The sequence below is a fragment of the Bradyrhizobium sp. CCBAU 45389 genome (genome assembly GCF_028128625.1).
Classification (GTDB): Bacteria; Pseudomonadota; Alphaproteobacteria; order Rhizobiales; family Xanthobacteraceae; genus Bradyrhizobium; species Bradyrhizobium liaoningense_B.
Genome location: NZ_LBIY01000071.1, coordinates 1 through 53,360, shown reverse-complemented (window position 1 = coordinate 53,360; position 53,360 = coordinate 1). Strand labels below are relative to the sequence as shown.

Annotated in this window: 35 protein-coding genes, 1 tRNA gene and 4 pseudogenes; 20 read left to right on the top strand and 20 right to left on the bottom strand. The window is 58.7% G+C overall.

The features are described from left to right. Nucleotides 1–92 precede the first annotated feature (92 nt). From XH79_RS08455 to XH79_RS08440, 4 genes are all read left to right on the top strand, one after another. Nucleotides 93–168: transfer RNA gene (locus XH79_RS08455), tRNA-Ile, on the top strand. Nucleotides 169–724: 556 nt separating this feature from the next. Then, the gene (locus XH79_RS08450; RefSeq protein WP_271528051.1) at nucleotides 725–919 is read left to right on the top strand and encodes a hypothetical protein; all 195 of its coding nucleotides are present in this window, start codon (nucleotides 725–727) and stop codon (nucleotides 917–919) included. 347 nt (nucleotides 920–1,266) lie between these two features. Continuing rightward, a complete protein-coding gene (locus XH79_RS08445; protein WP_128948160.1) occupies nucleotides 1,267–3,375 on the top strand; it encodes a hypothetical protein in 2,109 nt (702 codons plus the stop codon). An 829-nt stretch (nucleotides 3,376–4,204) separates the two neighbouring features. After that, complete coding sequence (locus XH79_RS08440) at nucleotides 4,205–4,957, top strand: hypothetical protein (protein ID WP_271581362.1); 753 nt, start codon at nucleotides 4,205–4,207, stop codon at nucleotides 4,955–4,957. Between the two features lie 69 nt (nucleotides 4,958–5,026). On the opposite strand, the gene XH79_RS08435 is transcribed toward XH79_RS08440, so the two are convergent. Both XH79_RS08435 and XH79_RS08430 read right to left on the bottom strand, forming a co-directional pair. After that, nucleotides 5,027–5,581: a hypothetical protein gene (locus XH79_RS08435; protein ID WP_271528049.1), complete on the bottom strand. Its 555-nt coding sequence runs from the start codon at nucleotides 5,579–5,581 to the stop codon at nucleotides 5,027–5,029. Next, the gene (locus XH79_RS08430; protein WP_271528048.1) at nucleotides 5,578–9,078 is read right to left on the bottom strand and encodes a hypothetical protein; all 3,501 of its coding nucleotides are present in this window, start codon (nucleotides 9,076–9,078) and stop codon (nucleotides 5,578–5,580) included. Before XH79_RS08430 ends, XH79_RS08435 begins: the two co-directional genes overlap by 4 nt. Before the next feature lie 197 nt (nucleotides 9,079–9,275). Between XH79_RS08430 and XH79_RS08425 the strand changes: the two genes are divergently transcribed. Then, complete coding sequence (locus tag XH79_RS08425; RefSeq protein WP_271528047.1) at nucleotides 9,276–11,915, top strand: PD-(D/E)XK nuclease family protein; 2,640 nt, start codon at nucleotides 9,276–9,278, stop codon at nucleotides 11,913–11,915. Next, complete coding sequence (locus XH79_RS08420) at nucleotides 11,912–15,217, top strand: UvrD-helicase domain-containing protein (protein WP_271528046.1); 3,306 nt, start codon at nucleotides 11,912–11,914, stop codon at nucleotides 15,215–15,217. Before XH79_RS08425 ends, XH79_RS08420 begins: the two co-directional genes overlap by 4 nt. Nucleotides 15,218–15,271: 54 nt before the next feature. Here the strand turns inward: XH79_RS08420 and XH79_RS08415 are convergent, their stop codons facing one another. Genes XH79_RS08415 through XH79_RS08405 form a run of 3 tightly spaced genes read right to left on the bottom strand, consistent with a single transcriptional unit; the run spans nucleotide 15,272 to nucleotide 19,070 of the window. After that, nucleotides 15,272–16,933, bottom strand: a complete 1,662-nt coding sequence (locus tag XH79_RS08415) for an ATP-dependent helicase (RefSeq protein WP_271528045.1) — start codon at nucleotides 16,931–16,933, stop codon at nucleotides 15,272–15,274. Continuing rightward, complete coding sequence (locus tag XH79_RS08410; RefSeq protein WP_271528044.1) at nucleotides 16,930–18,873, bottom strand: ATP-dependent nuclease; 1,944 nt, start codon at nucleotides 18,871–18,873, stop codon at nucleotides 16,930–16,932. Before XH79_RS08410 ends, XH79_RS08415 begins: the two co-directional genes overlap by 4 nt. Next, a complete protein-coding gene (locus XH79_RS08405; protein WP_128948168.1) occupies nucleotides 18,870–19,070 on the bottom strand; it encodes a hypothetical protein in 201 nt (66 codons plus the stop codon). Before XH79_RS08405 ends, XH79_RS08410 begins: the two co-directional genes overlap by 4 nt. Before the next feature lie 2,323 nt (nucleotides 19,071–21,393). Here XH79_RS08405 and XH79_RS08400 point away from each other — a divergent pair. From XH79_RS08400 to XH79_RS08380, 5 genes are all read left to right on the top strand, one after another. Continuing rightward, complete coding sequence (locus tag XH79_RS08400; RefSeq protein ID WP_128948171.1) at nucleotides 21,394–22,830, top strand: ABC transporter substrate-binding protein; 1,437 nt, start codon at nucleotides 21,394–21,396, stop codon at nucleotides 22,828–22,830. A gap of 62 nt (nucleotides 22,831–22,892) precedes the next feature. After that, the gene (locus XH79_RS08395; protein ID WP_271528043.1) at nucleotides 22,893–23,816 is read left to right on the top strand and encodes a carbohydrate ABC transporter permease; all 924 of its coding nucleotides are present in this window, start codon (nucleotides 22,893–22,895) and stop codon (nucleotides 23,814–23,816) included. Next, a complete protein-coding gene (locus tag XH79_RS08390) occupies nucleotides 23,813–24,652 on the top strand; it encodes a carbohydrate ABC transporter permease (protein WP_271528042.1) in 840 nt (279 codons plus the stop codon). The genes XH79_RS08395 and XH79_RS08390 overlap by 4 nt, the downstream gene beginning before the upstream one ends. A 10-nt stretch (nucleotides 24,653–24,662) precedes the next feature. After that, nucleotides 24,663–25,766, top strand: coding sequence for an ABC transporter ATP-binding protein (locus XH79_RS08385; protein WP_271581361.1), 1,104 nt, complete (start codon nucleotides 24,663–24,665; stop codon nucleotides 25,764–25,766). 31 nt (nucleotides 25,767–25,797) lie between these two features. After that, nucleotides 25,798–26,688 carry an SMP-30/gluconolactonase/LRE family protein gene (locus XH79_RS08380; protein WP_271528040.1) on the top strand — a complete coding sequence of 297 codons (891 nt, stop codon included), beginning with the start codon at nucleotides 25,798–25,800 and terminating at the stop codon, nucleotides 26,686–26,688. Nucleotides 26,689–26,733: 45 nt separating this feature from the next. Here XH79_RS08380 and XH79_RS08375 read toward each other — a convergent pair whose 3' ends face one another. The 5 genes from XH79_RS08375 to XH79_RS08355 form a co-directional block, all read right to left on the bottom strand. Beyond that, complete coding sequence (locus XH79_RS08375) at nucleotides 26,734–28,587, bottom strand: TRAP transporter large permease (RefSeq protein ID WP_271528128.1); 1,854 nt, start codon at nucleotides 28,585–28,587, stop codon at nucleotides 26,734–26,736. 35 nt (nucleotides 28,588–28,622) lie between these two features. Next, nucleotides 28,623–29,648 (bottom strand): TRAP transporter substrate-binding protein, encoded by a 1,026-nt coding sequence (locus XH79_RS08370; protein ID WP_271528039.1) that lies wholly within the window; start codon nucleotides 29,646–29,648, stop codon nucleotides 28,623–28,625. Nucleotides 29,649–29,826: 178 nt separating this feature from the next. Then, nucleotides 29,827–30,837, bottom strand: coding sequence for a transketolase family protein (locus tag XH79_RS08365; RefSeq protein WP_271528038.1), 1,011 nt, complete (start codon nucleotides 30,835–30,837; stop codon nucleotides 29,827–29,829). Beyond that, complete coding sequence (locus tag XH79_RS08360; protein ID WP_271528037.1) at nucleotides 30,834–31,673, bottom strand: transketolase; 840 nt, start codon at nucleotides 31,671–31,673, stop codon at nucleotides 30,834–30,836. The genes XH79_RS08365 and XH79_RS08360 overlap by 4 nt, the downstream gene beginning before the upstream one ends. Before the next feature lie 22 nt (nucleotides 31,674–31,695). Further along, complete coding sequence (locus XH79_RS08355) at nucleotides 31,696–32,445, bottom strand: SDR family NAD(P)-dependent oxidoreductase (protein WP_128948180.1); 750 nt, start codon at nucleotides 32,443–32,445, stop codon at nucleotides 31,696–31,698. A 110-nt stretch (nucleotides 32,446–32,555) separates the two neighbouring features. On the opposite strand from XH79_RS08355, the gene XH79_RS08350 reads away from it, so the two are divergent. Continuing rightward, nucleotides 32,556–33,452, top strand: coding sequence for a LysR substrate-binding domain-containing protein (locus XH79_RS08350; protein WP_271528036.1), 897 nt, complete (start codon nucleotides 32,556–32,558; stop codon nucleotides 33,450–33,452). Nucleotides 33,453–33,636: 184 nt separating this feature from the next. On the opposite strand, the pseudogene XH79_RS08345 reads toward XH79_RS08350, so the two are convergent. Further along, nucleotides 33,637–35,129, bottom strand: a pseudogene (locus XH79_RS08345) (CoA-acylating methylmalonate-semialdehyde dehydrogenase). A 130-nt stretch (nucleotides 35,130–35,259) separates the two neighbouring features. Continuing rightward, the gene (locus tag XH79_RS08340) at nucleotides 35,260–35,781 is read right to left on the bottom strand and encodes an ATP-binding cassette domain-containing protein (RefSeq protein WP_271528035.1); all 522 of its coding nucleotides are present in this window, start codon (nucleotides 35,779–35,781) and stop codon (nucleotides 35,260–35,262) included. A gap of 923 nt (nucleotides 35,782–36,704) precedes the next feature. On the opposite strand from XH79_RS08340, the gene XH79_RS08335 reads away from it, so the two are divergent. Further along, the gene (locus tag XH79_RS08335; protein ID WP_271581360.1) at nucleotides 36,705–38,339 is read left to right on the top strand and encodes a recombinase family protein; all 1,635 of its coding nucleotides are present in this window, start codon (nucleotides 36,705–36,707) and stop codon (nucleotides 38,337–38,339) included. Nucleotides 38,340–38,481: 142 nt separating this feature from the next. Here the strand turns inward: XH79_RS08335 and XH79_RS08330 are convergent, their stop codons facing one another. Together XH79_RS08330 and XH79_RS43255 are read right to left on the bottom strand one after the other, a co-directional pair. After that, entirely contained in the window at nucleotides 38,482–38,862 is a 381-nt protein-coding gene (locus XH79_RS08330) for a hypothetical protein (protein ID WP_442868912.1), read from the bottom strand. 31 nt (nucleotides 38,863–38,893) lie between these two features. Then, entirely contained in the window at nucleotides 38,894–39,247 is a 354-nt protein-coding gene (locus XH79_RS43255; RefSeq protein WP_442868911.1) for a hypothetical protein, read from the bottom strand. 43 nt (nucleotides 39,248–39,290) lie between these two features. Between XH79_RS43255 and XH79_RS08325 the strand changes: the two genes are divergently transcribed. Continuing rightward, on the top strand, nucleotides 39,291–40,097 hold the full coding sequence (locus XH79_RS08325) for a polysaccharide deacetylase family protein (RefSeq protein WP_271527552.1): 807 nt from the start codon (nucleotides 39,291–39,293) through the stop codon (nucleotides 40,095–40,097). Nucleotides 40,098–40,249: 152 nt separating this feature from the next. Here the strand turns inward: XH79_RS08325 and XH79_RS08320 are convergent. Beyond that, nucleotides 40,250–42,561: pseudogene (locus XH79_RS08320) on the bottom strand (putative bifunctional diguanylate cyclase/phosphodiesterase). Between the two features lie 1,207 nt (nucleotides 42,562–43,768). Between XH79_RS08320 and XH79_RS08315 the strand changes: the two are divergent. Next, the gene (locus tag XH79_RS08315; protein ID WP_271527551.1) at nucleotides 43,769–45,094 is read left to right on the top strand and encodes a DUF3422 family protein; all 1,326 of its coding nucleotides are present in this window, start codon (nucleotides 43,769–43,771) and stop codon (nucleotides 45,092–45,094) included. 137 nt (nucleotides 45,095–45,231) lie between these two features. Here XH79_RS08315 and XH79_RS08310 read toward each other — a convergent pair. Continuing rightward, a pseudogene (locus XH79_RS08310) lies at nucleotides 45,232–45,340 on the bottom strand (DUF736 family protein); the annotation flags it as partial. A gap of 581 nt (nucleotides 45,341–45,921) precedes the next feature. Between XH79_RS08310 and XH79_RS08305 the strand changes: the two are divergent. The 4 genes from XH79_RS08305 to XH79_RS08290 all read left to right on the top strand — a co-directional run bounded on the left by XH79_RS08305 (nucleotide 45,922) and on the right by XH79_RS08290 (nucleotide 48,384). Then, nucleotides 45,922–46,206 carry a hypothetical protein gene (locus XH79_RS08305; protein WP_271527550.1) on the top strand — a complete coding sequence of 95 codons (285 nt, stop codon included), beginning with the start codon at nucleotides 45,922–45,924 and terminating at the stop codon, nucleotides 46,204–46,206. 13 nt (nucleotides 46,207–46,219) lie between these two features. After that, nucleotides 46,220–46,444: a hypothetical protein gene (locus XH79_RS08300; protein WP_271527549.1), complete on the top strand. Its 225-nt coding sequence runs from the start codon at nucleotides 46,220–46,222 to the stop codon at nucleotides 46,442–46,444. Between the two features lie 506 nt (nucleotides 46,445–46,950). Then, nucleotides 46,951–47,337: a hypothetical protein gene (locus tag XH79_RS08295; RefSeq protein WP_271527548.1), complete on the top strand. Its 387-nt coding sequence runs from the start codon at nucleotides 46,951–46,953 to the stop codon at nucleotides 47,335–47,337. Between the two features lie 459 nt (nucleotides 47,338–47,796). Continuing rightward, nucleotides 47,797–48,384, top strand: a complete 588-nt coding sequence (locus XH79_RS08290) for a hypothetical protein (protein WP_271527547.1) — start codon at nucleotides 47,797–47,799, stop codon at nucleotides 48,382–48,384. Between the two features lie 32 nt (nucleotides 48,385–48,416). Here XH79_RS08290 and XH79_RS08285 read toward each other — a convergent pair whose 3' ends face one another. Together XH79_RS08285 and XH79_RS08280 are read right to left on the bottom strand one after the other, a co-directional pair. Then, nucleotides 48,417–48,551 (bottom strand): hypothetical protein, encoded by a 135-nt coding sequence (locus tag XH79_RS08285; RefSeq protein WP_271527546.1) that lies wholly within the window; start codon nucleotides 48,549–48,551, stop codon nucleotides 48,417–48,419. A 213-nt stretch (nucleotides 48,552–48,764) separates the two neighbouring features. Continuing rightward, complete coding sequence (locus XH79_RS08280; RefSeq protein WP_271527545.1) at nucleotides 48,765–49,160, bottom strand: AAA family ATPase; 396 nt, start codon at nucleotides 49,158–49,160, stop codon at nucleotides 48,765–48,767. Between the two features lie 520 nt (nucleotides 49,161–49,680). Between XH79_RS08280 and XH79_RS08275 the strand changes: the two genes are divergently transcribed. Further along, complete coding sequence (locus XH79_RS08275; protein ID WP_271527544.1) at nucleotides 49,681–50,259, top strand: DUF2971 domain-containing protein; 579 nt, start codon at nucleotides 49,681–49,683, stop codon at nucleotides 50,257–50,259. Nucleotides 50,260–50,551: 292 nt separating this feature from the next. Here the strand turns inward: XH79_RS08275 and XH79_RS08270 are convergent, their stop codons facing one another. Continuing rightward, nucleotides 50,552–52,648, bottom strand: a complete 2,097-nt coding sequence (locus XH79_RS08270; protein ID WP_271527543.1) for an AAA family ATPase — start codon at nucleotides 52,646–52,648, stop codon at nucleotides 50,552–50,554. A 145-nt stretch (nucleotides 52,649–52,793) separates the two neighbouring features. Beyond that, nucleotides 52,794–52,920, bottom strand: a pseudogene (locus XH79_RS08265) (Y-family DNA polymerase); the annotation flags it as partial. Between the last annotated feature and the right edge of the window lie 440 nt (nucleotides 52,921–53,360).

The window sequence follows — 53,360 nt, the reverse complement described above, 5'->3', positions numbered from 1 at the left end:
TCTTCTGGTTGGCATTGCAAGGATGCCAGCCACCCGATAAACGAGTCCCGCAACGTTGCTGGCGTTTTTTTTCGGGGGGGGCGCCAGGATCGGGGCCTGTAGCTCAATGGTTAGAGCCGGCCGCTCATAACGGTCTGGTTCCTGGTTCGAATCCAGGCGGGCCCACCAGAATTGTCGTTGTTGTTGTTGTCTCCCCCTCTCACCACACCATCATCAGCACCTGTCCCAGAAAATCTACGACGCTCCAAATTTCTTCGCTGGCTAAGCGATTGCCCCTGCAGGTGCATGGGCTTGACGGCGCTGCTGAATGGCCAGACTTTCGGGCTATGCTGCCGGACTTTCTCGAAAGCATGTGGTCGATCTGGGTGTGGTTTCGGGAGTTCTCCCGCTGGATGCGCGGCGGCCTCTGTCCTGGTCTCGATTTGTCGCAAAACATGATCGCGCGAGCAAAAGCGGACACGGCGGACGCTGCCATTACGTATCGGATTGCCGATCTCGACACGCTGGAACTGCCGGAGGCTGTTGCCACTTCCCCGATCATCGAGACGACGCAGGAATGCTGCATGGGAACGCAAAAAAAGCACAATGCGAACGCACTCAAAAGAATAATATCATCGGTTGATGGAGGGGGCGCTAAGGTCGTTGGTTGGCGACTTTGCGCAGTTCGCCGTTGAGGGGTAATTTGACCAGCCTGCGAGATGGGCGAGGTTATCGAGGGGCGAACATGTTCGACGTATACGTCAACGACAAACATGACTTGCTGGTGGTCCCGCAGGGCTCTCAACTACCCGTCATCGGTGCGTTCAGGAAATGGCGAAAAAGGAAGGCACGGGTGATCAGCGTCAGTGATGAAATCAAGTCGATTGTTCAGAAGCACGGCCATTACATGCGAAAGCTAAGCGATCTGAGAAAGTATTAGAGTATCTGTTTGCCAGCAGCAGATCACATCGCCCCCGCCAATGCAGCCACAGGGGCGGCGTCTATTGCAGACCTTTTAAGTTGGTCGTGTTTGGCTTCGAGAAGGGCATCGCCCCAACCTACATCGTTGCCGGCCGGACAAGTGGGTAGATCGCGCAAGTGACCGATTGTTTTCAGGCTTACCTGAAAACAATACCCGCCTTTGTCATGATTGCCGCGAGGGCATGCGAACAGGGATAAGGCCCGATCAGAAGCATCGTACTCAAAATTCTTGAAAACATCGACGAGCGCGAGACTCCGGGCAAAAACTGGAATACCGTTCAACCATTGGTAGCGATGGGGGTTTCCATGCGTCGCAAAGGATTGATGGTAATTCTGGGTCTCATTGTTGCAATAGGAATTGGCCTCTATGCAACGTTCCAATCTCGTTATCTGATAGATGAGCACAATCGCGCGCGGATCGTATCGCTGCAGCAAACTGCGAGCGGACTAGATGCCTTGGAGCAAGGAGATCAAAAAGCAGTTGCCGTTGCGCTAGACGCCACTCTCTTTCGAAACATCGGCGACCAACTCGTCGGACAGAAGGTTATGCTGAGTCACCCCTCTCTGCCGGGTGAGACCTTGACCGTAGCAGTCGATCGCCTGACGTTCGCGCCGCAAATGGGCCGATTGGCCGGAAACCTGGGACTTAGTGTAAAGAGCGACAAGAGGTTTCTGTCAGTTGGCCTGGATGTTGAGTTTGCGCTGTATTTTTCCGGTGTGAGCCAGATTTTGCCAGCGACAACCGACCGACCGGCTGTCTTCGCTGCAAATTTCAGGTTGCTCCCTGTCTCCATCGAGCCGGTAATTTCATTCGGCTTTCTCAATCTGGTCGGCAGGGGTTTTGTCAGCGACATTATCACTGGCAACGTCGTGAATGGACTTTCCGAAAGATTGACCCTTTCGGCTCCGTACCAACCCCAGCTGCGATACACCCTCGACGAGAATAAGTCATTCGAGCAAAAATTCGGGGATGGCAACACGGGGACCTTGAAGTACCGGGTGACGCACGAGCCGATCTCGGTTGAGCGTTGGGCCCACGTCATTGCACCGATCTTCTCCGATCGCGGAGTTCTGCTCGCCGCGACATTGGACGAAACAGTTGCCCAGCCGTTTGACGTGAACCCGTCGAAGTATGATACCATTCCGACAACGCAAATCAGCAGCCTTGAGCAACAACTGACCGGACGCATAGCGCTCGCCAATAAATACTACTCAGGCAAGCAGCTGACGATCAGTATCAACACAGGTGCAATTGCCACCCTCACCGATGGAATTTTCGGCGCACTTCGGAAGCTATCGCTATCATTGGCAAGCACGGAAGTGTCGGGTCGCTTCGTTGACAAGCATTGGTCAGACAAGATTTTGGGCGATGGCGGCTTCTACGTCGAAGCGGCAGGGGGTGACCGCATCCATGGCTCCATCAGTGTACCGGCGGCGAATTTCAACTACGTGCCTGGCAAGGGCCTGGAAGGAAGCTTGGGCCTTTCGATCAGCGTGGACGCTGCCATTCACGTTCATGTCGATCCACTCATTGGCGGCGGCATAGGAACGACGGCCGGCCTTAAGGGATCGACAAATCCGACTGTCAGCGCACGAATAGCGTTTTCAAGCTTTACGTTTGAGGGAAAGGATGTCGCGCTTCTGTCTCCCGTCTTGAGCTGTACATCCGTTGATTTGAAAGTCGAAACGGACGGAACGTTCAAGACTGACTATGGCTGGACCAAGGTCCCCTCGATCGGCGTTATTACGAGCGAGCTGATTGGAGCCGATCCATCGGATCCTACAATCCTCTCAGGAATACCCGTCGTGGTCCCGGTTCTGGCAAAGACTGATGCGAAAGGCTCGGTAGCTCCACCTGATCAGATGGTCATCAGAGAGGGACTCTATTTGACCGCCGAAGCCACAAGGCTGACCGTGGATGCGGCAAGTACCGGATATGTGGTGGGCAGCGATTTCGTCCTGAAGGCAAGCAACCAAGCGCCGGATCCAAAAGCGGTGGATGAACGCATCCAGCGCCTGACGGCCGCCGCCAAAGACTTTTGGCGCAAGACACAGAAGCCGAACTGCCCCGAAAAGCCTGCGCTACGGGTGCTCGTGGGCGATCTCGAGTTTGGATCCAACAACGAGATCATAAAATTCATAAGGAATGCCTGGAACGATATCACGAAGGGACCAGGGAAAGACAACGAAGTGGTGAAGCTGCTGGACAGAATAAATGGGGCGGCGAAAGACTATGATGATGCGACGAGGAAGCTGGCTGGAGAGGTGGGCGAGGCAGCAAAAAATGCCTTCCCGAGGAATAATGATATCGGGCGTGCTGCAGGTGAAGTCGCGAAGTCCGTAACCAAGGCAGTTACAAATCCCGGAGGAGCGGTCATTGATCTCGGGAAGCAGATTCTATGCGGATTTTGCTAGGCCGCAGTGATGGCTCAAGATTAACGACACTTTGCCGGCTGGGAGGTACCCTACCCTCTCGCCGCGGCGCGAGTTGGCTGGCTCCGCCGGACTCTCTTTAGATCGCATTCCACTGAAGGCTCTTGCATGAGCGTTATACAGCGCAACCAAGGAGGCTCGTGTGCTTTCCTACCTTACGGCAGAAAGCAGCTTTATCCGGTCATACGGCAACCGCAGCCTGCTCCTGCTACTCCTGTGCGCTTTCACACGAACCGGCGAAAGCGTAGCCAAGGCTTCGATCATCGGTGTATCCGTCGATATCAATCCAGCCGTCATCGCGGCGTCGGGCCAGTCCTGGCCTTCCTCGTCACCGCATCTCTGAAGCTCGAGGCTGATAGCCTTATCATCGCACGTGAGGCGGTGCTGGACGAAGCAGGCAGATCGAGACACGCTTTCAGAACGAGCCCGTGGCTCTATGTGCTCATGCTCGTGCCTGCCGGCTGCGCAGCATTTCTGGCATTTCAATTCCTGGTGAAGCTTGTCCCGGAAAGCCCGGGATGCCCAAACTGGAATTGGTGGCGCCAACTGACCGACGTCGCCTTTATCGGAGGGACGCCGTCGGTATATTGTATCGGCGATCTGAAAAAGGGCGCACCCTGGATCTACCCGCCAATCGAAAGTTGGCTTTTGCTGGCATGCGTCCTGGGTTCTGCGTATCTGACATACACGATCATCCGAGGCTGGCGTATGTATCGCGGCAGGTGACTGATATTCGATGCTGATCGTGTTGGAGGCATAACCAAACAAAGAGTCGTTTTCCTGCAGTAGACCACGGCTCACAACGTCAACCATGCAATCCATGCGAATGGTCGATACGCAAATACTGGTCCATATGCAGGCCGGCCGACGCGTGATGCCGGCCCATGCCACTATTGCGTCCGTCTCGGCGAAAGAATTCCTGATCATGTACGGCAATAAACCTGACAGGGACAGGTACTACGTGCCTCTGAGACTTGGTCGACACAGTCTGATGGGCCCGCCTGCAGTACTTCAGATGCCCGCCGGTCACCCATTTCGCCGGATCGGCACCGATCGTCTGCTTATAGATTTCAACCAAGAGCATCCGAGTCTGGTCGAGTTTGGCAGCAATGCCATCGCAAGTGCCATCAACTCCGCTCGATCTGACCTGTTCAAGGCCGGTGTCATGGTTTTGCGAAAGGCTGAACAGCGCAATCTCGAGAAACGCTTTCGCTTTCTCATAGAGAACGGGATTCGCTGCGAAGCGCTTGAAGAGAATGCAGTCGGTTACGGCCTAGATATCCTGGACAGGTTCCTCAGCGATTACGCCCCGAAGGGTCACTTTCGCAACACGGTATGCGATGCGCTCATTTTGGGGACCGCGATCCGGCACAGAATTCCCCTTCAAACCGAAGATAAACTTCTGGCCCGACTGACTGCCAAGATGTTCGGGACGCGATTTTACCAAGAGGGAGAAGATCTCGTCATCGACTTCGAAACTCCCTCTGTGGTGCGGCGACGTCACGGCGAAAGCAAGGGCTACATTCACCGCGGGTGGCGCATCGCCGTTGATCCTCGGCGTTAGTCGAAGACAACGGTTGCCGGGGCGTGTACCACTTATGAAGCATCGGAGCTTGGCATCCTGAAGTGAAAGTCACAGCGAACTGAGAAAGTCACGAAAAGTCTGATCCAGCTTCGTACGCACGGCGCCTTCCGCAGCCAGCAATAATCTTCCTCCACCAGCGAGATCGGTTCCATATGAAGCCAGCGCCGCTTCAATCGACGCGCCGCTCTGCGAAGGAGCTCGAAAAAGGAAGCGCTGATGATCGAGTGCCCACTGCCAACGTTCCCGCATCCAAACAGAGAATGGCACTTCCAGGTGCCGTTTGAAGTTGGAGCGGTTAATTCCTTGGATGAAGCGCACACCGGCGACAAAGATATCATCCGGGTCAAGGTCCGTCCGTCGCGACACCTTGCCGATCTGAGCGGCAATACGATCCTCGACACGGTCACCGCCTGTTTCTTCGTAAACCATGGGTTTGAGAAGGCGTTCGCCCGGAAACCCGGAGGGAAATACTCCCGACCTCTGGTCGCAGAGCGTCGCGATAGCCGTTTGATTGCCCGTCCAGGCGGCAAACATCCCAAATGCCAGAAGTGCGTCCTCCGCGGTTAGAAGGGCTTCAGCCGATTGCAGGCGTTCGGATGTCACACGCTCGATTTCCCCGTAGGCAGGACTCTTGGTCCTCCTGGCACAAGGGCTTTGTTGTTGGCCTTCAGATACAAATCCGCTTCAATCCACGATCTCATATGCGAAATGAAGGAACTCGGATCGCTATGTGCAATTGCGCGAGCCAATTGCGCGTTTCGCAATGGGATTTCCATTGCCGGAATAGCGCGGCCACGAAGACGCGTCCGCAGTCCCAGCACAAGTCCGGAGGCAGCATTGGCGGCAACTTCGGTTTCAGCAAGCAAATACCTCAGGTAATCGCGAGACGTGAGCGGGAGATCACGGAGATCTGGCGGCTCGGAATTGCTGCACATTCCGGGAACCATACCAAAGGGCTCACCATCGATACTGACCCGCTGTCCTGTGGCCTGGCCGTAGAGCCAGAGCACGGTGTGTCCAACGACACGTCGACAATAGACAGCCTTAATGGACTGGTCGGCATCGATTGCATCGAGCTCCTCGAGCACTTGATCCATGCCGAGCAGCGCGATGCTGGGATTATTGTCACGGAATGCAGCAATCGCCTCGTCGGCGCGCAATCCAATAGCCATGGGCCGCATCTCTTCGCCTCCGACCTCGCCAGCGCTTTCGCGCGCTGCCGCGAACCATTTGTGGGCCTCGCCCCAGGCGCCCAGCTCAGCCGCGCTTATACCGGCTTCACGCTGCATGTGGGCTCTTTCAATTGGATCATTGAGCGCCGTCTTGTCGGCTGTTTCTGTAAGCAGCTTCAACGCACCGGCATGATCCTTGCGCCGATAGAGGATTTTCGCACGCGCCCGAGACAAGATCGGATCAGGACCAAGCAATCGAGCGGCCTCTTCAAGAGCGTCCAATGCCCGGTCATCTTCGCTACCGTATTCGTCGAACATGACGCCGCACGCGACGTGACATCGTAACGCTAGCTCGCGATAGCCCCATGAGCGCGCCTGTTCGGCCATCCGTGTGTACCGTTGCGCACAATTGAGCCAGTCAATATTTCCCTGCCTGTGCTCCTCCAGCCAGGCGTGATTCACCAACAAAGAAAAATCGCTCGGCATCGTAGGGACGTCGGCAAACAGTTTTTCTCGCTGCTCTGGCGTCGCTTGGTCAAGCCTATCGAAAGCGGCGCCCAGCTCGGCAACCGTTGCGAGACCCAGAACTTGGGTGATGAAAAACATTCCAACCGGCTTTGGCGAGGCTTTTCCATTGACCCGCTCATTGATGCTCGCCAAGAGCTGGCGGCCTTCGGGGCGGCGATCGCAGAGTTCTTCGAACCGCAAGATCGCCTCAATCCAATCAGGCACCGCACGAGAGAGTGTCGAGTGAATCAGGACCTTTGAAAGAACGATGAGCTCAAACCGTTCTTTCGCTCTTGCATTGGGCTCCTGCTGGATCTCCTCCTTTAGAGCCGACCAGCATTTCCCGATCCTCTGCAGATCCTTCTTTTCAAGAAGGAGGAGGAGCTGTCCAAGTCTCAGCAAGCAGGACAGCGACGGCTTGTCCGGATAGATGGGTCGATCCGTGCGGTGCAAGCGGAGGCCGGTCATCCAGTCGGGCAGCATGCGACGCACGCTCGGCTTTGCGACGAGAATGCTGTTGCCGAACTTGGTGAGAGCGAATTCGGACTTGCCCAGGAGGCCATGAAGGAAGGCTGCATTGGCCTTGGTGATGTCGAGTTCGCGCGGCTCCAAGATGACATTTGCCACAGCGTGGTGCACCGCGCGCTGCTCGTCAGGACTGAGCACTTCGGTCCCTGCATTGGCGAGCAACGGCGATATCCGCAATTCGTCTTGTGCGGCCTGATCGACCCAGGGTCCGACCAGCGAGTCAAGTTGCTCGCCGGGATTCCTGACGGAAGGAGGCAAACCCGCGACCTCCAGAATGAGTGATCGGTTGAAGCGACCGATAAGGAGGCTCATCCGGTAGAGCAGCGACCTTGCATTGTCCGGAAGCGCCGCCACGAGGCGTTGTCGTGCCAAGCGCTGCTCGAACTCAACCTCTTCAGCCGGATTGAGGTCCTTCAGACGCCGCAGCTCCTCTTTTGGCCACGCGCGCGAGCGCAGGCCGGCGATCATCGCCTGCACAAGCTGTGGGTGGCCAAATGCGGCACCGAGATGAATCCACCGGGCCCAGATAGCCGCATCGCCGCCGGCCGCAGTCACGAGTTCACCCACCTCGGCGATCGTCATGTCGGGCACAGGCACAAGCGTTGAGGAGTCAAAGCCCAATTCCGAAAGAGCTCGTCTGGAGGGTTGCCGGTAGGCGGTGACGAGACATAAGCCGTCGCGCCGTCTCATCGCTAGGATGAAGCGGTTCAAGCTCCGCCGAACCCGAGGATCTTCCAGCTCATTAAGATCATCGAGAATGACTCCGTTCGGACCTAGCGAGCTCAAATCGGCGATGGCGTGCTGGATGCGTTCGATTGCTTCGACTGCGGAACCATCCCGGAAGTCGACCAGATACCAGCTGCCGCCCTGCAAACGGGCGGATAGGCGAGCCAGCATGGTCTTCCCGACTCCGGTAGCCCCCGTCACAAATGCGATGCCGCTACGGGTCGCGCGCCCCAGGATATCGTCAACGAGGCCAGCTCGTTCGGCGAACGATGCCGGAAATGGAATCTCGCGCTCGGGATCGAGAACGTGCAATTTGCCGGGTACCGATGTTTCCACCGCGCCGGCATGTTCCGCGAGTTGATTCGTGAGCCCGCGGATTAGATCGTCCACCGCCCCGCGCGGCAATGACACCCGAGTCGCCTCATCGAGCAGCGAAAGCAAATCGCTTGCGATCAAACGACGCGGGAGCGGCTTTACGACCGTTGCCAATATGTGCTGTAGAACGATCGCACTCAAGCGCTCGCATTCAGCCGGCGGCAGCCGCAGTCGTTCCGATCCATAGGTGACGAGCGCCGATTCGAATTCGCTTTTAAGAGCATCCAGATCCGGGCGGCCACAATGCCAATGGACGCGCTGGAGCAAATCCTTTCTTAAGGCTGGATCATCGCGGGTGTCGATGTAGGCACGTGCGCGTGGCGTGAGGTCTAGTTGTGACAATACTTGGCGCAACGGAGCCACGTCCGCACCCGCCGCGGCGCGCCGCCAATAGATCAACGCCCCCTCAGAACCGATGCGATGGGAACTGCTGCGCTCCTGCCCGATCGAGGAGGTTGACAGAAATTGCAGGTTGACGTTGCGGTCAGGATTGCGCTCGACCAGGTCAACGAACGAATCGATCGTATCTCGGACGTCCTGTAAATTGATCGTGATGGTGGCCCGTGTGTCCTTCACTTCCACGGCGTTGAGGGCGTCTTCGGCAACGGTCGCGTAATCTTTGGCGACTTCGAGGTGAAGTTCTTGTCCCGGCGCTAGATCGAGCCATGCCAGCGCACTCGCGTAGAGCTGATATGCGTAGCCTCGCAGTGAGGCGATTGCCTGTGCAGCAGGGTCTCCGCGCGGCTCACCTGCAAGCCGAGGACCGGCGCTGTATGGGAACGATGAAGGCATCTATCTGAGGATGACAGTCAAACCGAATCTATGAGGCTGAACCATATCATTCAGGAACATTGGGGAGAATTCTCAAGGATCCTCAACCGGTTGACACCAGCAGCCAATACTGATTCTTGGCAGTCCCGTGCCTATCGAGAAGCTGTCCACAGCATCAAAGCAGACGAGAGCCATCGAGTCTGTTACCTACGGCAAGCATGACCACCGCCTCCATACTTCATAGTGTGCTCGTTCAGGGGCGCCTCGCCTTTGCAATGCGTCGTGCGGCGGCTGCGCGCGACCGTGAGCTCGGAATCCAGATTCTGACGCCTCCGCAGCTGGCGGCACGCCTGGCCGGTGGACTGCTGCATCCCGCATCTCGCGAGAGTGTCGAGATCGGCATTCGCAAAGCTTTGGGCGCCCCCGGCCTCTTGAAAGACATTGCCCCGATAAGCGATCTGCCCGGAGCGACCCGCGCCATATTTCGTACACTCCGAAGTATCTGGCGGTCTGGTTTTGACCTTCGGACCGGACCGTATGCCGGCCAGCCGCGTATCCAAGACCTTGCGCGGATCGAAGATACGGTGCGCCTTCACCTGCAGCCCGGCGAACGCCTCCTACCCGACCTATGCGATCTGGCTCGCGCGGCTGTGTCACTCGCCCCGCGCGTGCTGGGACCGCTTCGCTTACAAGAGCTCCACACAATCGATCCCATCTGGCGGCCGCTTATCAACGAACTGTGCAAGGTGATCCCAGTTGAATGGGACGCGCCCGCTTTTTGTGACGCCAGCTGGTTTGAAGGTACGCTCAACCGGGCCGCCCCGAGAACGTTTGGTAAGAGGCGCGCCGCAAGTTGCGCCGATCCGCATCACGAGGCGCTCGAAGCCATGCGATGGGCCCGAGAATTGCTCGCTTTCGGCCGCGCTCGCGCTTCGGAGATCGCCATCGCTACAACGGCTCCTGTCGCGTGGGATGATTACATGCTGGCCCTCGTCTCGGCATCTAATCTTCCGCTATGTTTCGTCCACGGCCGACCGGCCCTTGCCACAAGGGACGGTCAGCGTTGCGCGGCCCTCGCAGATGCGCTGCGTGGCGGACTGAGCCAGGCACGAGTACGCCGCCTTCTCTCCCTCGCTGCCGACCAAGGCACAGTCCTGGACGCCCTGCCTGCAGGCTTGCCAGTACCCAGCGAAGCAGCCTTATCCGCTGCCGCGGATTGGGAACGGGCCCTCGCCCCTTATCCCGAAACAGCATCGATCCTGATGCCCGTGCTCAAGCTTATCGAATCGGGCACGGACGCTGCCGAAGAGGCGGCCAAATTGCTTCTCCGGGGACGCTCCCGCAGGCTTTGGGATGAGGCGCTGCGATCGGCGCCTGCATCGGCACTTATGTTTTCGCTCGAGTCCCTGCGCGTTGCCGAGGACCGAGATCCGGCCGATTCTGTGGCGTGGTGTTCCGCCGATCAACTTGCCGCAGCACCGCGTCCGTTTGTCTGGCTGATGGGCCTTACAACCAGCGGATGGCCTCGTAGCGGCGGGCTCGACCCGCTCCTTCCCAGTTACATCGTCCCATCCGAATTGACGGACCCAGACCCGATAGAAGCAGCTGATCGCCGTTGCTTCGACATCGTTCTCGCCTCCACTGAAGAGACAGTCGTCTCCGCGGGAAGACTAAGCTGCGAAGGCAAACGCGTCGGACTAAGTGCTCTGATCCGCGTGAGCGAGAAAATCGACGTTCTTTCACGTGACAGGGCCGCCGGTCACGCGCTGACTGAAGCCGATCGTCTGTTTGCCCGGCCACAGGACAGAGGCGTAGATCCGATCGTCACGTCGGCGATGGCAGCTTGGCACGATTGGAGCTCGCGAAAGCTTACGCCTCACGACGGACTCGTGGAAAACGGTCATCCCCGGCTTTCGGAACTTCTTCCTAAACCCCAGTCGCCCACTTCGCTGTCCCTGCTTCTCCGAGACCCTCTCGCCTACGTCTGGTACTACGGCTTGGGTTGGCGCGACCTGGTTCACAAGGAACGTGAGCTCGTTCTCCCGGCCGATGATATGGGCCGCCTCGTCCACGAACTTCTGCGTCGCACAGTCGATCAGCTCGAGCCGAAACCTGGGTTCATAGTGGCCGCCCGGCACGAGATCCAGGAAGCCCTTGCCATGGCCGCGGCTCATGTGATCGACAGCTGGCCTTTAGTCACCAATGTGCCGCCTCCGGTGCTCTGGGCCAACACCGTCAGGCAGGCGGCTGAAATGAGCCTGGCCGGCCTCACGTTTGAGACATTTACGGAAGCCGGAACACGTTCCTGGACGGAGGTGCCATTCGGTGGCGAGGTCCGCGAAGGCGATCCTCCCGCTTCTCTGCCATGGGATCCGGCCCAGCCGGTGATCCTGCCGGGCACAGATATTCGCATTCGCGGGAGCATCGACCGGCTCGATCTTCGCGCTTCAGCAGCCGCGGTGCGGGTGACCGACTACAAAACCGGGCAGAGGCCGAAGGCTCCCGATCAAATGAGCGTCGACGGCGGTGCGGAACTTCAGCGCGTGCTCTATTCCCTGGCATGCCGCCAGTTGCTGCCCGACACGCAGCCGCTGATTGCTCGCCTGATCTATCTCCGTCCGCCAGTGAAAGTGTGTCCGCTCAAGAACCCTGACGGTTTTATTGATGTGGTCGCGGCTTGGGTAAAGCTTGCACGGAGCGTCCTTGAGGCTGGCTTTGTCTATCCAGGTATAGCCAACATGCCAGAGCGCTTCGGCAGGATCGCTCTACCCGCCGCGGTCAGTTACATCGAGCGCAAGAGCAGCGCCATTCGTGAAGCAGCGGGCCGAGAGCTCGCAGCCTATTGGGGAACGAAGTGAGCCTGAGGCCTGACGACAAAGAACGGGAGCGCGCACTCACCGATCTGAATTCCACGCTTCTGGTCGAAGCGTCGGCGGGCACGGGAAAGACGTCACTTCTTGCCGGACGCGTTGCGATGCTGCTCGCTTCAGGACGCGCTCCTTCGAGCATCGCTGCGATCACATTCACGGAACGCGCGGCCGCCAAGCTTCGCGCACGTGTGGACAAGTTCGCCGGCATGCTCCTCGACCGCACTATTCCCAAAGACCTGGAGCCTGCGTTCCGCGAGCGACCTTTGAGCGATGATCAAGCCGAAGCGCTCTCCAACGCACGAAGCCGCCTGGGCGAACTCACGACCTCCACGATCCACAGCTTTTGCCTCACTATTCTGCAAAGCTATGCGGTCGAAGCTCGAATAGATCCTGGCGCTGTCGTCATGGATTCGGAGCAGAGCGACCTCGCCTTCCAGGCGATCTTCGATTCCTGGCTCAACAAGCGGCTCGGTCACGCTGCACGCCCGGATGATCCAATCGTTGTCATGGCGGCATACGCCCCTGATCTCGCGGTGAAGACACTGAAGTCGTTAGCCACGTTTCGTCGTTCTTACCCCGAAGCACGACCGCTCCCGCCGCCGCGTTATGCCGATAGCGTTCATGACCTGATTGACGCTGTAGCTACCTTTCGGCGCTGGATCGATCGCATTGCGGCTCCCAAGGAAGTCGTAGAGGACGTCGTGGCGCTTGAAGCACTCGCTAACGCGCTTGCGCCTGCGGTTTCTGGCGCTCTCGATTTTTCGCAATTGTGGCTCCTCGTTCATCCGAAGAGCGACGCGCTGCTCCCTCGCGGAGGACATGCTTTGTCCCGGTATAAGGGCCGAATCAACCTCTGGTCCCGTTCGGCTGGCAAAATTGATGGGCCACAGCTCTCTGCAGCCGGTAAGGAGCACTATGAACGGTGCGCCAAGCTCTTTGCTGATTCAATGGGCGCAATAGCCGATGCGCTTCTGGTCCGCTTCTTCGGCGAAACCGACGAACTCGTTGGCGCATTCGATGAGTTCAAACGCAATGCTGCCCTGCTCGATTTCGACGATATCCTCATTCGCACACGCAATCTATTGCGCTCCGACGAAAGGGTGCGCGAAGCGGTCATGGCGCGCTTTCAGCGCATTCTAATCGATGAATACCAGGACACTGACCCTCTCCAGTCAGAGATCCTGTTTTTGATCTCAAGCGAACCAGGGACCTCGGAGTCCTGGGACCGGCGTAAACTTCGCAACGGAGCGCTGTTTATGGTCGGCGATCCCAAGCAGGCGATCTATCGCTTCCGTCGTGCCGATCTGAAATCGTATCTTCGTGCGCGCTCGGCGATCGAGGCGCAGTTTCCGGGGAACGTTGTTCAGATCTCGGCAAATTTCCGTTCCGGAAAAAGCATTCTTGGACATGTCGATCGGATCTTCGCGGAACGATTGGCAAAGCAACAGGGGGGCTATGCTGCCTTAAAATCGACCATTGCCGAAGATCCAAGCCGGATCCAAAGCATCGCAAAGCTGGGCTACCACGTTCCACCCGACACCTACGTTAACCCGATCCGAGACCTCGAAGCAAAGGCGGTTGCTGACCTTTGCGCGAGCCTTATCGGCAACGTGTGGATCCGGCGCTCAAATGGGGAGATTGCGCGCGCCGAGCCGGGCGACATCGCTCTGTTGGCTCCGCGGCGGACGCAACTCTGGCGATATGAACGCGCACTGGAGGACAAGGGACTGGCTGTGTCTTCACAGGCAGGCAAAAATCTCTATCGGCGACAAGAATCCCAAGACCTCGTGGCCCTCGTCCGCGCTCTGGCGGACAGCCGCGACACCCTGGCTCTCGGGGCGGTCCTTCGCGGGCCGCTTGTTGGTCTCGCCGAACGAGAGCTCCTCGATATTACTGCACGTCTGCGGGAGCAGGATGAAGGCGCTTTTTTAAACCTGAATACCGATCTCTCGCGCGTGGACCACCCTGTAGCGCACCATGTGATGTTCGGCCTACAGGAGCTGTGGCGGAAGCGGCGTGGAACGACGCCCTATGCCCTCCTGTCCGAGGCTATCGAGCTGCTCCGCGTCATCCCGAGTATGGCCGGCCGGAACTCAGATCAACAAGCTCGCTCTCTTGGCAATGTCAGCATCCTCCTCGAGCGAGCACGTAGCTATAACGTCCGCGGGCTCAAACAACTTGCGATCGATCTCAGCTCCGAATGGGAAGTCGAGCTGGCAGCCGATGAAGCTCCGGCCGACTATCAAGGCAACAGCATCGAGATCGTTACAGTTCACAAGGCGAAGGGCCTCGAATGGCCCATCGTTATCCCCATCAACTTTGTGACCATGCCGGAGAATGGCGAGGACTTCTTCTTTCGCTCGATCGACAACAGCGTGCACTGGACCCTCGGTGACGTCATCTCGAGCACCCTTGAAGCGGCAGTCGCGGCCGACCGGGCTGAGGCCGCGGACGAACGGGAGCGGCTACTTTATGTCGCCTGCACACGTGCTCTTGACCTCCTCGTTCTTCCAGCGCCTAGCTGGACTCCCGAGGGCGGGTGGGCGAAATTCTTCGATCTGGGTCAATCGGCACTTGAAGAAATCAGACATCCGCCGCCTCAGCCGTCCACGCCAACTTCTCTCTCGCCGGCGAACCATCAGACCGCCGCCATGTTTACAGATGAGCAGGAAGCCATTGAGCAGCGCAATCCGAGGATTCAGTGGCGTCGGCCGAGTTTGGCGGACATCGATCGGGAACTGCTCGACCGCGCAACGATCGATTTTGGCGCAGACGATGCAGATTCTGACGACAAGGCCGTCGTTGTCGGTGCCGGCGCGCTCCGGGGCATAATCCTCCACAAGCTGATGGAGGAACTGCTGACGGGGCTGTTGCGGCCAGAGCTAGCGGATCTGAATGCTCGGGCATCCACTCTCACACAAGAAGCGGTCGTGCCCGGGGCGACAGCACCTGATCCAGCTGAACTGGCGGCTACTACACTGCGTACTTTCTCGCATAGAGAGCTCAAGCCCTACATCGAAAAACTTATTCCGGAGATACCCATTTTTGGAGCGCGATCCGACACTGTCCTGGTGGCCGCGCGTGCCGATGCTATCGCGTTCGAAAAAGCCGTCCGGATCGCTGCTTTCGACTGGAAGAGCGACGTCGCTCCCACTACGGATGCTCATGAGGCCTACGCGAGCCAATTGCTCGAGTATCTCGAGCTGATTGGTATCGAGAAGGGTGCGGTCGTTTATATGACCTCTGGCGAGGTACGATGGGTACACCGTCATGTCGGCAGCAATGGCTAGCTTGCACAGAGAAGCCGTACGCGACCAATCGCCCTGCGACTGAGGAGACAAAGACTAGGCGTAGCTCTCCGCGTATCCAAGAAACTCCGCGTGAGCTGTACGGTCTGAAGACCATCGCGTGGCCCCCTGGGGCTTGTCGCGATAGTCGCAGAGGGTGAGCAATAACCTTTTCTTCGCGCGGGATATCCCGACGAAGTATGTCGAGCGCTCCTCGTCCACCTTTCCCCAGAACGTCTCGTTCTCGATGCCCATTATGATTACGCTATCGAACTCCAGCCCCTTACTCTTGTGGATGGACATGATCCTGACGGCCCGATCAGCTGAGAAAGCGGCCAGCGCTGCAGACAACTCTGTTCCATCTTTCACCAAATCTGAGATTCGATCGATCGTGTTTTCAATCAGCTGGTCTAGCCTGTTGCCTTGGGCATAATCGGCTGAAAGGATCACGATACCGTCCCGACCGACCACTCCGATGAGTTCGTCCACAAGCCCCGCTAAGGTGTCACGGTCGCTAGTCTTCAGTTGGTTTGTCGTATTTCGGCGACGAACATCGGCGATGAATCTATCCCATCGGGAGCGGGCACGGTGTTCCTGTTCGTCGTCGAGGGCTTCATTGTAAACGACAGTTTCCAGGAGCCGGCGATGAACCTCGGGCTTGGCACTGCCGCAGAGCACGGAAAGGAAATCGGTTATCAAGCGGGCAATTGGCTCGGAGGCGATATCCTGGGTCTGATCTTCCTCGCGAAAGGGAACTCTCCGCGCTCCCAGCGCCGCCCGGAGGCTTTGGCAATAGAGGTTCTGCTGTTTGCTGACGAGTACCGCGATCTCCGAGGGCTCAATGGCCTTGCTCTCTATCCATCCGCCGATCGCATCCGCCAGATATGAAGCTTCCTCGACCGCATCTTTGAATCGAAGAATTTCGATCTCACCGTCATCGCCCTGCAATTCCTTTTCGTCGAGCGCGGCAGCGGGGTCCATGACACGGACCATCGCATTCTGCATTCGACGAAGTCGCGGCGTCGACCTGAAATTCTGGTAGAGGTTCAGCGGCTTTGCATTGAAATCCGCCGCGTAGGTTTTGAAGATACCTTCGAGCGCGCCGGCCCAGCCCATAATCTTTTGCTTGGTGTCTCCGACAGCAACGAGCTTGGCACCCGTGCCCAGGAAGCAGGCCGTAATCAGTTTATACTGGTCTTTTGTACAGTCCTGGAACTCATCGAGGAAGACATGGCTGTATGTCTGCCGAATGGCATTTCTCGCGATTTCACTCGATCCAAGGATCGTTAGTGCTAACGGAACCATGTCGCCAAACGTAATTGACTGCCCGCGGATGCGGGCTGGACCGATGCTGTAATCGGGATCGAGAGCGTCACGGCCAGTCAGCGCCAACCGAAAGCGATCAATAATGCGCTTTGCGAAAGCATGGAACGTGTGGCTGTCAAACCTCGCGGCCAATTCGGAGCCGCAGCGTTTCCGCACCCGCGCCTTCAGGTTATGGCTCGCATCGACCTTGAAGGAAATGGCCAGAATGCGTTTGGGGTAGCGACAGGTCCCAGTGCGCAGAAGGAAGTCGGCCCGCTGAGCGAGCATTTCCGTCTTACCGGCCCCCGGTCCAGCGGTCAGCGCCAGGCTTCGTTCAATCTCGGTCGCGGCAGCAAGAGCGTTTGGTTCGAGCTTGAGATTGTCAGTCGGCGCCCATCGGTCAGCTCTGATCATTCGGGCAAGGCCTTTAGGTCCTTACGGATGCGCTTGAACAAGCGTTCGAGCACCTTGGGCATCGCATCCAACAGTTCTTGATCTGCTAGATTCGCCATGGCGCGAATGTGCCATGCCGGCTTGCTGCCAAGCTTAAAGCGCGAATTATACGCATCGAAGTACTTCAGTTGCTCATCGGTGTATTGGTTTCCTACCACATCGTGTTTTTTGCCGAGCACCGCTTTGAGAGCATCCTCGTCTGGCTCCTCCAGCTCATCATCAGCAACGCGATATGCCTTTGGGTAGGCAGTCATCATGAGAAAATCGAGATCGAGCGGTGAGGAATAGAATACGCCGTGCTCCTCAAGACGAGCAAACCATCCATCATCTTTCACCATCAGGCCCTGATCGTCGTCCCATTTCGGAATGGATTTCACCTGCGCCTCTTTCAAGTCGATCTTGGCGACGTCGCTGTACGCGAGCAGTTGCTTCGCCGCATATTTCATGCGCCCCCACCCACCCTGATGCCGCGCGAGATCCAGGTCCAATAACGTGACATGGGGTATCCCGAGCCCGTGCAGCAGGCGCCAGAAGTGATTGACGTGTCGCCCTCCCAGCGGAACGACCGAGATGGATGCGTCGTCCGCGAGAATTCCTTTTGCAGCCAAGAGACGAGGCAGGACCACCTCCTCGCTGTCACCTTCTCCCAAAACGACGAAACGCGAGAAATAGAGCTCTGGAAACGCTTGAACGCCCTCGCGGACAAACTTGAGGGCCTCTTCGTCGTCAGGCAGGTCGATTCGCTTAACGACCGTTGTACGCTGCGAGCTCAGCCGCATGTACCTAATATTTTCCGGAGGAACGCGTCGCATCAGCGAAGGGGAGTGCGTAGCAAGTAATGCCTGTGCATCTTGATCTTGGGCGAACTCCCGCAACGCCCTGACCACGCGTCCTAAATAGTGCGGCGACAGGCTATTCTCGGGCTCTTCTATCGCGATTAGAGTGAAGATGGCCGGTCGCAGCTTATCGATGTCGAATGCATCGGTCAGCTCTCCCCTGAGCGCCTTGGTGCCGATGTCATGCATGCCAAGGACGATCGACAGATATAAAATCGATTGTTGCCCATCGCTGAGCCTTGAGAAGTCGACCAATTCCTCTCCGTGGCCGGGCGCGAAACCAATGCTCAGATGGCGCAAAAGGTTTTCCAGCTCGCTACGAGCGAACGAAATCGACGGGTCTACGAAGTAGTTGCCCTTGTGCAAGTTGGTCCACTTGGCCGACAAAACACTTGTTATGCCCTCGATGGCTCCGTTTCCCGCCAACGTCGAGTTGATCTGTACCGTGAGATCTGAGACTTTTTCCCGCTGCGCAGCCCAGTTCGCCGAACGCAATGCCCGTCCAAGCAGCGCATTGGCTGAATAGGAGATGTGGTCCGCTGGATCGCGGCGGGCAGGAAGGTAGTGGACTTGGATGGCATTTCGATCGTGCTTTGCTACGCGCCCCTCCTCGACGGGATGTCCATCGCCGTCCACCTTTATGACGAACGTAAAACTCTCTTCGATGTCGTCATCCTGATCGATATTGGCCTTCAGTCGGAACCGCACCTGTGCCGGCCCTTTGACCCCGGTCAACTGCATATGGGCAAAATTGCCAGGAACGGCGGGTGCTTCTTTGCCGCCGTTCTTGCCTAAGAGCTCGGGGAATTCAAAATCAGCTTCTATCCATAGCTCTCGCTGTGCGGGCTTGTGCTCCGGCTTCTCGTCGTGAGGAATATGGAAGTCAGACTTCTTCACCTTGCGCTGCGCGGGGTCGAGGCTGAACATCCTAGCGAGGGCTTGGAGAATGGCGGTCTTCCCTGTGCCATTGGGCCCAAGCAAGAACGTCAGATCGTCAAGTTCAAGCTCGGTACAGTCCGCGCTAAACGACCTAAAGTTGCTTAGGCGCAAGCGAACCAACTTCATATTTTCCCCCAACTACTTTTACCATCGATTCGCTCCCCGACGACCTTCGGAGAACTGTTAGACCAGCGTTGCTTGGCCTGGTCGATTCCTTCTGTGGCTGAACCGATGGCACCTTGCATATACGCTCGGTGCGCCAACTGGCGGATGACGATCAAGGTGAGCGAGCAGAGCTGGTTCAAAGCGTCGGCGGGCATCATCTAACGTCGCCCTCGTCATCGTCCGTCACCGATGGATGACACGACGAAAAGCACTTCACCGACACGCAATCCCTTACCAAACATCAAAAGATAGGCTTCACCTCACCGGAGCAAGTTGGCAAATACCGTTCCGATGGATGCGTGGCTCAATTTCCATATCAATCTGACAAGATGACACCAAATCATTTTGCCAGGCGAGGCGATCATCTTCTTACCTGGTTTGAAAGCGTCGTCCCCTACAGGATGCACGCGGTAAATAAGTCGTGCAGACGACCAGCTCCTTGAGTTAACTCATTTGCCGGGGCACGCGCACATCCCGATCGGAGCGGGGCCGAAATACCCGTTACTTCCTGCGATTGTAGGGACTCTGGTTGGTGGGACTGAGAGAAATACCCTCAGATGAAGCTTTCCCGTAGACCGCAGCCTCCGTACGGCCGAGCTTTATCCCGATCACGCGTGTCGGCGTGTTCCCCTTCGCCAGTTCTTTGAGCTGCTTGACGTCCTCGGACGTCCAAGGCTTACCGGTGTTGCGCGTTGACTTTGACATTCGGCCGACCTCATTCAGTAGCGCGCTGACCGATGGCCAAATGAGCCATTGTTCGGATTATAGTTGCCGCTGGTGCCGTAATTGTCGCGCTGGGTGCTATTCGGATTCGTAGCCGTGTACGGCTGCACATAGGTCCCGTTGCTACGAGTATATCCCGAGACGCTGTGGCTGCTTGGGTTAGAGCCAGTACCGAGGTATTGCGCCTGCGCCGCACCAATGGACCAAGTCAACAAACCACCCGCCAGTATAGATATTCTAAGCATGCCCACCCACCCCCATTGCTTTATTCGTGCGTCATATACAACTGAAAGGACCTACACTCCAGTTGAACCTTAGTCGATCAAAATGGTCATGCAAATCAAACAGGCCCGACAACGAGATCAGTATCGGCGAGGCGCCAAGCATAAATTGCATGCCGGCCTTAGATGAAGGCCCTCGAGTGCAGCATAGGTGTGCTTAGTTGCGGTCTTGCGCGGTGCGACCGGTGAGCCGATAATCCATTATTCGAAATCGACGCACTATTTCTGCTGTTGCGCTGAAACAGCGCAACTTTCCAGCGTGAACGTCTGCTGGTTCGCCGTTTTAGGGCGAAGAGGGAGACCATCCATTTTTGAGAATTTCAAACCTGAGGAGCTCGCCCTCGGGGCAAATCGGTCGCAGGCACTCCAGGCAGCCGACGTGAGCCATTTCATAATTGCGCGACAGGTCTAGGGTAATTTTTTGGAATGCGTGGACTTCTGATCATCCTTGTGGCGTTTTCAATTATGTTGGCGGCACGCAGCCGGCACCAGGACGGTTTCGTGCCTCGCCCGACCGCGTTGATGCCCCCCGTCAATGTGCCTTAGCCGAAGGATTTGGCTCGAGCCGCGCGCCCCGACAGCAGCGACTTTGGGCGACGCGCGAGGGCCTGCGCAAGGTTGGGACCGCCCGCTGCTACGTCTAGGCAGCCAGTTTCGTCGCCGCCTGCAGCCCACTCTGTAAGGACCAAGTCACCACCATACGAGGCGCACAAGCTGGCGGGCCTCCTGCCCAAAAAATCGCGGCGTCGGGATTCCATTGGAGCGGACGATACGTCGGCCAATTCTGCACGTACCTCGCGGCTCGAACTCTCTGTCCGCGATTCGCGAAACTCGCACGCAAGCCGTGACCAAGTTCGTTCGCGGCTTGGCAAACCGGCTCTCTCTAGGTGGCGCACGCGGTTCAACGGCGAGTCCAATAAGCTCGATGCTCCGAGCGGCTAGTGTCCTGAACCAGAAATTCGCGACACCTTTTTCAACTGGGCCAAAATTCCATCATGGAGATTAACGGCTTACGGCGAAAAATCCAACTGTATCCGGCCGCCAAACTGTCATGGCTGGCCAGATTTGGGCTGGTGGCCGTCGGCAAGCATGGCGCGTGTCGGTGATCGGGCTAATGACCTTAAAGGAGAAAGCTGCCCACACAGGTGAATACGGCTCACCGATGATTGCAAAGTTCTCATTTGTCGGCCGGTTCCGCCTCAACGCAGACTAGCCCCAAAATCAAAGCTCTTGAGCTCTTTTGGGGAGGACACCTGCTGCAAAGCCGACCGACGCTCATTCGAGCTGGAGGCGGCGAACCTCGCCTGGCAATGCCTGGGCGGCCAATCCTTGACATGGATGAATTTTCTTTCCGGCGCCTGCCGATGGCCGGCACGGCCGCTTGGTGCCTGCGGTTGGCTGACCGGCCTGGGATGACGTGAGAAGCGCTCCGAAGCCCGTTACCGGCCTCCGGACGCTCAGGAGAGGAGGAGGAAGGATGAAGTTTAGGACATTTCTCGGCGCAGTCGCTGTCTTAGCGCTCGCTGGTACCTCGGCGTCGGCTGGCGACAAAGATGCGGCCGACACTGCGGTCGAGGCCGCGAAGAAGTACGCGGGCACGACCATCAGCATCGTCTGGGAGGCCGGCCTGCAGTCGCTCGATCCCCTGAACTATTCGGGCCCACAATGGGAGAAGCTCACCGGCATTAAGGTGAAGGTGGTCGAGGTGCCGACCGACCAGATGTTCACCAAGATCATGCAGGATTTTAAATCGGGCGCCGGAGCGTATGACGCGCTGAACGTCATTCCATCCTGGATGCCCGACCTTGCGCGTGCAGGAGCGCTCGAGCCGCTCGACAAATATGTCGACAAGTTCGGTTATCGCGACGAGTTGCAGGACATCGCGGCCGCCTATCGCGACAACCAGATGCAGTATGACGGGAAGATCTACGGCTTCCCGGACGATGGCGACGTGATGTTGCTCTATTACCGGAAGGATATCTTCGACGATCCGAAGATGAAGGACGAGTTCAAGGCCAAGTTCGGCTATGAGCTGGCCCCGCCAAAGGACTGGAAACAGTTCGACGAGATCGGCCAGTTCATCACGGACAAGATGGCACCGAAGGTTTACGGCGCCGGCTTCTTCCGCACCGCGCCCTACCCGCATTACATGTTTCAGGAGCGCTTCCGCATGGAAGGCGGCAAGTTCTTCAATGCGGACACCATGAAGGCGACAGTAAATGGCGAGGTCGGTCTCAAAGTGTTCAAGCAGATGCTCGCGGAGAACAAGTTCATGCCGCCTGGCGTCGAGCAGTGGAATTTCGTCGACAATCTCGCGGCATTCCTCCAGGGCACGACCGCGATGACGATCTCCTGGCCACCTTACGGAAGGTGGGCCGCGGGCTACGGCTCAGGCGAAGAAGCGCTGAAGTGGGTGCCGAAATCGCAGGTCGCCGGCAAGGTCGGTTATGCGCTCACCCCTCTCGGCCGTCCCGAGCTTGGCGTCGGCTTCGACTTGTCGGTCTCGGCCACCAGCAAGAACAAGGAGGCTGCCTATCTCTTCATCCAGTGGCTGAACAGCAAGAAGACCAGCCTCGAGCGCGTCCAGCTGCCCTATACGCTGCGCGATCCGTTCCGCCTCTCGCACTACGCGAGCGAGAAATACCGTGCGCTCTGGCCCGATGCTCCAGCCTATCTCGACACCATCAAGACGTCGGGCGAGAAGGGCCTGCTCGATCTCTCCTTGCTGCAACAGGACAAGTACGACGAGGCGATGACCAAGGCGATCTCGAGCCTCTGGGCGGGCGAAGACCCAAAGGCCATTCTCGACCGCATGGCGCAGCAATTCGATGCCATCACCGAGAAGGTCGGCGTCGACAATCAAAAGGCCGTCTACAAGGTCTGGGCAGCCAAGCCCGGCGCCTATCCGCGATAGCTGCCCTGGGTACAGCACGGGAAGCATCACCCTCCCGTGCGACACCTTTTCCTGGACTGACAATGACGCTTTCCGCAAGTCTCAATGGTGCCGAGCAACGCCGCCCGAGCCGGCTCGGGCGCATGCTCGAGGACCGCCTGCCCTATCTCATCGTTGCGCCGGCCATTCTGATCCTTCTCCTGGTCGGCCTGTTTCCGCTGATCTGCTCGCTGATCGTGAGCTTCCAGCGCATCACGATGACCGAGAACGACACCACCTTCGTTGGGCTCTTGAACTATGCGGAGCTGTTCAGGGATACCCGCCTCTGGGCCTCGCTTGGTCATACTGCCATCATCACCGCGATCGCCCTCCCCTTGGAGCTGTTGATCGGCTTCCTGATGGCGCAGCTTTTCATCGACCGCATGCCCGGTCGACAGATCTTCCTCGCGCTGCTGGTGCTCCCAACGGTGATATCTCCGATCGTCGCGGGAGCGACGTGGCGTTTGATGTTCGACGTCCGCTTCGGTCCGATTGGTCAGATTCTGAGCTTCATCGCCGGTGAACCGGTCCGGATTCTGTGGACGGTCAATCCCGCCTACGTCTATCCCGCGATCATCATCTGCGAGGTCTGGCAGTGGTCTCCGTTCATGTTCCTGTTGCTGCTCGCTGCGCTGTCGAATGTAGATCCGTCGCAGCTCGAGGCCGCGGAGATCGATGGCGCATCATACCTGCGCGTGCTTCGCGCGATCGTTCTGCCGGCGATCGCGCCCGTGATAGCCGTCGCCTGCCTGATACGAGGCCTGGACCTTGTTCGCATCTTTGACATCATCTGGACCCTAACCGAAGGCGGGCCGGGGTCGATGACCGAGACCATCTCGCTCTACACCTATGTGCAGGGTTTCTCGCAATTCGAGACCAGCTACACGGCCGCGATCTCCTTCCTGGTGATCGCGCTGCTCACGGTCATCACCACCCTCGTCCTCAAGCGCATGGAGCTTGCGCGATGAGGGTCAGCAAGCTTCCGGCGAGAAAAGCCCGCATCCTGGCGCTTCGCTATCTCGGCGCCGGCATCGTGACCCTGCTGTTCCTGTTTCCCGTCTATTGGTTGTTCATGATTTCGTTCAAGACACCGGACGAGATCTATCACGTCCCGCCCTTGTGGATTCCCGGGCAGATCCAGTTCTCAAACTATTACGTCCTGTTTAGAGATGGCGATGTCCTGGCGATCCTGAACAGCCTGATCGTCGCCGGCGTCAGCTCCGGCATCGCAATCGTTCTCGGGACGCTCTGCGCCTACAGCCTCGCCCGGTTCGGCACGGGTGGCGAGAACCTCGCGATGTGGATCATCTCCCAGCGCATGATCCCACCGATCGCGGTCGTCTTCCCGATCTTCCTGATCTACGTCTATTTCGGCCTTGTAGACAGCTATTTCGGGCTGATCCTGCTCTACACGGCATTCAATCTCCCTTACGTGATCTGGATGATGCGCGGCTACATCGTCGACGTTCCGCTGGAGCTCGAGGAAAGCGCGCTCGTCGACGGCCTCAATCGATGGGAAGTGATTTGGAAAGTCGTCTTCCCGATGGTGCGCCCGGGGCTCATGGCAACGTCGGTCTTCACCTTTGTCTTTGCGTGGAACGATCTTCTGTTCGCACTCGTGCTCACACGCACTGAGGTCATCACGTTTCCGGTTATGCTGACGCACTATTTCGGCGGACAATCGAATTTCTGGGCGAAGATCGCAGCGATGTCGGTCTTGGGCACATTGCCGATCTTCGTCGCCGTCTCGATAATGCAGCGCTATCTCGTGCGCGGCATCTCCCTGGGCGCTGTCAAGGGTTAGGGGGATTGGAGTGGCTGACGTCAAGCTGTCCGGCGTGCACAAATATTACGGCAACGTGCACGCGGTTCGAGGGGTGGATCTTACCATCACCGATGGCGAATTTGCCGTGCTCGTGGGGCCATCCGGCTGTGGCAAGAGTACTCTCTTGCGGACGATCGCCGGCCTTGAAGATCCCGACAGCGGAGCGATCGCGATCGGCGGCGCAGTGGTCAACGATCTGCGCCCGCGCGAGCGCAACATCGCAATGGTGTTTCAAAATTATGCGCTCTATCCCTATTTGACCGTCAACGAGAACATCGCATTCGGTCTGCGCGCCCGCAAGACTCCAGAGATCGAAATCAGGAAGCGGGTCAGTGAAGCCGCCGAGATGCTCGGCATCGGCAATCTCCTCCAGCGCTATCCACGGCAGCTCTCTGGTGGACAGCGTCAGCGCGTCGCCATCGGCCGCGCCATCGTCCGTAAGGCCGACCTGTTCCTGTTCGACGAGCCGCTCTCGAATCTCGACGCTCAGCTGCGCGACGAGATGCGGGCCGAGATCAAGCGCCTGCATCACGAGATCACGACGACGATGATCTACGTCACCCACGACCAGATCGAGGCGATGACGCTCGCCGACCGCATCGTGCTGCTGCGCGACGGAAAGATCGAGCAGCAGGGGGCTCCTCTCGAGCTGTTCGAGCAGCCCCGTACGGGGTTCGTGGCAGGCTTCCTCGGCTCTCCCTCGATCAATCTCATTCCGGCGACCCTCAAGACAGACGGCCCCGTCGCAGCCGTGGTGTTTCAGTCCGGCGGTGAACTGAAGCTTCCGAGCGCAAAGGCCATGTCACTGGCCGGAGCGCATGGGCGAGAGATTCTCGTAGGCATTCGGCCCCAGCATTTCAGTCGGGTCGGCGGAGGACCTCTCCGCAATGGGGTGGTTTCTTATTCGGCCGTCGCCGATCTCATTCAGCCGACAGGGACCCGAACCTTCACCACGATCAAGATCGGCGGCGTGGATGCGGTTGCCGAGCTGCAGGCCCATGACGTCAGCAGCCATGGCGAGCGGATCGATCTCGCCATCGACCTCAATCGCGTGGTGCTGATCGATCCAGTCAGCGGTGTGGTCATCGCTTAACGAGAGTAACATTCGAGAACGGGAGGGATGAATGGCGTCGAGACTATTTGCAACCGGAATTGGCGCGCCGGAGGGTCCAGTGTGCCTGCCGGACGGTTCGATGTATGTCACGGAGATGTCCGCGTCGACCCTTTGCGTCACGCGGCTCGATCCCCGCGGCAATCGCCGCGTGATCCTTACGACAGGTGGCCGTCCGAATGGACTGACGACCGATGGCCACGGCCGGATCTGGATCGCGGAAGCCGGCCTCCGGGCGCTGATCTGCATCGACGAATACGGAAACGAGGTCCGGCGCATGCAGGGCGAGGGCGCGGAGCGCTTTCTGTTTCCGAACGACCTCTGCTTCGGCCCGAACGGATTGCTCTACATGACCGATTCCGGCATGGCCGCCGAGGATTTTATCGACGGCCAGGCCTTCGTCGCTCGCTATATGGACCTCGATTGGGACGGCCGCGTGTATGAGATCGATCCGGCGGCGATGAAGGTGCTGCGCGTTCTCGATCGCAAGATTCGCTTTACCAACGGCATTGCTTTCGGTCCCGACAATCACCTTTATGCCAACGCGTCCTTCACCGGCGAAATCTATCGATATGACGTGCTCGGCGAGTCATCGCCGAGGCGCGAGGTTTTCAGTAACGTCCTCCAACCGGACGCCAATCCCGATTTCAAAGGGCCGGACGGGATGGCCTTCGGCACCGACGGCCGGCTCTATTGCACGGTCTACAACCAGAAGAACGTCACGGTGCTGGACCGACGGGGTGAGGTCGCCGGTCGCCTGATCCTGGACGGACCGCAGCCGACGAATTGTGCGTTTGCGCTCGAAGGCAGAAAGCTACGCGTCACTGAGGTCGGCAAGGGCCAGGTCGAGGAGATTGACATGGCCTGCGATGGCCTGCCGCTGCATCTGCCGAAATTCGCCTGACGAGATGCCCTGGCGATGTTTCCCGCGAGGGCGCCTCGCCCGTTATCAAAGGAAGCCGATCGATAGCCAGGGCAAGGCGGCAACGATCAGCGTGCCGATCAGGAGCGCGATCATATAGCCCACGATCGGCTTCATGCCCTCGTCCGGATTGATGCGGCTGATTGCGCAAGCCGCGTAGTAGCCGACGCCGAACGGCGGCGCGAATAGGCCGATGCCCATGGCGAGGACGACGACCATCGCGTAGTGAACATCATGCACCCCGACCTGCCGCGCGATCGGGAACAGAAGCGGACCGAACAAGACGATGGCAGGAATCCCTTCCAGCACGCTGCCCAGGATCACGAAAGTGACGATTGTGACGGCGAGAAACACAGGCACGCCGCCGGGAAGGTTGGTCATGAACTTGGCAAGAGAGGCAGAAAATCCCGACTGGGTCAGCGCCCAGGCCATGCCCGTCGCCGCGCCAATGATGAGCAGGATCGCCCCGGACAGCGATGCCGTCTCAACCAGCATCGGATAGATGCGCCGCCAGTCGAACTGGCGATAGATGAAGAGACCCGCACAGGCTGAGTACAGGATGCCGATGGTCGAGACCTCCGTTGCCGTTGCGACGCCTTCGACGACGGCGGTCCGGATCACGAATGGCAGCGCGATGGCCGGAATCGCGATGACAAACGCGCGGCCGATCTGCCGTCCCGTCGCCCGCTTGACGTGAGACAGGTCCTCGCGGCGGTATCGCCACCACACCACGGCCGCGAGCATGACGGCAAGCACCACGCCGGGAAGCAAGCCGCCGGTGAACAGGGCCGAGATCGAAACGCCGGTGACCGAGCCGATCGTGATTAGAACCAGTGACGGTGGAATCGTCTCGGTCTGCGCGCCGGTTGCTGCGAGAAGCGCAACCAGATCGCCTGGCTTGGCTCCCCGCTGCCGCATCTCGGGAAACAACACCGGAGCTACCGCAGCCATGTCCGCCGCCTTGGAGCCGGAAATGCCAGAGACCAGATACATCGCCCCTACCAGCACGTAGTGCAATCCACCGCGTACGTGGCCTAAGAGGCTCGCCAGAAAGCTGACCATGGCGCGCGCCATGCCCGTCATCTCGATCAGAAGGCCGAGAAAGACGAAGAGAGGCACCGCAAGCAGGATCAGGTGGCTCATGCCCTCATCCATTCGTCCGATCATCACCACGTCGGGGGTGCTGGTTGTCAGGGTGAGATAGCCGACCGTGGCCAGGCCGAACGCGAACGCGATCGGCACGGCCGCGAAGACCATGGCGCCAACCACGACAACGAAGAAAATCAGAAGATTTAGATTGCCGAGCGGATTCAAGACCGGCGCCAGCAGAACGAACGTCGCGATGATGCCCGCAACGATCGCCAAGGACGCCAGCAGGCTGCGCAGGCTCGCGATGCGGATGAGCCGGAGGACCGCTGCGATCAGCATCAATCCGATCCCGATCGGCAAAGCGGCCGCACGCCAGCTATTGACGATCTCGAGCGCCGGCGTGGTGACGAATGCCTCGTCTGCGGCGAATTCATAGGCGGGCCAGACGACGAGGACGAGAAATGCAAGTGACGCCGCAGCCGCGACGACGTCCAGAAATGCACGAACCTGAACACCGAGAACACCGACGATGGCGGTCATCCGCATGTGCTCGCCGCGCTGGAACGCAATCACGGAACCGAACATGGCGAGCCAGAGGAAGAGAATGCCCGCGAGTTCGTCGGACCAGATGATCGGCGAGCGGAACACGTATCGACCCACGATGCCGGCTGACAGCACCGCAATCTCCGCCAGCACGAGCAGTGCTGCCGGGACCGCGACGACATGACCAAGCGCCGTGTTCGCCGTTATCACCCAACTGAGCCGGCCTGCCTGCGACGCGCCGGCCGCCATACCGGCATCGACATGGGGCGTATGGCTCATGCTGGTCATGATAGCTGGCCCGCCGCTTTTTCGAGCTGGGACCATGCCTCCTCGCCAAACTTGGCTTTCCAGTCGGCGTAGAAGCTGGTTTTAGACAAGGCCTGACGGAAGGCGGCGCGATCGACGTCGATGAATTTGAGACCCTTGGCCGAGAGGTCAGTGCGCAGGGACTGGCTGAGCTTTGCGATGTCGGCGCGCTGATCGATGGCGGAGCGGTCAAGCTCGCGTGCCACGATCCCCTGCACGTCCTTGGGCAGGCGCTCGAAGGCGCGCTTGTTGCCGAGGATCCAGTAGCCGTCCCAGACGTGCCCCGTCAGGCTGCACGTGCTCTGGACTTCATAAAGACGCGCGGTCGCAATGATTGGTAGCGGGTTCTCCTGGCCGTCGACGACCTTGGTCTGCAACGCGGAATAGACCTCATTGAAGTTGATCGGCGTCGGTCCGGCGCCGAGGGCCTTGAACAGCGAGGTCAGCAGCGGCGCGGGCGGAACACGGATCTGGAAATTCTTCAGATCATCCGGCGTGCGCACCTCGCGGCCGGACGAGGTCACCTGGCGGAAGCCGTTGTCCCAGGCTTTCGACACCGCCATGATCGGTGTCTTGGCAATCTGCGCCCGGATATAGGTGCCGAGATCGCCATCCATGGCCTTCCATACGCTGTCGTAGTCGGCAAACGCGAAGCCGGTATTCACGATGCCCGCGCTAGGTACCAGGGTGGCAAGGATCGAGGACGACTGATTGAAGAACTCGACGCCACCGCTGCGAACCTGGGTCAGAAGCTCGGTGTCGGAGCCGAGCTGATTGGCCGGAAACAGCCTGATCTCCAGCCGGCCGCTGGTCGCTTCGCGGATACGGTCGATCGCCTCTTGCGCCCGGATATTCACCGGATGGGTCGGATCCTGTCCGGTCGCGAACTTGTAGACGAATTCGGCGGCAGATACCGGGCGGGTCAGAATCCCGCAGAGAGGTACGGTACTGGCCGCCAGCAACAGCGAACGGCGGCTGATGCGTCCGGACTTCGAGACAGTCATGTTTTCCTCCTGATCCTGTATTGACGTTGTGCCGGCTGCATCAGCCTGCGCTGGTTTTCAGCTTTCCGGGCTCTTCGACAGCCGCATTCGGGCAAGAGCCATCGCTCGCCCGCCGCATCATGCAGCGGACGCAACTCTTCACTCGGGCTTGGCCTGATTGGCGCTTAGCGCCGGTGCGCTAGAGCCACAGCTTGATCTGCCTTGCGACCTTAGCGGTGGAAATGCCGTACCGGTCGTGCAGTGTCGGTAATGCGCCAGCGTCAAGAAACTCGTCCGGCAATGCAATCTGGCGGAAGGGCGGATGAACGCCTGAACGCATCAGGAGTGCGGCAATCGCCTCGCCAAGTCCGCCGATTGTGGTGTGGTTTTCGGCGACGACGACCAGGCGGCCTGATTTGCCGGCTTCACGCAGTATAGTCTCGCCGTCGAGCGGCTTAATGGTCGGAACGTGGAGCACCGCAGCATCGACGCGATCGTTCTTCAGAGTTTGCACGGCCTCGAGCGCACGCATGGTCATGATGCCGGATGAGATGATCAGCACGTCCTTCCCGTCACGGATCAGCTTAGCCCTGCCGAGCTCGAACTTGTAGTCATATTCGTCCAGCACGACGGGCACCTGACCACGCAGCAGGCGCATGTAAACCGGCCCCTGATGCGCCGCGATGGCGGGCACCAGCTGCTCGATTTCATGAGCATCGCAGGGATCGATGACTGTCATGTTCGGCATCGCACGAAATAATGCGAGATCCTCCGCGGCCTGGTGGCTCGGGCCATAGCCCGAAGTCAGGCCGGGCAGTGCGCAGACGATCTTCACGTTGCGGTCTTCCTCCGCGATCGTCTGGTGAATGAAGTCGTAGGCGCGCCGTGAGGCGAACACGGCATAGGTGGTCGCGAACGGCATGAAGCCTTCCGCGGCGAGGCCCGAAGCGGCGCCGAACAGAAGCTGCTCGGCCATGCCCATCTGATAATAGCGGTCCGGAAATTCCTTCGCGAAGATGTGCAGGTCGGTGTATTTGCCGAGATCGGCCGTCATGCCGACCACATCGGGACGGCTGCGCGCGAGCTCGACGAGCGCGTGTCCAAACGGCGCCGGTTTCGTTTTCTGTCCCTCGGACGCGATCGAGGCGATCATGGCCGAGGTCGTCAGGCGCGGCTTGCCCGGCTGGGGTGCTGATCTGACGCTCTTCATGCTTGCCTCCCGGCTTCCAGCGCGGCCAACGCGAGCTGCCATTCGTGCTGCTCGACGCGGATGAAATGGTTCTTCTCGCGCTGCTCCAGGAAAGGAACGCCCTTGCCCATCAGCGTGTCGGCGATGATGATCCGCGGCTTGGGCGCGGGATGAGACTTGGCGACATCGAACGCAGCAACCACGGCATCGAGATCGTTGCCATCGACGCGCTGTACGAACCAGCCGAAGGCCTGAAGCTTCTCGACCAGCGGCTCGAACGCCATCACCTGCGTCGAAGGACCGTCGGCCTGCTGATTGTTGACGTCGACGATGCCGATCAGATTGTCGAGCTTGTAGTGGCCCGCCGACTGGATGGCTTCCCAGACCGAGCCTTCGTCCAGCTCGCCGTCCGAGAACAGCGTATAAACCCTCGCCTCGGATTTCTTGCGCTTGAGCCCCAGGCTCATGCCGACGGCGATGCTGAGCCCAAGCCCGAGCGAGCCGCCCGACATTTCCATTCCGGGCGTGTAGGAGGCCATGCCTGACATCGGCAGGCGGCTCTCGTCGCTACCATAGGTTTCGAGTTCTTCCTCGGGGACGATACCCGCCTCGATCAAAGCCGCATAGAGGGCGATGGCGTAGTGCCCGTTTGAGAGTAGGAAGCGGTCGCGGTCTTCCCAGGAGGGATCTTCCGGCCGGTAGCGCATGGCGTGGAAATAGGCCACGGCGAGGACGTCCGAGATGTCCAGCGCCTGTGCGATATAGCCCTGGCCCTGGACCTCGCCCATGCGCAGCGCATTGCGGCGAATGTTGTAGGCGCGATCCGCCAGCTTGGGCGTGTTGGTCAGCGTTTCCATCGATCTGGACCTTGTCTTGCGCTCAGTGGATGAGCATGCCGCCGTTGACGTCGATCACGGCACCAGTCACGTAGGCGGAGAGATCCGAGGCCAGGAAAGTGTAAATGCCGGCGACGTCGTCTGCCGTGCCGAGGCGATTGAGCGGAATGCCTTCCAGGATCTTCGCCCTCATCTCGTCGGTCAGCTTGCCCGCGGTGATATCGGTGCCGATCAGGCCCGGCGTCACGCAATTGACGCGGATGCCGTCCGGGCCGAACTCACGGGCCATCGCCTTTGCGAGACCGAGCACGCCAGCCTTGGCCGCCGAATAATGCGGGCCGCCAAAGATTCCGCCGCCGCGCTGGGCCGAAACCGAGGACATGCAGGCGATCGATCCGGACTTGCGCGCACGCATGTGCGGGATCACGGCCTGGGAGAGGAAAAGAACACCTTTCAGATTGACATCCTGAATGCGATCCCAGTCGGCCGCCGTAATTTCCAGGAGCTTCACCGGTTGAGTGATACCAGCATTGTTGATCAGAATATCGATGCTGCCGAAGGATTCGATCACCCGGGCAACAGCCTGCTCGCAGGACGACTTGTCGGCGACGTCGGACCCAAGGCCGATGTGGGATCTTCCAAGCGATGCTGCAGCATCCACAGCAGCGTCCGCATCGATGTCCAGAATGGCGACCCGAGCTCCCTCGGCAGCGAACCGCCGTGCCGTGGCAAGCCCGATGCCGCGCGGCGAGGCCGCGCCCGAAATGATGGCAGTCTTGCCGCTGAGCAGCATCAGTTCCTCCCGCGAATTGTTTTTCCTTTGCACGGCAAGGAATGAACCGCGGACGCGCAACGGACAAGCGCACAGTTGTCACGGATCGATGAATCTGGTTCACTTATAGGATGCTGTCCAATGTTCCGATATCGGCAATTCGCGCTTTTGAAGCTGCTGCCCGCACTGGATCGTTTCGCGATGCGGCGAATGAGCTTCACCTGACGCCGAGTGCGGTCAGTCATGCCATCCGCAAGCTGGAGGGCACGCTTCGCACGGTTCTCTTCGAGCGCAGTGCGCGATCCGTGCGGCTCACGCCAGCCGGCGAGAATCTGATGCGCCACACGGGAGCGGCATTCGATCAGCTCCGCCGCGGCCTTGAAGAAGTTGCCGCGCGCGGACCGCAATTGGTGCGCGTCCACTCAGCCCCGAGCTTTGCCGCGCAATGGTTGGCACCCCGGCTTGCACAGTTTCTTGCCGCTTATCCGAAGCTCGAAGTCCGCCTGGCTGCAAACACGGACTACGCGCGTTTCAGCAATGACGACTTTGACATCGACATCGTCTACGGTCCGCCGCGCGCTGAAGGTGTCGAGATTATTCCTCTGCCGGAGGAGACGGTCACCCCCCTCTGCTCCCCAGCTCTCGCGAAGTCGATAAGAAGACCGGCCGATCTCATGGAGCAGACGCTCATCCGCTCGGATGTCAAGCAGGTTCAATGGCACCAATGGTTCACGGCGAACGGATTGGAAGCCCCTGCGCTCCACGGCATGAGGTTCGATCGTAGCTTTCTCGCGATCGCGACAGCCGCGGAGGGTTTGGGAGTAGCGCTGGAATCGACGCTTCTAGCGGAACGCGAGTTGGCGAGCGGGCGATTGGTGGCTCCATTGGCGGGGCGCGCAAACGATATCAGCTACGTCGGCCACCGCCTAATCTACCCGCGCGCAGGCCGGCAAAGATCGGCGGTACGAGCTTTTGCAGATTGGGTTGTGGCACAACTCGGTGGTGGAGACGTTCGCTCCTCGCGGTGAGCGCAGCTCTGTCGCAATACCATACCCAAACAAGTCCAGAGCCTGCTCCATCCATCCGGCTCTTAGTGGCAGGAATGTGCTACCAAGGCTGCATCGGATCTAATTGCCTGAAAAGAAGCGAGGGCCAGAGAGGCCCTCGTAGTCAGGGAGGAAGCGGCAATCCAAAGACTCGATGGCATTTCTCCTACGACATTGTCGGCATGACGAATTCGGCACCGGCTCGTATTCCGGTTGGCCAGCGGCTGGTGACCGTCTTCATTCGCGTATTGAAGCGAATGCCCTCCGGACCGTGCATGTGGTGGTCGCCGAAAATCGAGGCCTTCCATCCACCGAACGAGTGAAAGGCCATCGGCACCGGAATTGGAACGTTGATGCCGACCATTCCGACTTTGATCTGATGGGCGAATTCGCGCGCGGCATCGCCATCACGTGTGAAGATCGAGGCGCCATCGCCGAATTCGTGTTCATTGATCAGGCGCGCCGCCGTCGCGTAGTCCGGTGCTCGTACGACTGACAGCACGGGTCCGAAGATCTCTTCCTTGTAGATCTTCATCTCCGGTTTCACATGATCGAACAGGGTTCCACCCACGAAGAAACCATTCTCATAACCCTGCATCCAGAACTTACGTCCGTCGACCAACAATCTTGCGCCCTCTGCGACGCCGGCATCGATGTAGCTCCGGACCTTCTCCAGGTGCTGCTTCGTGACAAGGGGCCCCATCTCCGCTTTGCGGTCGGTACCCGGCCAGCTTCGGGCCTCGGACCTTGGGTTCGAGCGCGGAAATCAGCTTGTCCGCGGTGCCCTCCCCGACCAGCAACCGAGATCGCCATGCAGCGTTCGCCGGCGGAGCCGTAGGCATCTCCCATCAACGCGTCGACCGCCTGATCCATGTCGGCATCGGGCATCACGATCATGTGGTTCTTGGCTCCACCGCGCGCCTGGCAGCGCTTCCCGGTGTTCGCGGCGGTCGAATAAATGTACTGCGCGATCGGTGTGGAGCCCACGAAGCTGATCGCCGAAACATCCGGGTGATGCAACAGCGCATCGACAGCTTCCTTGTCGCCTTGCACCACGTTGAACACACCGTCCGGCAGATCGGCTTCCTTCAGCCACTCCGCCATGATGAGCGACGCCGACGGGTCGCGCTCAGATGGCTTCAAAATGAACGCATTGCCGCAGGCGAGAGCGACCGGGAACATCCACATCGGAACCATGACCGGGAAATTGAAGGGCGTGATTCCGGCGACGACACCGAGCGGCTGTCGAGTAGAATAGCTGTCGACGCGGGTACCTACATTCTCCGTAAGTTCGCCCTTGAGGAGCTGCGGAGCGGCCGTGGCAAACTCGACCACCTCCATTCCGCGCTGAACTTCGCCCAGAGCGTCGGAGTGAACCTTGCCGTGCTCGGCGACGATCACGTCGGCAAGCTGACCTGCGCGATCCTCGAGGATCCGCAGAAAGCGATTGAGGACGCGTGCACGCCGTAAAGGCGTCGTGTCGGCCCAACCCTGTGCCGCCCTGTTCGCGGCAGATACCGCGTCCGCCACCACGGCCGCGTTGGCGGCCACAACACGGCCCGTCTGCTCGCCCGTTGCCGGGTTGAAGACTGGCGAGCTTCGTTCGGTGCTACCCGGGACCTGCTTGCCATCGATGAAATGATTGATCTGCGTGACCACGAACGTCTCCTTCTAGATTCTGATCCGACGCGCACCTCGAGTCAGGCCGCTTTCATTCCCGCCATGTATTTGCCGATCACGCGCTTGTCGGCGCCCTCGGCTGACACTTCATGGACGATGCGACCCGCGCTCATGACGAGGACCCTGTCGACCAAGCCAAGCAACTCGTCCAGATCCTCCGAGATGAGCAGCACTGCGGCTCCGCCGTTCCGTGCCTCGACGATCCGGCGGTACGTTTCTTCGCACGCTGCGAATCAAGGCCGAACGTCGGATTTGACGCGACCAGCAATCGAACGTCCTGGGTGAGCTCTCGCGCCAGCACGGCGCGTTGAACATTGCCACCGGATAGCGCGCTCATGCTTGCGTTCAGGCCAGGAGCCTTGACACGAAATTGTGCGACCAGCCTCTCGGCCTGCTCTGCGAGCGCGCCGTAGTTCATTGCGATACCACGGCAGAGCGGCACCCGATCGAAATTGCGCAGGGCAAGGTTCTCGGCCAGCGACATGCGATCGATGCAGGCGTTCTTCAGGGGCTCTTGCGGCAGTCCATAGACGCCGAGGCGGGCGATTTCCTGTCGCGTTCCGTTGAACGGCGAGCCGGAGACGGTCATTTTACCGCTGCGATCCCGCTGCCCCATCAGGGCCTCGACCACTCCAACTGACCATTTCCGGATACCCCGGCAATCCCGACAATCTCGCCTGCCCGCACCTCGAGCGAGAGGGAAGACCATTGTCGCCGTTCACGCGGAGGTCGCTGATGGCGAGGATAATATCGGACTTCGGCGGTGATTTCGGCGCGTGCTGCACCATCTTGCTGACGGGCTCTCCGATCATAGCTTCTGCCAGAGCGTCATCAGTCAAATCGGCGACGGGGCCGACGCGCCTCGACGCAACACCGTCACGTCGTCGGCGAATCGGCGCACTTCATGGAACTTGTGGCTACTTCGGCAGGCGTCAGCAGCGAGCGCGTGCGCGCGCTCATGAAGGCGCATATGGAGGAAGCTTCAGAATACGTAAAGCGGCTGGACGGGCGTCTCGATGGTCGACTAATCCTCGACTCGGAAATGGCGCCGCGCCCTCGACCGCTGTCCTCATGAGCGTTCTACTTGCAGAACGTGGTCAATTCAGCTCCCTCTAAGCGAACCAGTTTTGCACAAGAAACAACCTGATGGAAATGCAACGAACGCGGGTGAAATAGTCGGACAAATAGTCGGGATGGTGATGGCCAATGACGTTTAAGGCTGCCATCCTCTGCTCTTCACGACGCCGAAAGCGGCCTTTCGACTGCCCCGATCCTTCGATGGCCTTGCCCTTCCGCAAAGCTTCGGCAGCATCGCAAAACACCCCAAGGCACGCAACGCCGAAGGCAAGCTACTTTTGCCCCTCGCGCGGTCACCATCCTTCGGCATTGTAGAGGGTTTCGAACACGCTCCTTGGGACGCGCACTACGAAGAGAGGCGGTCGCACAAGTGAATCGACGGCCAGAGCACCCTCGTTTTGAATCGAATTAATTCTTGCTGAAAAGATCCGAGAGATGTTTGATTTGCAGCTGTGTAACCTTGGGGGAGCGAGAATAATGGCGAACGCCCTCGACATTTATAAGGCTCGTCCGGCACGATCACAGCTCGATCAGAGAGCGGCACAATACGTTCGCATGTCGACACAACGGCAGCAATACTCGATTCAGAATCAGGCTGCTGTGATTGCAGCATACGCTCACGCCCATAGCCTGACGATTGTACGGACCTACCGCGACGAGGGAGAGAGCGGCCTTCTCATCAAGAACAGGGCCGGCCTTATCCAGCTCATCAAGGACGTTCAAACAGGGGAAGTCGATTTTGGTCATATTCTGGTTTATGACGTGAGCCGCTGGGGCCGCTTTCAGGACGTTGACGAGAGCGCGTACTACGAATTCGTCTGCAAACAGGCAGGCATCAATATCGTGTATTGTGCTGAGCAATTTGATAATGATGGCAGCCTGCTCTCCAGCATCATCAAGAACATCAAGCGCGTAATGGCAGCGGAGTACAGTCGTGAGCTTTCGACAAAGGTTCACGCCGCGCAATGCCGGTTCGCTCGACTTGGCTTCAAGCTCGGAGGTCGCCCTGGTTATGCTCTTCTGCGAGAGCTTGTCGACCAGAGTCAGCAGTCTCGCGGCGTGCTGAAGAACGGCGATCAGAAGTACCTCGCGACTGATCACGTCCGACTGCGACCTGGCATCCCCGCCGAAGTAGCCGTGGTGAAGTGGATCTTCGAGCGATTTCTGCAAGTAAAGTCGGAAGCGATTATCGCGCGGGAGCTAAACCGGAAGGAGATACTCACGAGCACAAGACGTCGGTGGACGCGTGCAGCTGTTAACACGGTGCTTAGAAACGAGAACTACATTGGGAACATGACGTTTAACCGTCGATCACGTAAGCTACGGCGGAAGTCCACCTGCAATCCTCCCGAGCTTTGGATCACCAGCGAGGGATGTATCGAGCCGATCATTGAACGCGACACCTTCCTAAAAGCAAAGAACATCATTGAGGAGCGGCGTGTCGACCTCAATGAAGAGGAGATGCTTGCCCGACTACGCAAAACGCTGGTCAAGGAAGGACGTCTGAGCTCTGCTATCATCGCCAGCACGGTAGGCCTTCCCTGCGCCTCCACCTATCAAACTCACTTCGGCAGTATGATGAACGTGTACCGGCTAATCGGCTACACTCCCAAGCGAAACTATGAATTCCTTGAGTCGCGTCCGCTGTGGGCCGAGCAAAAGGCCAAGCTGGGCTCGCAAATTGCCACCGTCATCAAAAAGGCCGGCGGCCGAACCGTCTCTCGGGCGGGTTACTTGCGCGTGAATGGATCGGTCAACATCTCAATTCGAGTCGCCCTCTGGTGCGGAAGGCAAGACCGCGCGCCGTACTGGTGCATCAAGCGTGAGGCACGCTTGCCTCACGGGTGGATTGCCGCGGCCAGGATGGCTGAGCATAACAAATCGGTGCTTGATTACGTACTGCTGCGGACTGGACAGAAGGTAAAACGAACTATGACTTTTTCTGAAAGGGCTCGCATTCGCCGTGGAATAGCTCGGTTCGAAACGGCTAATGCTTTAGCACGAGGCATCGTCGCGCAAGTAGTTGAGGCGGACCGTTCCTCCCTAGTGCCTTCCGGTAATCTATCGAGACCAAAGCAGCCCGCGACCAAGAATCCTCATGCGCGGCGCTGATCGAACGTAAGTACAAGACTTCCGCGAAGCAATGCTCTACAATCTGATCAGCTTCGCCACAGCACCAGCAGCACGTTCGCTTCATCCGCGGACGTGCGCTATGCGCCTGTTAGAGACTCAGCAGCTTCATCGTCGTGTTGAGCTAAACGGATGATCTGACGACAGCGGCCGTCGCAGGGATGAACTCGAACCCGGGGAAAATGAGTCTGCACGATGACGCGTCCCGCGCCAGCCAGCAGGCTCCCACCAGCTCCTTCTGCCGACCCGGGACGCCTTCGTGGGGTATTCCATGCCCAGATCGCCCGCGCCACGATGACCGCGTCAGACAAGCCGATGATGTCGCCGACCCGATCGAGAGCAACCGGCTTCTCGTCTTCGCGACGAGGCCTGCCCGATCTCCAATCAGGCCCCTCGCCTCGATGAGATCTCCCGGTCGCTGCACAAACGACAGCGCGACGCAATCGACGCCGAGTCGAAGGCCCAATTCTAAGTCCGCTCGGTCTTTTGGAGTAAACGGAGACACATCCAAGATCGTCACAGGGAGATTAACGCCCTTATGGTTTGAAGATTTTGCCGCCAACGATTACCTCAGCCTCGAGACTGTCGCGGAGCAGCGTCTTAACGCGAACGCACAGGCGACCATCATCGATCAGTAGATCTTGGCCTAGGACGTTGGAAGCTAGAGCGGATGGCCTTCGGCCGAACCCGCCGCCATCGATGCGGTTGGCGGTTGGTTCCGCGCCCACCCGGTCGCGTTCCTGCGCGAAGAGCCAAGTCGCCTGCCTCCAGCCCAAGCAAGACAGGCGGCAGGAGCGGTTCGAGCGGATAATGGACTTCGACGACGTTTTTGCGCACGACATACCCTCGATGCGCCGATATCCGGCGATGCCGATCAGATAGTCTGCCAAGCACCACGGGCCTCACCAACAATCGAGGTCGCACTAACGCGCAATGACAGAGTTGCGCCTGCCTAGATTAGCTTTTCGCATCGGCTGCGCTGGGCTGGCGTTGCTCGCCGGTACTGCCGTGACAGACGCCTCTAGCTGCAATCGCCGGGATGCGCTCGGCACGACGCGGGTGCTCGCTGTCGATGCCGCGCTCTTCCCCCGGGTGGGGCTGAAGAACTTTCCAGAGACGCTTCCTCTGGCGGACCATGAAGTCGTCCTCACCTTCGATGACGGACCGCGGCCGCCGAACACGGATAAGGTGCTGGCTGCGCTCGCACAGGAATGCGCGCGAGCCACGTTCTTTCTGGTCGGCCGATCCTCGGCTGAATTTCCCGAGCTCGTGCGGCGTATGGCCGCCCAGGGCCACACCGTAGCGCACCACAGCTGGTCGCATTCGATGATGTCGAAAATCCCGTTCGAGCAGGCGAAAGAGGACATCGAGCGCGGTATCGCCGCCGTCGAAATGGCGCTTAACGGTGTGTCCACCAAAATGCCCTCGACACCGTTCTTCCGGTTCCCCTACTTCGACGCGACACCTGCGACGCTCGATCTATTGCAGGCGCGCGGAATTGTCGTGTTCGGAGCTGACCTTTGGGCGAGCGATTGGGAGAACATAACTCCAGAGCGGGAGCTCACAATCCTGATCGAGCGGCTCAAGGCCGCTCGTAAGGGCATCATTCTGCTGCATGATGCGCAGACGCGGACGGCGGCCATGCTGCCTGCGTTCCTGCGGTACCTGCATCAGAATGGGTATCGGATCGTGCATCTTGTGCCGGCTGCCGCCCAGAGGAGCGCTGAAGTACCCCATTGACGTCCACGCGACGCACTTCCGCAGTCAAGGCGCGCGAGAAGTGTTGAAGATCAACTCGTGCGCGCCAATGATGGCTTCGGACAACCTCGTGGCGATCGTGTTCGGTTTGCGAGCCCTCGATTTGACGAACCTGTTCCTGCGGGATCGGCAATTCATGCCGCCTTGGACGCCCTTGCGCCAAAGCGAACCAACAGCTGCCCCACTTCGGTGGCTGGCCTGGCGCCGCTGAACAAGAATCCTTGCACCTCGTTGCAACCCTCGGCACGAAGCCAATCGAGCTGCTCCGTGGTCTCAACCCCTTCCGCTGTCGTCGTGATGTTGAGGCTCCGGCCGAGGCCCGAGATCGCCCGCACGATGGCCCCGCAATCGGAGCGTTTCGCCAGATCCTTCACAAAGGAGCGATCGATCTTGATCTTGTCGAAGGGAAAGCTGCGCAAGTAGCTGAGGCTGGAATAGCCCGTTCCAAAGTCATCCAGCGATATGGAGACGCCGAGTTCGCGGAGCTGGTGCAGGATCCCAAGATTTGCCTCCGTCTCCGCCAGAAACACAGATTCGGTGATTTCAAGCTCGAGCCGCGTCGGCGCCAAGCCGGACTTCGCCAGCGCTGAAATCACCACCTGAACCAGATTGCGGCTACGGAATTGAACCGGGGACAGGTTAACCGCAACCTTGATCTCCGAAGGCCACTTTACCGCCTCGTTACAGGCATCGCGCAGCACCCATTCTCCGAGGGGCCCGATCAGTCCGATTTCCTCCGCAAGGGGAATAAACTCGGCCGGCGAGATCATGCCCTTCTCTGGGTGCGGCCAGCGCAGAAGCGCCTCAAAGCCAGAGATCTTGTCGCTCGCGATATCAACCAGGGGCTGATAGTGCAGCTCGAATTCGTGACCCGCAAAGGCACGGCGCAGATCAAGCTCCATCTCGCGCCGCCGCTGCACCTGCTGATCCATCTCCCTCTCGAAGAAGCGATGCGTTCCGCGGCCATCCTCTTTGGCGCGATAGAGCGCCATATCGGCATTACGCATCAGTTCGGCACTGGTCGTGCCATCGCCTGGTGACAGCGCGATTCCCACCGAGGCACCGATAATGACTTGATTGCCGTCAATCTCGTAAGGCGCACTCAACGTCCTGATCAGGTCGGCCGCGAATTGGCTCACATGCGTCGGCGAGGTATCATCCGTGAGAATGATCGAAAATTCGTCGCCACCGAGCCGTGCCGCCAGATTGTTTCCGGCGACCCTGGACCGTAGCCGGTCGGCCACCTGCTCGAGCATGTGATCGCCGATGGGGTGTCCGAACGAATCGTTGACGTTCTTGAAGAGGTCAAGGTCGATGCACAGCACCGCGACGCTGTTACCTGCTGCATTAGCCCTTTCAAGCGCCTCCTCGAGCCACCTCTGGTGGAGTGCGCGGTTGGCGAGGTTGGTCAGCCCGTCGTGAAGTGCCATATGGGCGATACGGGCCTCGGCTTTGCGCCGTTCGGTGATGTCGACCACCACGACCAGATACCCTTCGCGCCCCTCAATCATCAGGCGTCGCCCAAAGGTCAGCACAGAAATCTCCGTGCCATCAGCCTTGACATGGCGCCAGGGGTGTTCGGACTGATAGATATCGCCGGCGTCCCGCAGCGCCCGCGTATAGCTGACCCGCTCGTCGTCTGGCCAGATCTCCTGAACTTTCATTCGCAGGAAGGTCTCGCGAGCATGCCGAAGGCACTGAGGCGCAAGCGCAGGCTCTGATCACCGTATTCGACCTCGAACTGGTCACCGAATTCATTCGCGACCGCGGCGCCCAACCGCTCTATCATCTCATGCGAACAGAGCAGATGGTCTGAATTGCTGAGGCGCTGCCACAACAGGCAGCCCTCTTCCACACCGAGGAGCCTAGCCCCTGCCTCGTTGTGGTGCACAACTTGAAAATCAAATGGTCTGCCTGCGGGATCGCGAACGGTTGACAGGGAGATGACGCCATGGTCGGTCTTGCAAAAGATTGCATCGATCAAATTGTATTCTGTGGCCCGCTCGTTGACATAGACGCCGACCAGTGTACCGCCCCAACGCGATAAGGTGGGCAGAGCCAGCACGTCGTAGGTCCGTACCATGCCGGCGTGCACGCAATGAGCGGTTGCCAGATAGGGATGGCTGTTTGCAATCGCATTTGAGGCCGCCCCGGTGAGGGCTGTCGCGCAATCTGGACGCAACGCATCCAGCGGAATGTCCCAGCGGGCATCGCCCAACCAATTCTGCACATAGCGGCCAGTGCGCGAAACCGCAAACGCGCCATTGTCACACCGGAGCAGCACAAGATGATCGGCAAGCCGCCCAAGGCTCCCCAGCAGCACATTTTCGTAGCGGGGAAGCGTCTCGCCGGGCTTGAGCGCAGCCTGCCACTTCCGCCGCAAGACCGGCATGTCATTGAACAGCCTCGTATCCGATCCCGCGGATTGCTCGTTGGCAGCACTCATCACACGCCCCGCTGACCTAAGCTTCCTGCCCGGGCGGCATCAAATCCAGCTTGGCTTAATTCATACTTAAACGGACGGCGCGATCATGCTGATCGATAGCGGATCCTTTCGACCACGCGTGACCGTCTTCTTCCTCACAACGCAGGAAATCCGCGACGAGCAGCCAGAATACGACGAAAAGCGGTTGTCGGTGTCAGGATGACGACGAGAAGCTTCGCACGATGGTTTGAACCTCTACGAAGGAGCGCTCTACAACCGAGCGCAATTTTTTGTCGGTGTCCGATTTGTACGACTACCATTTGCCGACAGGCGCAGGCGACAGCAAATCCGCAATGTTGATTGTCCTTGAATGGCGTCCCAGGGAGATGCGCGGTAACTAAGCGCATGTTAAACAAATGTGACGGCTGCCATCGCGAGGAGGGCACGCATGAAAAAGAGTGATGTGACGTGCTCGGAATGCGGTGCCGGCTTCCGCCGTCTTGAGCTTACGTCCGAACGTGGCATCCAAGGAAGCTACCACTGCCCTGCTTGCGGCACACTGATCGAAGAGCTCAGAGCGGTTCCCCTCGTGCTCCATCGCTTGACCGTACAGCCTTCCATGAAGGCGATCCGCAATCAATAACGCCGTCTCGGTTGGCCCGCCCCTGGCTAAGGAGCTTGAGTGGGTTGGTGTCAGATCCCGGCCGAGCCCTGAAGCCACAAACAGGATCCTTGGCGACCTTCGAAATGATGACGCCTTGAACGTGTTGGGCGCGATCAGTCTCCGGCCTCTGCATGGTCAATCCAACCACAGTATGGCGTCTCAGGTATAGCAGCCGCCTGACTAGCGATCACCGTGCGAAACAGGCAATTCCCGGCGGCCTGCGCCACGTGCGCATCCTGTCAGATTACAAGCGCGCTCGATGTTCGAAACTGTCTCCGACTGTTTTCGAAAGCCACATTGCGCCCCGAAAAGCGTGGGGCCGCCCCCTTCTACGGTGCTGGCCCAAATCCTGCACCGCCTCTCCGCGTCAAGCAGTTTTGCGCCGGGACCAAGTTGAGAGTCGCGTTTGAGCCTCATTCCGTCAATCGACAATACGGTTGCCGCACCGGAGGTCTTCTGTCTGCACCCCACTGGGAGAACGAGAGACACTCCTGCTTAACCGTTTCCCAGCACCGCCATTGCTTCCCACCTCCTCACGGTTACCAGCTCACGAGGCGTCAATACATGATCGATGAAATGGATCTGCGAACCTTCACACCACATCCTCAACGCCACGCGGTACTCGGCGAAGTGCACGCGCGCCCTTTCGCGGGCCTTGTCTCGCCCGTCAGCGTGATCCATTTGGCTTTTCTTGCGCAGGGTGAGGCGGCCACAAGCGATCGCTGCCGTTTTATCGATTTTTGCCTCGAACGCAATCTTCCACCGCCTGAGCAATCGGCGAAACTTCATCAGATTGTCATCGGGCCCGCTACGCTGCGCTGGGAGCAGCATTCGGAATTTACGACATTTACCTGGATCTGGACTAACGCAAATGGTCCTGCCGCACACCAATTTGACAAAGTTGATGGCACCGTCCGATCGCTGATCCGCGCATTGCGGCAGACCGGACAGTTGCTAGTTGCGATCAGGTTAGAAGTGGAACGGTGCGCCTCGCCGACCAAGCGCGCCGAACAGATTTTCGACAAGAACAGCCTGGCCATGGTTGCCACAAAGAGCGGCGCAGGCGTTGCCGCCTCAGACTTCCGCGTGGACGAAAAAGGCTTCACGAACATCCTCGTCTGCGACCACGGCTTGACATCGCACGATCTCGGAGCGCTGGTGCAACGGCTCCTGGAAATCGAGACTTACCGTCCGTTGGCCCTCCTTGGCCTGTCGGCGGCCCTTGAGCTTGCACCGTCTGTCGATCGCATCGACCGCCGTCTTGTTGAGGCGCTCGAAAAAATGCAAAGCGGTGAGGGGCTGCAGTTCAACAACCATCTGCTTGCCGAGCTGACGGGGCTGGCCGCCTCCTTCGAAAAAGGCGCCACCGGCAGCCTGTTTCGCTTCGGCGCCAGCAGGGCCTACAACGAGCTGGTCCAATCGCGACTGTCCATCATTGAAGGCAACGATGTCTCGGGTTATCCAACCTGGTCGTCGTTTCTGGCGCGCCGCATGGCGCCCGCAATGCGAACCTGCGCGACCGTAGAGGATCGTCAGGCCGCTCTGTCGGTCAAGCTCGCGCGTGCCGCCGATCTGTTGCGAACCCGTGTCGACGTCGAAATCGAACGACAACATCGTGACCTGTTGCAGGCCATCAACGAGCGCGCGAGACAGCAACTTCGGCTGCAGTGCACGGTCGAAGGATTATCGGTCGGGGCGATAGGATATTATGTGGTCAGCTTGTTTAGCTATCTTGCCAAGGGCGCGCATGACGTCGGACTGCGAGTAGAGCCCTCGTTCCTGACCGCAGCCTTCGTGCCGATCGCAGTCGGCGTGATCTGGCTGGTGAGTTATAATGTCCGAAAGCGGCACCTCAAGCACGACGACGCGCCCTCGGTCGCCTGCGACTGAAGTTCCTTGACGGAATCAGTGCGTCCATCCTGCGAAGCTCGCATGGTCGTGGTACGACGCTGCCGCAAGATCGCGGCCGGCTCCTGCGCAAGGTAATGCTCGCCCGGACTAACGGGGCGAGGCATTTTTGCATCGGGTCAGTCGCCGTTGCGACGGCTGGGACGGGACCAGATCAGGCTGGCCCTCACCTTCCTCGTCGGCGAAGAGGTTGGCGAAGATCGGAGCGGTGAAGCTCGGATCGTCGAGCTAAGCCCCGCGCCGGCTTCCAAAATCGGTTGGACGGTTGGCGGTCTCGCACATAGACGCCGACAATGAGGCCTGGCGCCGGCTGAACAGCCAGATATCTAGCGCTTCCGCTACTGGGCGGAAGCGAGGCCCGGCAATGGAGGCGAATCCAACCGGACCTCGCAGCCGCTTGATCCTGGAGGGGATCGAGACGCAGGATCGCATAGAAAGCGCGCCGTTTTCCGTCCTAGTTGCGGATCATTTCGCCGGAAAGCGCACATTCGGGGTCCGCCAGATTCGCGAGGGTGCCAAAGACCTCGTCGGCGCTAACTTTTGCCGCCGCTCGCCGGGCAGCTGCATTATGGATGTCGCAGTCGCCTCCGCTCTACTCGCGCCTGGGTTTGTTAACCCTCTGCTGATCAAGCAGAAAGACGGCAGAAAGTGGCCGATCGGCGCCGATTATCGCACTGGTGGCGATGTTAAAAGCCCCTCCGTGAGCGCGTGTCGGTCGCCGATCGGGCCGAGCGCGACATCACGAAAGATCGGGACCACTGGTGCGATGGGGGCAACAGGCTCGAGGCATTGCGCGCTCGAGCTTAGCGTTGACTGATAACCACCGACACGGCCTCGACGAAGAGAAGATCATGCCCGAGCAAATGAACGCCGAGCTTTACCGCAAACTGCAGGAACTATCGCGCCATAACGCGGTCGCCCGCGCGCTTGTCTTCTTGTGGAACTCCGGCACGCTGACCTACGAGGACTGGTCCACGAAGGCTATCTCTCTGCTCATTGATCAGAACGAAACGCTCTCCGCGATCGCTGTGGATGCGGAGAAGCGCGCCTGCCGCCTGCCCAAAAACTCGCCAGTAGCTTCGCCCACGCGTTGAGAGAGCCCGTCCCGTGCCAGACACCTCCAAGACCGAAACACCGCACTCGCGGCCTGCACTGCGGCTTGTCAGCGGCGCGAAAAAGGAGCCGCTGCGCTGCCCTGCCGCCGGCCGCGATGCCGAAAACGAGAAGACGCTTTGCTTCTACTTCAACCGGCGCGTGACCGACGACGAAATGCGGTTTCTTCACACTGTCATACGGCAGGTGGCACTCATGCGAGAGATTGACGGTCACTGAGAAAAATCCCGTCCCTCAGGTCGAAGCAGGTGTGTTTAGCACAAACCGAGGCCGCCAGAGACTAGCTCGAGGTGCCTATTGAAAAAGCCCGACCTGGTCGGGCTTCCAAGATCAATTCAAACCGCGATTATCTTCGGCTGCGTCGCGTGAGAGCCGCCGGCGGAGGCAAAAACACTTTCGGCGGAACAAAAAGCCGATCAGCCAGCTCTGCCTGCAGCAGATCCCCCTTGGCGGGATTGACGCTGCCGGGCATCGACCGTGAAGAACCGCATGCGCCCAGCCTGTCACCGACCTGTTCTAACTCACCGCGAAGCACTCGCTGACCGTTTGCGTCTCCGATAGAACTTGTCGACTGATAGGTCGAGCCCACCAAGCCCGAGCGAGTGTGGACCTCGTCTGATCCTTAGCTGATTGAGCAGAAAGGCAGCGCAAGAGAGCCTCCCTACGCTGATAATCGCCGTGGCCACTATGCTAGCGTCAGTCCGCTATTTGCCCGGGGCCAATCATTGCCATCGCAAGAAATTTCCACCGAGTCGGCTGCTGCAGAAGATCGGGATCCGATCTTCGTAGTGATTGAGCGTCATCGCGAGCTGTCCGCACACTACGATGCGGCGGCGTCGGTATCAGCCAAGCTCGAGGATGTTGGCGACTTTTTTGCCGCCGACGAAATCAGCGGCCAAAGGAACCTGGCTCTCACGGAGCATGCAAATGTGCTCATCCGTTCAAAGCCAACCACGATCGCGGGCGTTATCGCTCTGACCAGATACCTCGCCAGCCTTCCCGAGTGGGAGCTGCCCGATGATGATGCGTGGCACCGAGTGTTCCTAGAAGGGCTGGCGGACGCGATCGATGAAATCGGCACAGCGCAGCGGCCTGGGCGCTCAGGTGGCTAAGACATGGTGCTCGCTTTCGTAGTCCGCGGCATAAGTTTCTGGGGTGCCGTCGCTGGGCTTCTCTACTTCCTTTGGAAGTTGCCGTTCTGATTTCCGCAGTGTACCGATCATGGCTAGACCGCGATTTTTTTGAAACACGTGAGGATACTTCATGCTCAAGGAGTTCGTCCAGGACTGCGAGTCATTGATCTATAAACGACACGACAATGTATGGCCTCGCCGCCGACGGGAGCGACATCTTGCCCCAAATGGAAGCATGACGGTAACGAGCGATAACGTCACGGTCACGAAGCTGGTCACGCGTTACCTCGGTAACGAAGCAACGTCACGGTTCTCCCCCTATAGGGCCCTATAGGGAAGACCGGACCGTTACCGTTACCCGTGGCGCTGCGACGCACATTGATCGATAATTGCGGTTGTGGGAGGGTAGCATGCAATTCGATTTCAGGGAGAGCGCATATGTCTTTTGGGAAGCTTTCGATCATTGTAGTTGCTAGCACGTTCGTCGCATCTAGCGCTTTTGGGCAGCAAAAACCGGCGGTTGAACAACCCAGCCTGACGACAGAGTTTGTCGAGAAATCCATCCCTGCGTGCGTTGATTGGACAAATCTGGGCACGACCAACCCGAAACTCCTCAACTCTTGCGGTGCGAGTCATACCATCGGCGTGTCCAACTATAGCGCTGGAAGACACATCCTAGACCGCGTCTTTCATTTGGAGCATGGCGAGGAGCGTCCCGTCGCATTTCCAGGCGATTTCATGGCGATAGATTGGGTAAAGGGTTGGACGCCCGACGGCGCTGATGATGGCGCTCGTTATCTCACGCTGTATCACTACGATGCGGGCGGCGGAGTGGATCTTTGGACAGTCCGCAACAATAGCCCCGACCGGTACAACGCCTATCAATATGCCGTTTACAAGAACGGCAAGCGCTATGGCACGTCGTTCGGTGTGGCAAAACCTGGTGAAACCGATAGATTGTTTGCATTCGTTCCCGGGGAAACCGGGCAGTTGATTTTGGAATGGTCCCGCCTTGATCCCAACTGACGATAGGTCTGAGAAGGTGAGCCGTGCCAAGGCTAGGCATGGTTCACCTTCCAGACGCCGGCGTATTCCCGGACCAAGCCCTTGTGCTTCAGCGCCATGCGGAGCTCATACAGGCGCTGCTTGCTGGTGATGCCCTGGTCTCGCGCAGCATCGCTCCAGGCCTCCACACTGAGCCCCGGGGCCCAGCCTCCGCCAGCAGCCGGAACGTCACGCGCTGGTTGGTGGAAAGCTTCGGCTCATTCGCAGCAACCTGCCCGGATTGAACCTGGGTGCTGCTCACAATGTCACAGTGACCGGATCGCCATCCTCGTCGGTGCCGAAATCATGCACCTCCGACTTGAACGAGAAAAGTGGCCCCTCCGGAGCGTCGTTCGCCTTCGTCACTGCGCCGTCCTGATGTCCTCGCCTGAGATCCTGACCTCAACGTCGAAGTCTCCCGGCGCGGCGTTCGATCCCCGCATTCCGCGGCTCTCGTCCTTGCCCGTATGCCCAATCAAAGCGACATAGGCACCAGTGACGTCCTTCACGCGCTGGAGATTGGCAAAGACGGCGCCCTGATCTTTGGCGCTGTTCTCGTCCCCGCCTCCAGCAGCAATGAGTTTGGCGAACGTGTCGATTGCGATCATGCCAATGTCGGCGCTTAGTGCCGTCTTGGCACTCCGCATCGTGTGTATGACCTTCTTGAAGGCGTCCGGCTGCGTCAGCTCCCCTCGAGATAAAGAGGTAGCGCGTCCGGGCTCCCTCCAGTGAAGAGAGCCCATGTCGTTCAGCGACATGATAGCAAACGCACGCTCATCGTCGACTCCTTAGGCGCGGCTCGTGAAGGCGAGGCAGTTGCGCGCCCGACGCCTTGATCTTCTGTCTGATCTGACCGATTAAACGCAACGTCGGCAGCATCTCCGCCGGAGCATCTTTGTTGTGTCGCAGGATTGCCCAATGAAGTTGTTGGCGGCGAAATGCTTCTTCGGGAAGGCATCAAAATCCGGATCGACCTCCCACGGCGTTTAGGTTTCCTTTCTTTGGCAAGGACCAGCGATCGATCTACTTTGCCGCCACCGGCCGGAATGCCGTTAACGATCTGATTCATGGTCGCGCCAGCGGTTAACCTGTTCTTTGTCATTTGGTCTTCCTTCGCTGTCAAAGCGCTGATTGCGCTGCGGAAGGGCGCTCCTGAGCCGCGGCGGGTCAAAGGCCTTGCCGGCGCCGTCCAAAGCCTTGTTGCTACACCAGTGCTTGCACTCGCCAAAGGGTTGCGGAACAGTGTCAGCACCTTACAAACGGGACTGGCTACGAGAAATGGCTTACAATGAACACTTGAGACCGCTTTGGATCGCCAAAGGATACTCACGAGATATGGGAAGCGCTGCGGTGGTTCCTCCCCCACCCGATGGATTTCGGCGTCTGTACCATCTGACTTCCGCAGAATACGCGATCAGCAACATCGTGTTCAGTCGACTGAAGGTTGCTAGGTTCAAGTCTCTGAACGATCCCTTCGAACTGCTGGCTCGCACAACTTTGCGGGCTGAAATTCGGCTTGGCCTTGAAGAGAATAACAACAAGCTGAACGATGAGCGCGGATTGCTCTGTTTTAGCGAAGACTGGACGAATCCAGTGCTGTGGGCGCACTACGGGGATAGGCACCGCGGTATTTGCCTACGTTTTGATGTCGAAGACGGCTTCGCGAGAAAGGTCACTTATCGCAAGGCACGTCTTGGCGACGTAGAAGCCCGCACCAAAGACGACGGCGAGATCTTAGACGCCTTGCTTTACACGAAATACGAAAGCTGGAGATACGAGCAAGACGTGGCGCGCGCTTCTCGATTTGGTGCACCTGACCTCCCAAGAAGGCGGCCTGCATTTCTATCCCTTCGATAGTCGGCTAAAACTGACCGAGGTCGTTCTTGGAGCTGAATGCAATACCACCTTCGAGGAAGTAAGAAGATTAGTAACGATCCATCATCCGAGTGCGAACACGATCAAGGCACGCATCGATTCCCGTTCATTCAACATCGTGCCGAAAGAAAAAACTATCATAGCACACACGGCAACTTCCTAATCGGAGATTTGCCAAGCCCCTCCGGGATACCCCTAAGGCTTCTCGCGATCAGCAATGAGCTTTTCGAGGTCGATGTCAATGAATTGCTAGCACCGGTCAACTCCGCAAGGTCTATTGGATAGGTGGCAGCATGCGAACGCATTCATCAATAACATACTCGGGGATGCTCTCGAACTTATGCGGATTGAGCTGCATCACGTACTCATTCTCGATGTGGTACGACTCGTTTATAAATTTCCGGATCACATCATCGTCGTGTTCGATGTTGAAAATCCGGAACAGCTGGATTTTCTCGTAGCCGACATCCGTGGCCGCGAATTTGGCGCGGATGGCGTTCGCGTCGTTCACCTCGGCGACCAGCGCATCATAGCTGAACCCTGGTAGGTGCTCTTTTCGGATACTTTCCTCTGCTGCCTGTTTCTCTTCCGGGGTCATGTTCCGGTTTTCAGTTGCCGTCTGCAGCGTGGGAACGACGCGGCCCTTGAATAGGCTTGCCAACAGATTGTACTCCACGCCCACTTCATCACGCAGTTCATAATCGCGCCGGAGATAAATGGCCTGCAGGATCGGGTCCTGCAGCGCGGCGATGTTAGCCCTGCAGACCCTGGCAAAGGTCTGGATGTCTTCCCTTGCGATCGGCACTTCTTTCACAATGCCGCCGCGCGAAGAAAGAAAAGATGCCGATGGTTTTGCCCCCTGAAACACCTCCTTGGTACTTTTGATAACATCGATGGCGGGCTCGATGTCGTGGGTCAGCAAAAGCGTGGTCCGCCCTCTCAGGCTAGCCTTGCCCTGGAACAGCTCGTGCAGGATGGCGAACTTCTTGCTCTTATCGAACGACGAAATGGGGTCGTCCAGTACCACCAAATCCGGACTTTCGCTCAGCACTTGGTGCATAAAAAGAACCAGGGCGAAGGCGTTCTTTTCGCCGTAGCTCAGATGCTTGGACGCAGCTTCCAGATGACCGGCCAGATCCTGGTGCACCAGCTTCATTTTGTAGGATTGTTCCTCCGGAACGATCTCAACGACGTATTTGTACCCGGCGGACTTCAGGAACGAGTTGATGCTGACTTGGTTGGCCTCTATCGCCTTCTTGATCTTCGCCTTGTGCTTATTGACCTTTCCGGTCAGGTCGCCAACCTTCGTAAGCAGGTCTTCAAGCTGCGCATTGACAGGATCTATGATGCTCCGGGTCCCTGGGGAATCGAGCTTGTCCATGAGCGCCAGGTCGATCTTCAGCGGGGTGATCTTCTCACGGATTTGGTCCACGTCTCGCAGAGAGAAAAAGGAGATGGCCCGGAGACCTTCCAGCTGGGTGATCATGCCGTCGATCTCGGCCTTGAGGCTCGTAAGGAAACTTACCTCGGCGGCGGTCAGGTCAATCTTGGTTTTCGTTACCTTCTGCAGATTCTCGCAGCACTTCTCGCTGAAATATTTGCCGAGCCTTTCGATGACCGCCTTGAGCGCATTGAGGTGGCCGACCGCTGTGGCGTCGAATTCCTTCTCGACTGCGAGGGCTGCGTCTTTCTGCCCCTCACCAACAAGCGGGGTGGCGCAATAGGGACAATTGTCGCCCAGCTTTAGATACTCGTTGCCTTTGATCTGCCAGCTGATCCACTTGGACGGCTCCTGGCTTTTGATAAAAGTCTCGAAGGGCTTCAGTGCCTCAGGAATATTTTCGGTCTTATTACCGGTGCCGAACGCTTTATGAATCTTGCTGTTCTTCGGAATGTTGCCGGGCTTCGATTTGCCGAACGCATCCCGCAATTCCTTGAAATCGGAAATGGTCTGCTCGATTTCTGTATTGTTGGTGAGCGTCTGCTTCACGCCAGCCAGCAGAACGTCGATGGCGTCCATCGCAACGACATAGTCGGGGGTTTTGATGAAGATGTCGAAGCTGTTCTTAAGGACTTCGTCTTTCTGGAAAACGAACTGCTGGACGTAATCCTCATCGAAGACAAGGGCGGAAGCTAGACCATCAATACCCTGCACAGACGGCGGCGGTGCGTCCGCCTTGCCTCGGCTTTTGAAGGGCATGAGGTCACCGAGCGTACCATCTCGGCGAATTTGGCTGACAACGGCCTTTGCCAAGGTACTTTTGCCAAGGCCGTTTGGCCCGTATTTGATGTTGAGCGTACCTTTCAGTACGTTGATTTCGGCACGATCCACGCTGTTACAGTTAGTGATGACAATAGTTAGCTGGGTCATGCCAACGTGCTCCGGTTCCAGAGAGGAGGACTATGGACCAAAAGCTCCGACTTGCGCGCAGCAGATAAACTCAATCCCCAAGAAAACTCAAAGTTATCGGCGGAGTTTGCCGCCGCCGCGGCTGTAACCGACGATATAGCAGATCGTACCCACGGGCTTCATAGCTCGCAGCGGCTATGACGCCGAGCTCGGCCGAACCGCCTATTGCGACCGGTTTTCCGCGCAGGTCCGGAATATCCCGTTGCTCGACAGAGCAGGTAGAAGGCGTCCATGTCGATGTGGATGACTTTGCGCTGGCAGGCCCGAAACCGACGCGCCGATCAGGGTGGGTGGTGTGCCGCGATCAGTCCAGGAATTACCCTTGATAGCGCGCAGTCTTGTCGAAGGCGCTGGGCGTCCATCGAACAAGTGTCTTTAGGTGCTCCGCTGCCCGATGACGTCAGCGTCTAATCGGGCATTCTTCCTTATCGGGCCGTCAGCAGACGACAGGCGAGCTCGCGCCCGGCCCAGCGCATCGAGAAGGTGTCGGAGACCTCGAACCAGCTGCCGTCGTTGCCAATGCCATGATTGGCACCCATACAGGAGCACTGGCATTCGTGCCCGTGTGCTTCCTGTGAGGTGGTCCCGGTTGTCTAAACAGCAATTCCGCGTCGATGAGTGGAGCTTCCGCCAAAATTAAGCTGCCGCGCGGAACGGCAGCGGGTTGAAGTAA

What these genes read in the sequence shown, in the direction of transcription:
- XH79_RS08450 (WP_271528051.1), top strand. Translation starts at nt 725, where the DNA reads ATGTTCGACGTATACGTCAACGACAAACATGACTTGCTGGTGGTCCCG.
- XH79_RS08445 (WP_128948160.1), top strand. Translation starts at nt 1,267, where the DNA reads ATGCGTCGCAAAGGATTGATGGTAATTCTGGGTCTCATTGTTGCAATA.
- XH79_RS08440 (WP_271581362.1), top strand. Translation starts at nt 4,205, where the DNA reads ATGCAATCCATGCGAATGGTCGATACGCAAATACTGGTCCATATGCAG.
- XH79_RS08430 (WP_271528048.1), bottom strand. Translation starts at nt 9,078, where the DNA reads ATGCCTTCATCGTTCCCATACAGCGCCGGTCCTCGGCTTGCAGGTGAG.
- XH79_RS08425 (WP_271528047.1), top strand. Translation starts at nt 9,276, where the DNA reads ATGACCACCGCCTCCATACTTCATAGTGTGCTCGTTCAGGGGCGCCTC.
- XH79_RS08415 (WP_271528045.1), bottom strand. Translation starts at nt 16,933, where the DNA reads ATGATCAGAGCTGACCGATGGGCGCCGACTGACAATCTCAAGCTCGAA.
- XH79_RS08410 (WP_271528044.1), bottom strand. Translation starts at nt 18,873, where the DNA reads ATGAAGTTGGTTCGCTTGCGCCTAAGCAACTTTAGGTCGTTTAGCGCG.
- XH79_RS08405 (WP_128948168.1), bottom strand. Translation starts at nt 19,070, where the DNA reads ATGATGCCCGCCGACGCTTTGAACCAGCTCTGCTCGCTCACCTTGATC.
- XH79_RS08400 (WP_128948171.1), top strand. Translation starts at nt 21,394, where the DNA reads ATGAAGTTTAGGACATTTCTCGGCGCAGTCGCTGTCTTAGCGCTCGCT.
- XH79_RS08395 (WP_271528043.1), top strand. Translation starts at nt 22,893, where the DNA reads ATGACGCTTTCCGCAAGTCTCAATGGTGCCGAGCAACGCCGCCCGAGC.
- XH79_RS08390 (WP_271528042.1), top strand. Translation starts at nt 23,813, where the DNA reads ATGAGGGTCAGCAAGCTTCCGGCGAGAAAAGCCCGCATCCTGGCGCTT.
- XH79_RS08380 (WP_271528040.1), top strand. Translation starts at nt 25,798, where the DNA reads ATGGCGTCGAGACTATTTGCAACCGGAATTGGCGCGCCGGAGGGTCCA.
- XH79_RS08375 (WP_271528128.1), bottom strand. Translation starts at nt 28,587, where the DNA reads ATGGCGGCCGGCGCGTCGCAGGCAGGCCGGCTCAGTTGGGTGATAACG.
- XH79_RS08370 (WP_271528039.1), bottom strand. Translation starts at nt 29,648, where the DNA reads ATGACTGTCTCGAAGTCCGGACGCATCAGCCGCCGTTCGCTGTTGCTG.
- XH79_RS08365 (WP_271528038.1), bottom strand. Translation starts at nt 30,837, where the DNA reads ATGAAGAGCGTCAGATCAGCACCCCAGCCGGGCAAGCCGCGCCTGACG.
- XH79_RS08360 (WP_271528037.1), bottom strand. Translation starts at nt 31,673, where the DNA reads ATGGAAACGCTGACCAACACGCCCAAGCTGGCGGATCGCGCCTACAAC.
- XH79_RS08355 (WP_128948180.1), bottom strand. Translation starts at nt 32,445, where the DNA reads ATGCTGCTCAGCGGCAAGACTGCCATCATTTCGGGCGCGGCCTCGCCG.
- XH79_RS08350 (WP_271528036.1), top strand. Translation starts at nt 32,556, where the DNA reads ATGCTGTCCAATGTTCCGATATCGGCAATTCGCGCTTTTGAAGCTGCT.
- XH79_RS08335 (WP_271581360.1), top strand. Translation starts at nt 36,705, where the DNA reads ATGGCGAACGCCCTCGACATTTATAAGGCTCGTCCGGCACGATCACAG.
- XH79_RS08325 (WP_271527552.1), top strand. Translation starts at nt 39,291, where the DNA reads ATGACAGAGTTGCGCCTGCCTAGATTAGCTTTTCGCATCGGCTGCGCT.
- XH79_RS08315 (WP_271527551.1), top strand. Translation starts at nt 43,769, where the DNA reads ATGATCGATGAAATGGATCTGCGAACCTTCACACCACATCCTCAACGC.
- XH79_RS08290 (WP_271527547.1), top strand. Translation starts at nt 47,797, where the DNA reads ATGTCTTTTGGGAAGCTTTCGATCATTGTAGTTGCTAGCACGTTCGTC.
- XH79_RS08280 (WP_271527545.1), bottom strand. Translation starts at nt 49,160, where the DNA reads ATGTCGCTGAACGACATGGGCTCTCTTCACTGGAGGGAGCCCGGACGC.
- XH79_RS08275 (WP_271527544.1), top strand. Translation starts at nt 49,681, where the DNA reads ATGGCTTACAATGAACACTTGAGACCGCTTTGGATCGCCAAAGGATAC.
- XH79_RS08270 (WP_271527543.1), bottom strand. Translation starts at nt 52,648, where the DNA reads ATGACCCAGCTAACTATTGTCATCACTAACTGTAACAGCGTGGATCGT.